This is a genomic window from Ensifer sp. ENS02, from assembly GCF_014851885.1.
GTDB lineage: Bacteria > Pseudomonadota > Alphaproteobacteria > Rhizobiales > Rhizobiaceae > Ensifer > Ensifer adhaerens.
Window position 1 is genome coordinate 399,074 of sequence record NZ_JACVAO010000004.1, and the last position, 57,671, is coordinate 456,744.

Annotated in this window: 47 protein-coding genes and 1 riboswitch (1 of these 48 cut by a window edge); of the genes, 21 read left to right on the forward strand and 26 right to left on the reverse strand. The window is 63.9% G+C overall.

Annotation, left to right across the window (positions count from 1 at the left end; all coding sequences use genetic code 11):
* From IB262_RS11480 to IB262_RS11525, 10 genes are all read right to left on the reverse strand, one after another.
* On the reverse strand, positions 1-931 hold the 5' portion of the coding sequence (locus IB262_RS11480) for a YeaH/YhbH family protein (protein ID WP_060584813.1). 392 nt of this gene lie to the left of the window's left edge; 931 of the gene's 1,323 nt are visible here — the first part of the coding sequence; the start codon lies at positions 929-931; the stop codon falls past the left edge of the window.
* 25 nt (positions 932-956) lie between these two features.
* Positions 957-2,906, reverse strand: a complete 1,950-nt coding sequence (locus IB262_RS11485) for a PrkA family serine protein kinase (RefSeq protein WP_034798403.1) — start codon at positions 2,904-2,906, stop codon at positions 957-959.
* A 558-nt stretch (positions 2,907-3,464) separates the two neighbouring features.
* Complete coding sequence (locus IB262_RS11490) at positions 3,465-5,156, reverse strand: aconitase X (protein ID WP_060529346.1); 1,692 nt, start codon at positions 5,154-5,156, stop codon at positions 3,465-3,467.
* Positions 5,153-6,154: a 4-hydroxyproline epimerase gene (locus tag IB262_RS11495; protein ID WP_060521880.1), complete on the reverse strand. Its 1,002-nt coding sequence runs from the start codon at positions 6,152-6,154 to the stop codon at positions 5,153-5,155. Before IB262_RS11495 ends, IB262_RS11490 begins: the two co-directional genes overlap by 4 nt.
* A 13-nt stretch (positions 6,155-6,167) precedes the next feature.
* A complete protein-coding gene (locus IB262_RS11500; RefSeq protein ID WP_192357008.1) occupies positions 6,168-7,415 on the reverse strand; it encodes an FAD-binding oxidoreductase in 1,248 nt (415 codons plus the stop codon).
* A gap of 7 nt (positions 7,416-7,422) precedes the next feature.
* Positions 7,423-8,145, reverse strand: a complete 723-nt coding sequence (locus IB262_RS11505) for an amino acid ABC transporter ATP-binding protein (RefSeq protein ID WP_192357010.1) — start codon at positions 8,143-8,145, stop codon at positions 7,423-7,425.
* Positions 8,138-8,788, reverse strand: coding sequence for an amino acid ABC transporter permease (locus tag IB262_RS11510; protein ID WP_034798414.1), 651 nt, complete (start codon positions 8,786-8,788; stop codon positions 8,138-8,140). Before IB262_RS11510 ends, IB262_RS11505 begins: the two co-directional genes overlap by 8 nt.
* 13 nt (positions 8,789-8,801) lie before the next feature.
* Entirely contained in the window at positions 8,802-9,467 is a 666-nt protein-coding gene (locus tag IB262_RS11515; RefSeq protein ID WP_060529349.1) for an amino acid ABC transporter permease, read from the reverse strand.
* A gap of 71 nt (positions 9,468-9,538) precedes the next feature.
* Positions 9,539-10,345, reverse strand: a complete 807-nt coding sequence (locus IB262_RS11520) for a transporter substrate-binding domain-containing protein (RefSeq protein ID WP_034798420.1) — start codon at positions 10,343-10,345, stop codon at positions 9,539-9,541.
* Positions 10,346-10,568: 223 nt separating this feature from the next.
* Positions 10,569-12,086 carry an aldehyde dehydrogenase (NADP(+)) gene (locus IB262_RS11525; protein WP_192493566.1) on the reverse strand — a complete coding sequence of 506 codons (1,518 nt, stop codon included), beginning with the start codon at positions 12,084-12,086 and terminating at the stop codon, positions 10,569-10,571.
* A 156-nt stretch (positions 12,087-12,242) separates the two neighbouring features.
* Between IB262_RS11525 and IB262_RS11530 the strand changes: the two genes are divergently transcribed.
* A complete protein-coding gene (locus IB262_RS11530; RefSeq protein ID WP_060584817.1) occupies positions 12,243-13,280 on the forward strand; it encodes an Ldh family oxidoreductase in 1,038 nt (345 codons plus the stop codon).
* Positions 13,281-13,382: 102 nt separating this feature from the next.
* Here the strand turns inward: IB262_RS11530 and IB262_RS11535 are convergent, their stop codons facing one another.
* Both IB262_RS11535 and IB262_RS11540 read right to left on the reverse strand, forming a co-directional pair.
* The gene (locus IB262_RS11535; RefSeq protein WP_034798428.1) at positions 13,383-14,345 is read right to left on the reverse strand and encodes a dihydrodipicolinate synthase family protein; all 963 of its coding nucleotides are present in this window, start codon (positions 14,343-14,345) and stop codon (positions 13,383-13,385) included.
* 113 nt (positions 14,346-14,458) lie between these two features.
* Positions 14,459-15,169: a GntR family transcriptional regulator gene (locus IB262_RS11540; protein WP_034798498.1), complete on the reverse strand. Its 711-nt coding sequence runs from the start codon at positions 15,167-15,169 to the stop codon at positions 14,459-14,461.
* A gap of 260 nt (positions 15,170-15,429) precedes the next feature.
* Here IB262_RS11540 and IB262_RS11545 point away from each other — a divergent pair, with 260 nt between their 5' ends.
* The 3 genes from IB262_RS11545 (at position 15,430) to IB262_RS11555 (ending at position 17,108) form a co-directional block, all read left to right on the forward strand.
* The gene (locus IB262_RS11545) at positions 15,430-15,576 is read left to right on the forward strand and encodes a DUF1127 domain-containing protein (protein WP_064817045.1); all 147 of its coding nucleotides are present in this window, start codon (positions 15,430-15,432) and stop codon (positions 15,574-15,576) included.
* Between the two features lie 188 nt (positions 15,577-15,764).
* Positions 15,765-16,484 (forward strand): GNAT family N-acetyltransferase, encoded by a 720-nt coding sequence (locus IB262_RS11550; protein WP_192493567.1) that lies wholly within the window; start codon positions 15,765-15,767, stop codon positions 16,482-16,484.
* A gap of 126 nt (positions 16,485-16,610) precedes the next feature.
* Complete coding sequence (locus IB262_RS11555; protein ID WP_159415747.1) at positions 16,611-17,108, forward strand: EVE domain-containing protein; 498 nt, start codon at positions 16,611-16,613, stop codon at positions 17,106-17,108.
* Between the two features lie 12 nt (positions 17,109-17,120).
* Here the strand turns inward: IB262_RS11555 and IB262_RS11560 are convergent, their stop codons facing one another.
* Positions 17,121-18,062 (reverse strand): AraC family transcriptional regulator, encoded by a 942-nt coding sequence (locus IB262_RS11560; RefSeq protein WP_192493568.1) that lies wholly within the window; start codon positions 18,060-18,062, stop codon positions 17,121-17,123.
* A 188-nt stretch (positions 18,063-18,250) separates the two neighbouring features.
* Here IB262_RS11560 and IB262_RS11565 point away from each other — a divergent pair, with 188 nt between their 5' ends.
* The 6 genes from IB262_RS11565 (at position 18,251) to IB262_RS11590 (ending at position 27,196) form a co-directional block, all read left to right on the forward strand.
* Entirely contained in the window at positions 18,251-19,714 is a 1,464-nt protein-coding gene (locus IB262_RS11565; RefSeq protein ID WP_113293134.1) for an alpha-glucosidase/alpha-galactosidase, read from the forward strand.
* Positions 19,715-19,824: 110 nt separating this feature from the next.
* On the forward strand, positions 19,825-21,909 hold the full coding sequence (locus tag IB262_RS11570) for an ABC transporter substrate-binding protein (RefSeq protein WP_060521887.1): 2,085 nt from the start codon (positions 19,825-19,827) through the stop codon (positions 21,907-21,909).
* A gap of 69 nt (positions 21,910-21,978) precedes the next feature.
* The gene (locus IB262_RS11575) at positions 21,979-22,989 is read left to right on the forward strand and encodes an ABC transporter permease (RefSeq protein WP_060521888.1); all 1,011 of its coding nucleotides are present in this window, start codon (positions 21,979-21,981) and stop codon (positions 22,987-22,989) included.
* Complete coding sequence (locus IB262_RS11580) at positions 22,986-24,113, forward strand: ABC transporter permease (protein ID WP_060521889.1); 1,128 nt, start codon at positions 22,986-22,988, stop codon at positions 24,111-24,113. The genes IB262_RS11575 and IB262_RS11580 overlap by 4 nt, the downstream gene beginning before the upstream one ends.
* Positions 24,114-24,125: 12 nt before the next feature.
* Entirely contained in the window at positions 24,126-25,799 is a 1,674-nt protein-coding gene (locus tag IB262_RS11585) for an ABC transporter ATP-binding protein (protein WP_060521890.1), read from the forward strand.
* 23 nt (positions 25,800-25,822) lie between these two features.
* Positions 25,823-27,196, forward strand: a complete 1,374-nt coding sequence (locus IB262_RS11590) for an alpha-glucosidase/alpha-galactosidase (RefSeq protein WP_192493569.1) — start codon at positions 25,823-25,825, stop codon at positions 27,194-27,196.
* Between the two features lie 113 nt (positions 27,197-27,309).
* Here IB262_RS11590 and IB262_RS11595 read toward each other — a convergent pair whose 3' ends face one another.
* Positions 27,310-28,680, reverse strand: coding sequence for a HAMP domain-containing sensor histidine kinase (locus IB262_RS11595; RefSeq protein ID WP_060583953.1), 1,371 nt, complete (start codon positions 28,678-28,680; stop codon positions 27,310-27,312).
* Positions 28,677-29,351, reverse strand: a complete 675-nt coding sequence (locus IB262_RS11600) for a response regulator transcription factor (protein ID WP_060583952.1) — start codon at positions 29,349-29,351, stop codon at positions 28,677-28,679. Before IB262_RS11600 ends, IB262_RS11595 begins: the two co-directional genes overlap by 4 nt.
* Positions 29,352-29,576: 225 nt before the next feature.
* Here IB262_RS11600 and IB262_RS11605 point away from each other — a divergent pair, with 225 nt between their 5' ends.
* Positions 29,577-31,055 carry a patatin-like phospholipase family protein gene (locus IB262_RS11605; RefSeq protein ID WP_192357014.1) on the forward strand — a complete coding sequence of 493 codons (1,479 nt, stop codon included), beginning with the start codon at positions 29,577-29,579 and terminating at the stop codon, positions 31,053-31,055.
* Positions 31,056-31,098: 43 nt separating this feature from the next.
* Here the strand turns inward: IB262_RS11605 and IB262_RS11610 are convergent, their stop codons facing one another.
* The 3 genes from IB262_RS11610 to IB262_RS11620 all read right to left on the reverse strand — a co-directional run bounded on the left by IB262_RS11610 (position 31,099) and on the right by IB262_RS11620 (position 38,001).
* Entirely contained in the window at positions 31,099-32,160 is a 1,062-nt protein-coding gene (locus IB262_RS11610; protein ID WP_192372169.1) for a GH25 family lysozyme, read from the reverse strand.
* A gap of 169 nt (positions 32,161-32,329) precedes the next feature.
* A complete protein-coding gene (locus tag IB262_RS11615) occupies positions 32,330-33,889 on the reverse strand; it encodes a radical SAM protein (protein ID WP_090296481.1) in 1,560 nt (519 codons plus the stop codon).
* Positions 33,886-38,001 carry an adenylate/guanylate cyclase domain-containing protein gene (locus IB262_RS11620; protein WP_192357018.1) on the reverse strand — a complete coding sequence of 1,372 codons (4,116 nt, stop codon included), beginning with the start codon at positions 37,999-38,001 and terminating at the stop codon, positions 33,886-33,888. Before IB262_RS11620 ends, IB262_RS11615 begins: the two co-directional genes overlap by 4 nt.
* 171 nt (positions 38,002-38,172) lie before the next feature.
* Here IB262_RS11620 and IB262_RS11625 point away from each other — a divergent pair, with 171 nt between their 5' ends.
* A complete protein-coding gene (locus tag IB262_RS11625) occupies positions 38,173-39,858 on the forward strand; it encodes an amidohydrolase family protein (protein WP_192357020.1) in 1,686 nt (561 codons plus the stop codon).
* A 34-nt stretch (positions 39,859-39,892) separates the two neighbouring features.
* Here IB262_RS11625 and IB262_RS11630 read toward each other — a convergent pair whose 3' ends face one another.
* From IB262_RS11630 to thiO, 4 genes are read right to left on the reverse strand one after another with little or no spacing between them, the layout of a single operon-like run.
* Positions 39,893-40,498 carry a thiamine phosphate synthase gene (locus tag IB262_RS11630; protein WP_060529364.1) on the reverse strand — a complete coding sequence of 202 codons (606 nt, stop codon included), beginning with the start codon at positions 40,496-40,498 and terminating at the stop codon, positions 39,893-39,895.
* On the reverse strand, positions 40,495-41,268 hold the full coding sequence (locus IB262_RS11635; protein ID WP_060644564.1) for a thiazole synthase: 774 nt from the start codon (positions 41,266-41,268) through the stop codon (positions 40,495-40,497). The genes IB262_RS11630 and IB262_RS11635 overlap by 4 nt, the downstream gene beginning before the upstream one ends.
* 3 nt (positions 41,269-41,271) lie before the next feature.
* Positions 41,272-41,469, reverse strand: a complete 198-nt coding sequence (thiS, locus tag IB262_RS11640) for a sulfur carrier protein ThiS (protein ID WP_060583946.1) — start codon at positions 41,467-41,469, stop codon at positions 41,272-41,274.
* Complete coding sequence (thiO, locus tag IB262_RS11645) at positions 41,466-42,437, reverse strand: glycine oxidase ThiO (protein ID WP_192493570.1); 972 nt, start codon at positions 42,435-42,437, stop codon at positions 41,466-41,468. The genes thiS and thiO overlap by 4 nt, the downstream gene beginning before the upstream one ends.
* Positions 42,438-42,598: 161 nt before the next feature.
* Positions 42,599-42,719, reverse strand: a riboswitch (TPP riboswitch).
* A 424-nt stretch (positions 42,720-43,143) separates the two neighbouring features.
* On the opposite strand from thiO, the gene bioB reads away from it, so the two are divergent.
* From bioB to IB262_RS11670, 5 genes are read left to right on the forward strand one after another with little or no spacing between them, the layout of a single operon-like run.
* The gene (bioB, locus tag IB262_RS11650) at positions 43,144-44,160 is read left to right on the forward strand and encodes a biotin synthase BioB (RefSeq protein WP_060601812.1); all 1,017 of its coding nucleotides are present in this window, start codon (positions 43,144-43,146) and stop codon (positions 44,158-44,160) included.
* Positions 44,157-45,302 (forward strand): 8-amino-7-oxononanoate synthase, encoded by a 1,146-nt coding sequence (locus IB262_RS11655; protein WP_192357024.1) that lies wholly within the window; start codon positions 44,157-44,159, stop codon positions 45,300-45,302. Before bioB ends, IB262_RS11655 begins: the two co-directional genes overlap by 4 nt.
* On the forward strand, positions 45,299-45,937 hold the full coding sequence (gene bioD / locus IB262_RS11660; RefSeq protein ID WP_110818830.1) for a dethiobiotin synthase: 639 nt from the start codon (positions 45,299-45,301) through the stop codon (positions 45,935-45,937). Before IB262_RS11655 ends, bioD begins: the two co-directional genes overlap by 4 nt.
* Positions 45,934-47,202, forward strand: coding sequence for an adenosylmethionine--8-amino-7-oxononanoate transaminase (locus IB262_RS11665; RefSeq protein WP_192493571.1), 1,269 nt, complete (start codon positions 45,934-45,936; stop codon positions 47,200-47,202). The genes bioD and IB262_RS11665 overlap by 4 nt, the downstream gene beginning before the upstream one ends.
* Complete coding sequence (locus IB262_RS11670) at positions 47,199-48,188, forward strand: beta-ketoacyl-ACP synthase III (protein WP_110818829.1); 990 nt, start codon at positions 47,199-47,201, stop codon at positions 48,186-48,188. The genes IB262_RS11665 and IB262_RS11670 overlap by 4 nt, the downstream gene beginning before the upstream one ends.
* A 51-nt stretch (positions 48,189-48,239) precedes the next feature.
* Here the strand turns inward: IB262_RS11670 and IB262_RS11675 are convergent, their stop codons facing one another.
* The gene (locus IB262_RS11675; RefSeq protein ID WP_060521906.1) at positions 48,240-49,241 is read right to left on the reverse strand and encodes a LacI family DNA-binding transcriptional regulator; all 1,002 of its coding nucleotides are present in this window, start codon (positions 49,239-49,241) and stop codon (positions 48,240-48,242) included.
* Positions 49,242-49,538: 297 nt separating this feature from the next.
* Here IB262_RS11675 and IB262_RS11680 point away from each other — a divergent pair, with 297 nt between their 5' ends.
* The 4 genes from IB262_RS11680 to IB262_RS11695 all read left to right on the forward strand — a co-directional run bounded on the left by IB262_RS11680 (position 49,539) and on the right by IB262_RS11695 (position 53,787).
* A complete protein-coding gene (locus IB262_RS11680; protein WP_034798471.1) occupies positions 49,539-50,471 on the forward strand; it encodes a sugar ABC transporter substrate-binding protein in 933 nt (310 codons plus the stop codon).
* Positions 50,472-50,588: 117 nt separating this feature from the next.
* Positions 50,589-52,151, forward strand: a complete 1,563-nt coding sequence (locus tag IB262_RS11685; protein ID WP_192493580.1) for a sugar ABC transporter ATP-binding protein — start codon at positions 50,589-50,591, stop codon at positions 52,149-52,151.
* A 1-nt stretch (position 52,152) separates the two neighbouring features.
* Positions 52,153-53,166 carry an ABC transporter permease gene (locus IB262_RS11690; protein WP_192493572.1) on the forward strand — a complete coding sequence of 338 codons (1,014 nt, stop codon included), beginning with the start codon at positions 52,153-52,155 and terminating at the stop codon, positions 53,164-53,166.
* Between the two features lie 144 nt (positions 53,167-53,310).
* Positions 53,311-53,787: an RbsD/FucU domain-containing protein gene (locus IB262_RS11695; protein WP_060529374.1), complete on the forward strand. Its 477-nt coding sequence runs from the start codon at positions 53,311-53,313 to the stop codon at positions 53,785-53,787.
* 18 nt (positions 53,788-53,805) lie between these two features.
* Here the strand turns inward: IB262_RS11695 and IB262_RS11700 are convergent, their stop codons facing one another.
* From IB262_RS11700 to IB262_RS11710, 3 genes are read right to left on the reverse strand one after another with little or no spacing between them, the layout of a single operon-like run.
* A complete protein-coding gene (locus IB262_RS11700) occupies positions 53,806-54,852 on the reverse strand; it encodes a glutathione synthetase (protein WP_110818827.1) in 1,047 nt (348 codons plus the stop codon).
* Between the two features lie 8 nt (positions 54,853-54,860).
* Entirely contained in the window at positions 54,861-56,744 is a 1,884-nt protein-coding gene (locus tag IB262_RS11705) for a flavohemoglobin expression-modulating QEGLA motif protein (protein WP_060583925.1), read from the reverse strand.
* A complete protein-coding gene (locus IB262_RS11710) occupies positions 56,741-57,565 on the reverse strand; it encodes an N-formylglutamate amidohydrolase (RefSeq protein WP_060583920.1) in 825 nt (274 codons plus the stop codon). Before IB262_RS11710 ends, IB262_RS11705 begins: the two co-directional genes overlap by 4 nt.
* Between the last annotated feature and the right edge of the window lie 106 nt (positions 57,566-57,671).

Consider the following 57,671-nt stretch of genomic DNA (forward strand, 5'->3'; position numbering starts at 1 on the left):
TGTAGAAGAAGGTCTCCTCGTCGACTTCGCGCGCCTCGTCCGTATGGCGGATGAAGACGATGTCGATGCGTTCGTAGCGCCGTTTCAAAAACAGGTGCAGAAGCACGAAGAAGCGTTTGGCGAGGTCCTTCTCGCGCTCGCCCATCGAGGCCGAGACGTCCATCAGGCAGAACATCACGGCGTTGGCGTTCGGCAGCGGCTGCTGCTCAAAGCGGTTGAAGCGGATGTCGACCGGATCGACGTAAGGGATGCGCCGCCGCTTCTTCTCGATCCTTTCCAGCTCGACCCGCAGTTCCTTGAGCCTCTGTCGGCTCTTCGCCGTCGGCTCCGGTTCCACTTCCAGTTGCGCGATCTCGTCGGTAACCGCGGTCAGTTCCTTCTCCTTCGGCCGGTGCAGCGCCAGGCGCCGGCCAAAACTGTTGCGCATCGTGCGCCCGACATTGATGTTCGTCGGCGTTCCCGCCGTGGCGAAGCCGGCGCGGCGGGGCTTGAAGGTGACCGTTTCCTTGAGGCTGAGCTTGACCATGTCGGGGAGCTCCAGATCCTCGAAAAAGAGGTCCAGTACTTCCTCGCGCGACAGGATGAACTGGAAATCATCGTCGCTTTCGCCGGTTCCGGGCTTGCCCTTGCCGCCGCCGCCACCGCCGCCCGCTTCCGGTTTCGGCAGGCGGTCGCCTGCCGAAAACTCCTTGTTGCCGGGCAGCACGTAGTTGCGTTCGCCGGAGCCGCGGGACGGCTGGAACGTGGGCTCGCTGGCGCCATCAGTCGGCATCGGCACGCCATGCGCGGCGTCGACGTCGATGATCCTGTCCGACTTGACCTGATCCTTGATGACCCGCTTGAGCTCTTCGCGGGCCCGCTTCAGAAAGCGTTGTCGATTGCCGAGGCTCTTATCCTTCGGATTGAGCCGCCGGTCGATGAAATTCGGCATATACCAATCCCCTGCTTCGGCATCGTCAGCCCGCCTTGTTGACCCGCATATACCAATCGACCAGCCGCCGGACCTGACGCTCCGTATAGCCGCGTTCCGTCATGCGTTGGACGAACTCGGCGTGTTGCTTCTCGGATGCGCTGTCCTTCTTCGAGCCGAAGCTGATGACCGGAAGCAGGTCTTCGACCTGGCCGAACATGCGCTTCTCGATCACGTCGCGAAGCTTTTCGTAGCTCGTCCAGGAGGGGTTGCGCCCATGGTTCTTGGCGCGGGCGCGCAGGGTGAACTTGACGACCTCGTTGCGGAAGTCCTTGGGATTGGCGATGCCGGCCGGCTTTTCGATCTGCGACAGTTCGCTGTCGAGGATCTCCCGGTTGAGGATTTGTCCGGTATCCGGGTCCTTGAAGTCCTGATCTTCGAGCCAGGCGTCGGCATAGGCGATGTAACGGTCGAACAGGTTCTGGCCGTATTCGCTGTAGGATTCGAGATAGGCCTTCTGGATTTCGTGGCCGATGAATTCGGCATAGCGCGATGCCAGCTCGGACTTGATGAAGTCGAGGTAGCTCGCTTCCGTCTCCTTCGGGAACTGTTCGCGGCGGATCGCCTGTTCCAGAATGTACATGAGGTGCACGGGATCGGCCGCGACCTCCTTGGTGTCGTAGTTGAAGGTTTCCGACAGAACCTTGAAGGCAAAGCGGGTGCTGATGCCAGTCATACCCTCGTCGACGCCGGCCGCGTCGCGATATTCCTGAACGGACTTCGCCTTGGGATCGGTGTCCTTCAGGTTTTCGCCGTCATAGACCCGCATCTTGGTGTAGAGCGGCGAGTTCTCGTGACGGGCAAGGCGGGTGGAGACGGTGAAGCGGCTGAGGCTTTCCAGCACTTCCGGCGCGCAGGGGCTCTTGGTCAGTTCGCTTTCGCGCAGCAGCTTCTCGTAGATCTGCCGCTCTTCGGTGACGCGCAGGCAGTAAGGCACCTTCACCACGAGGATGCGGTCGAGGAAGGCCTCGTTGTTCTTGTTGTTCTTGAACTGCAGCCATTCGGACTCGTTCGAGTGCGCAACAACGATGCCCTGATAGGGGAAGCCCCCGAAGCTTTCGGTGCCGTTGTAGTTGCCTTCCTGGGTTGCGGTCAAAAGCGGATGCAGCACCTTGATCGGCGCCTTGAACATCTCGACGAATTCGAGCAAGCCTTGCGTCGTGCGGTTGAGGCCGCCGCTATAGGAATAGGCATCGGGATCGGCCTGGCTGTAGTTTTCGAGCTGGCGGATGTCGACCTTGCCGACCAGCGAGGAAACGTCCTGATTGTTCTCGTCTCCGGGCTCGGTCTTGGCGATAGCCACCTGGCGCAGGCGCGACGGCATCAGCTTGACGACGCTGAATTTGGAGATGTCACCATCGACTTCGTCGAGGCGCTTCGTCGCCCAGGGTGAGATCAAGCCGGTCAGCCGGCGTCGGCCGATGCCGTATTTGTCTTCGAGCAGGTCGGCCATGCGGTCGGGATGGAAGAGGCCAAGCGGTGATTCAAAGACGGGACTGACCTTGCCGCCGACCGCCAGCGTGTAGATCGGCTGAAGTTCCATCAATTTTTTCAGCCGCTCGGCGAGCGACGACTTGCCGCCGCCGACCGGGCCGAGCAGGTAGAGGATCTGCTTGCGCTCCTCCAGCCCCTGCGCGGCATAGCGGAAGTAGCCGACGATGCGCTCGATCGTATCTTCCATGCCGTAGAAGTCGGCGAAGGATGGATAGATCTTGACGGTCCGGTTTGAGAAGATGCGGCCGAGACGTTCGTCCGCGCTGGTATCGATGAGGGTTGGATTACCTATGGCTGTAACCATCCGCTCCTGTGCGGTGGCATACATGCTTTTGTCGTCGCGACATGCCAGAAGGTATTCCTGAAGACTGATTTCTTCTTGCGCTGCACTTGTATAGATCTCCGAGAAGAGATCAAAGACGTCGCATTCGCTCTTTTGCATCATGCTCTCCCGCGGCCGCTGGCTGAGACGGGGATCGCTGCTTATCGGCTCGCTCATTCGAATAAACGGCGTCCCATGCGCAATGTTCCTTCAGAGTACTCGCTTTCTCGTGATTCTCGAAGGGGTTGTTTCAATGAATGAAAAATCGTGACTGTGGCATCACGAAAACCTGATCGAAGCGGTGGTTATAAGGCGTTGAACGCAGGGCGTGCGCGATTGGCGCCGCATGCGCCCAGGCGTTTTCTGTGCGAGCGCCATGTTCGGTTGCGTCAGCCGCCGCCGGGTCCGCCGAGGTGGTGGAAAAGAAGGGCCAGAACCGCGTCTCGCATGGTCGCTGTCTCGACATGGCCGATGCCCGGCGCTGCAACCAAAGATAAGTCGTCTTCGACGGCGGCCGCCCGATAGGCAGCCTGCGTCTCGTCACAGGTGCGCTCCACCGCTTGAGGCGGCGTCAGGGAATCATCGAGCCCCACGCAGATCAGTTGGGGTCGGGAGGCGACGAGCTCGGCGCCTCGACAGCGCCGCCACGCGGCGACGCCGGAGAGAAGGAACGAGCCTTTAGGCGAGCCAGGCTGGCAGGCGCACCGAAACGCGGCCGGTGAGCGCCGCCTCGACGCAGTCGGCGAGGTTGCTGAAGCGCACGGCGCGGCCGGAAAGACCGGGACCGTAATGGGCGTATTTACCGGAATTGGTCATCAGCGCCCGGGTCTTGGTCGGAAAGACCGGTTCGGAGATCGAGCACCAGCAAATATCCGGCAGGACCTGGATGCCGCTCTCTTCAAGGCGGGCAAGCAGACCTTCGTCCCGTGCTGCGGCTATCGCGTCTCGCCCGGCGGTGACGATCACGGCGACGTTGCTATCGCGCTTGCGGCCGTCGAAGGCTGTGGCCAGCGCGCGGCACTCCTCGAGCGACGCATGCGGGCTGCCGATGGCGACAAGCTCGACCTCCGCCGGACCGTCGTTCAGGAGCGACCAGGCCGCGGCCATGTCGGCGCGCGTGATCGTCGTGTGGTCGGCATCCTTGGCGGCGGCACCTTCCGCTTCCGGGGTCACGCCCTCCACATGCAGCATCGGGGATGCGGACGTGGTGCCGAAGGCGGCGCAAAGCGCCTTGAGGTCGTCGCGCGAGGGCTTTGCCGATGCAAGACCACGCAAAAGCGGGATGCGGTCGGGTGCTGCCTTGCCGGCGAGATAACCGATCAGCGGCCAGAAGGCATCGTCGATATTCTCAGGCAGTTCCACGTCGATGACGCGCGTCGCCTTGCGCGGCGCGTCGAGATAGACGCCCGAGAGCGGTGCACGACCGGTGAGCGCAATGCAGAGATCGAGAAAGTCGGGGTGTTTGGCCGTGCGCGCGCCGAGCACCGTGTTGGCGAATATGACGGCGTTCGATTCCGCCCAGGCGATGGCTTCGCCGGATTTCGGCGCGCTGTCGAGCAGATAGGGCGAGCAGGTGAAGGTCGGGCGGCAGCCCATGCGCACATAGGCGTCGGCAAGCCTTGCTGCCGGATCGCCGAAGCTCTCCGGCACGCCCTGCGCCTGCCAGTTGGCACGGTCGACCGAGATCGCGTTCATGGTCGTCGGTACGCGAACCTTGGCCCCCATGTCCGCCATCTTCTCGGCGAAGGTGAGGTTTGCCGGGCTCGCATAGATGCAGCCGTCGATATGGCCCTGGACCACGTCGATGAGCTTTTCCGCACCCTGCTGCGCCGCCATCGCCGCGATGATGCGCATCGCCTGTTGCACGGCGATGCCGTCACGACCGTCGAGCATGGCGCGATCGTCGTCGGTGAGATCAAGCGCCGTCATTGCCGGCGGAGCGACCGGAATTGTCAGGCCATCGGCTTCGATTGCCGTATCGCTGATGCGCGCGGTCTTTGCTTGCGCCAGCGCCTTGAAGGCGTCGCGCGAAAGCCGAAGCACCGGCAGGGATTTTCCGAACATTTCGGCCGCGATCAGCGCGCCGAGCGTCAGCACGTCTTCCGCTTCCGAGAAGACCAGGGCCGCCGGCGCACGGCCGGTCAGCGCCATGTCGAGCAGCACGCCCGAACCGGTGCAGGAGCCGCGGCTCGACGGCATCATCAGGATGCCGTCGGTCAGACAGAGGCCGTGCAGCGGATGGTGCACGTCGATCACCCGACCCGTTGCCGGATCGACCCCGCCCCAGAAGCTCAGCGCCTCCTCCGTGGCGATGATGGGGCCATCGGCGGAGCCGGAAAGAATGCTGCGGGCGGAGATCGATTGGGTCATTTTACGACAAATCCATGAGCAAAGGGGTCGCGGTCATCGATGAAGATAGTGTTGATGCCGGTCATGCGGGCCCAGCCGGCAATCGACGGGATGATGGCGTCGCGGTCGGCGACCTTGGTCGCCGCCTCGACACGGCCCTTGAACAGCGAACCGATGATCGATTCATGCACGAACTCGTCACCGACCTTGAGCTTGCCCTTGGCGGCAAGCTGGGCCATGCGCGCCGACGTGCCGGTGCCGCAGGGCGAGCGGTCGATCGCCTTTTCGCCGTAAAAGACGGCGTTGCGCGCATGCGCTTCTGCCTGTGTTGGCTTGCCGGTCCACTGGATGTGGCTGAGGCCCTTGATTTCCGGGTGCTCCGGATGCACGAACTCGTATTTGGCGTTGAGCGCCGCGCGGAGCTTCGGGCTCCAGCCGACAAGTTCTCCGGCCGTATGGTCGGCCATGTCGCGAAAATTCTTCTGCGGTTCGACGATGGCGTAGAAGTTGCCGCCATAGGCGACGTCGACGACGATCTCGCCAAGACCCTCGACTTCAGCCGTCAGCCCCTCGGCGTAGAGGAAGCCCGGAACGTTGGTGAGGCGCACTTCCTCGACGAAGCGGCCTTCCTGGCGATAGGTGATGTCGACCTTGCCGGCCGGCGCGTCGATTGAAAGCTTGCCCGGTTCGCGCGGCGTGATCAGGCCGTTTTCGATCGCCATGGTGATGGTGCCGATCGTGCCGTGGCCGCACATTGGCAGGCAGCCCGACGTTTCGATGAAGAGCACGGCGACATCGCAGTCGGCCCGGGTCGGCGGATAGAGGATAGAGCCCGACATCATGTCGTGGCCGCGCGGCTCGAACATCAGGCCAGTGCGGATCCAGTCGAACTCGCGCAGGAAATGGGCCCGCTTCTCCAGCATGTTGGCGCCTTCGAGTCGTGGCCCGCCGCCGGAAACGAGGCGGACCGGATTGCCGCAGGTGTGGCCGTCGATGCAGGAGAAGGTGTGGTTGGCCATGGTCTAAACTCTGTCAGAAACGTTGGGGCGAGAAGCAACTGATATCGATCGCCGGCCGCCGGCCGGTGAGCAGGTCGGCAACGAGCCGTGCGGTGCCGGCCGATTGCGTGAGACCGAGATGGCCGTGGCCGAAGGCGTAGACGACGCGGCCGGTGGCGCGGGCGCGGCCGATCGCCGGAAGGCTGTCGGGCAGCGACGGGCGGAAGCCCATCCATTGCACGCCGCCCTCGCTCTTGAAGCCCGGCAGGAAGGCTTGCGCCTTCTTCAGCATGGCTTCCGAGCGGCGGAAGTTCGGCGGCAGCTTCAGCCCGCCGAGTTCGACGGCGCCGCCGACGCGGATACCGGTCGAAAGCCTGGTGACGACGAAGCCGTGTCCGCCGAAGGTGATCTGGGTGCGCAGATCGAAGGCATCCTGCGGCAGCGTGGTGTTGTAGCCGCGCTCGGTTTCGAGCGGGATACGCTCGCCGAGCGTACGGGCGACCTGGTGCGAGAACGCGCCGGCTGAAAGCACGACCTGTTCTGCCCGCCGCGTCTTGCCGTCGGCCGTCAGTTCGACGCCACCTTCGATCGGCTTCAGTGCCGTAACTTCGGCACGCTCGATCACACCTCCCTTGGCGCGGAAATGGTCTGCCAGCGCCAGCGTGTAGAGCTTGGGATCGGCGATGGAATACCAGCCGGGGGTAAAGGTGCCATGGGTGAAGCGCGATGCGAGACCAGGCTGGATCTCGGCCATCTCGGCCGCGCCCATGTGCCGGAACTCGATGCCGTGTTCGGCTCGCGCGGTCCAGCCGGGAAGAGAGGCCTTCAGCTCGGCTTCGCTTTCATAGACCTGCAGATTGCCTTCCTTGCGCAGCATCGGCAGGGTGCCGGTCTCGGCGAGGAAAGGTTCGAGCTCGGCCTTGGAGAGGTCCATCATCGCCGTCTGGGCGGTCGTCGAATGGGCCACGCGGCTTGCCGAGCAGGCGCGCCAGAAGCGGAACATCCACGGCGCGATCTGTGCCGCATAGGCCGGTGGCACGCTCAAGGGCCCAAGCGGGTCGAGCAGCCACTTCGGCGCCTTCTTCAGGACGCCGGGTGACGCGAGCGGCAGGATGTCGGTGAAGGCGAAGGCCCCGGCGTTGCCCGCCGAGGCACCTGCTGCCGGGCCTTCCCGGTCGAGCACGGTGACGGAAAGTCCCCGTGCCTGGGCGGCGATCGCCGCAGAAAGGCCGACAACGCCGGCGCCGATGACGATGACGTCAGGCTGAACTGCATCCTTCATGATCGGCTCAGTGCGTCGCTGCGAGGAACTTTTGGAGTTCCGGATCCTTCGGCGCGCCGAAGAGCGCTTCCGGTGCGGCGATTTCCGCCATCACGCCCTTGTGGAAGAAGGCGACGCGGTCGGAAACTTCGCGGGCAAACTTCATTTCATGGGTGACGCAGATCATCGTCATGCCCTCGGAGGCCAGCATGCGCAGCGTGTCGAGCACTTCGCCGACGAGCTGCGGATCGAGCGCCGAGGTCACTTCGTCAAACAGCATGTATTCCGGCGACATTGCGAGTGCGCGGGCGATCGCCATGCGCTGCTGCTGGCCCCCCGACATGCGGGTTGGATAGACGCCGAGCTTCTCGCCGAGGCCGACGTGCGTGAGCTGCTTGACGGCGTTCTCCTCGGCCATTTCCTTGGAGAGGCCGAGCACCTTGCGCGGCGCCAGCATGACGTTTTCAAGCACGGTCAGGTGCGGGAAAGCATTGAACTGCTGGAAGACGATGCCGAGCTTGCTGCGCAGCTTGTTGAGGTTTGTTGATTTCGCGTGGACCTCGGTGCCGTCGACGAGGATGCGGCCGGCATCGATCGGCTCGAGACCGTTGATGCAGGTCAGCAGCGTCGACTTGCCGGAACCGGAGCCGCCAATGATGGTCAGCACCTCGCCCTTGTTGACGGTGAGGTCGATGCCTTTGAGAACCTCCAGCGAGCCGAAGGATTTGCGAACGTTCTGGATCTCAATCATTGGACCACCGTTTTTCAAGGTAACCGCCGAGCCGGGCGATCGGGAAGCTGATAAGGAAGTAGATGGCGCCGCAGATCAGAAGGATCAGCAGCGGTTCCTGCAGGCGGGTGACGAGCACCTGCGAGGCGCGCAAGAGTTCGATCAGGCCGAGCCAGAGGACGAGTGCGGAGTCCTTCATGACGCCGAGCGTCAGGCCGATCCAGGACGGCAGCGAAACGCGGGTCGCAAGCGGCGCCACGATGTAGCGCATGTCCTGCCACCAGGTCATGCCGAGCGAGCGGGCGGCGCGGCGCGTCGTCGGTGGCACGGAAGAGATGCCGCCACGAACGATCTCGGTGCAATAGGCGGCGGTATAGAGCGACAGCACCACGCAGGAGGTCGTGAACGGTGCCCAGCCGAGCTTGGCGATCGCCTGGAAGGCATTGGCAAGAACCAGCTGGATCAGCAGCGGCACCGAACGGAAGATGTCGAGCACGAAGGTGAGCGGGGCGGCCCAATAGGGGCCGACCTGGTTGCGCACGACGCCGAAGATGATGCCGAGCACGGTGCCGGCGGTAACCGAGACGGCGGTGACCGCGAGCGTCATCAAGGCGCCCTGCAGCAGGAAGCCGAGATCAGCGAGGGTGAGGGCGGTATTGAACATCTCTCACCTCTCCTTAGTAGCGGAACATGCGCGCGGCGAGCAGGCGCGCGCCCAGCGTCACGGCCTTGGCGATCAGGTAGTAGATGACCGCCGCGATCGCGAAGAATTCGAAGGTGCGGAACGAACGGGCGTTCAGTTCCTGGGTGATGCCGGCAAGGTCGGTGTTCATGCCGACGGTAACGCCAAGCGAGGTCATCAGGATCGCCCAGACCATCTGGTTGGTGACGGGCAGGAAGGCGATGCGCAGCATCTGCGGCAGCACGATGTAGCGGAAGGCCTGCACCGGGGTCATGCCGAGCGAGCGGCCGGCCCGCGCCTGGGTATCGGGAATGGCCTTGAGGGCGCCGCGGAAGTTTTCCGCGAGATAACCGGCATTGTTGAAGGCGATCCCCGCGAGCAGCGCCGTATAGGGGCTCAGGTGGATACCGAAATTGCCGAGGCCGAAATGGGCCATGTAGATCTGGAACAGCGCCGGCGTGTTGCGGGCGATCTCGACCCAGGCGGTTGCAAAACCACCGAGGATGCGATTGCCCGACAGGCGGCAAGCCGTCAGCGCGAGCGCCAGTGCCAGGCCGATGACCATCGAGAGCAGAGCCACCTGCAGGGTGACCAGCGCTCCGTCGAGCATCTGTGGCAGGGCTTTCAGCGCCTGGTTCCAATGAAAGGTATAGCTGAACATGTTTCGTCTCACCTCTTCGGAAACGAATAGCGGCGCGAAGCTAAACTTCGCGCCGCCAGATAAACGGCATATTAGCGGTAAACGCCCTTAGCCGTAAGGTCCGGAAGTTCGCCGCCGACCCACTTTTCGTAAAGTTCAGCGTAGCGGCCGGTGCGGACCTGCTGGTTGATGAAGAGGTTGAGGAAGTTGATGAAGCCGTATTCTTCGCGGTTGGTGAAGAGCGCGACGTAGTCGGTGTCGAACGGAGCCTTGCCGACGACGGAGATGCCGGCGAACTTGCCGCCCTTCACGTTGGCCTGGGCGACGGTCGAGGTCGAAACCGTAGCGTCGATCTGGCCCTGGCTGAGCGCGAGGAAGACGTCTGCCTGGGTCTGGTACGGACGGAACTCACCGGCGCCCCATTCCTTGACCTGCTTTTCGAGAGCGATCGCTTCGAACGTGCCGGCGGTAGCGCCGACAACCTTGCCCTTCATGTCTTCGAAGGACTTGACGCCCGACTTCTCGTTGGCAGTGACAGCCATTTCGAAGGCGAAGTAGGGGATCGTCATGCCGACGGTCTTGGCGCGCTCAAGCGTGTCCGAGGTCGAGGCAACGCCGACGTCGACGCGGCCCGACATCAGAGCGGGAATGCGCTCCGGGAACGGGGTCTCGACGATTTCGGCGGTGACGCCGAGTGCCTTGGCAAGGTCGTTGCAGTAGTCGACGTCGAAACCGATCGGGTTGTTGTTCTCGTCGCGAGAACCCATCGGCGGGAAGTCGAGCACGACTGCGCAACGCAGCGTACCCGAGCCGATGACGTCATCCAGCTTGTCGGCATGGGCCTGGCTGGTCAGAGCAGCGGCCGCAACGAGGCCGAGCGCGAGCACCGAAGTCTTCATTTTCTCTCTCCCTGAAATGAGTGCCGTTTGACGGCTGAGGCACTATTCCGTTTTAGACAGCACAAATCAATAGAAAAATACAATTAGTATACAAAAAGTATAAGTTCGTAACGCAGAACGCGCGCAGGCATCCCATTTGTTTCGTCAAATGGGATGCCTGCGCAGCGATCTGTCGTGTCTTGCAGCTGCGGGCGGCAGGCGCCCGCAGCTGTCGGCGAGTGCCTTAGCCCTGGAAGTCCTCGGGCAGCAGGCCTTCCGGCATGTTCTGGTAGGCGACCGGGCGCAGGAAACGGCGGATCGACAGGGTACCGACGCTGGTTGCGCCGAAGTTGGTCGAGGCCGGATAGGGTCCGCCATGCACCATCGAATCCACCACCTCGACGCCGGTCGGGAAGCCGTTGACGAGCACCCGGCCTGCCTTGCGCTCAAGGATCGGGCGCAGACGACGGGCGGTCTCGAGATCGGTCGCATCCATGTGGATGGTGGCGGTCAGCTGTCCCTCGAAGCCGCGGGCAAGCTGTTCCATTTCAGAGGTCGAACCGACGCGAACGACGAGGCCGAGCGGACCGAACACCTCTTCGCCGAGCGCATGGTCGGCCAGGAACTGGTCGCCGGTCGTTTCGAACAGGTTCGGCGAGACCGAGCGGCCGGACGATTCGGTCGTCAGCAGCGGCTTCACCGTGTTGCGGCTTTCAAAGCGCGCCTGGCCGTCGTGATAGGCCTTGGCAATGCCGTCCGTCAGCATCGTCTGCGGCGCGACCTTGCCGAGCGCTTCGACGGCGGCCGTGGTGAAGCGATCAGCGTCAGCACCTTCGACAACAACGGCGATGCCGGGGTTGGTGCAGAACTGGCCGGCACCCATGGTCAGCGAACCGGCCCAGCCCTGGCCGAGTGTCTCGGCGCGTGCCTTCAGTGCTTCCGGCAGCAGGAACATCGGGTTGACCGAGCCGAGCTCGCCGAAGAACGGGATCGGCTCCGGACGTGCGGCGCAGAGATTGAAGAGCGCGCGGCCACCGGCGAGCGAACCGGTGAAGCCGACGGCCTTGATCAGCGGATGCTGGACAAGCGCTTCGCCGACCTGGCGGTTGCCGCCCTGGATCAGCGAGAAGACGCCCGGGTGAACGCCGGTCTTGCGGATCGCGGCCTCGACGGCCTGCGCAACGATCTCACCGGTGCCCGGATGGGCCGAGTGGCCCTTGACGACCACGGGGCAGCCGGCAGCAAGGGCGGCAGCCGTGTCGCCGCCGGCGGTCGAGAAGGCCAGCGGGAAGTTCGAGGCGCCGAAGACGGCGACCGGGCCGATCGGGCGCTGGATAAGGCGGATTTCCGGGCGCGGCGCCGGCTGACGCTCGGGCAGGGCCGCATCGAAACGGCGGTCGAGATATTCACCCTTTTCGATGTGGTCGGCAAAGAGACGGAGCTGGCCGGTGGTGCGGCCGCGTTCGCCCTGCAGGCGCGCTTCCGGCAGGCCGGTTTCCTGGGTGCCAATTTCGGTGATCGCTTCGGCGCGTGCCTCGATCTCGTCGGCGATGGCGCGCAGGAAGGCGGCGCGCTCGGTCCGGGTCGAATAGCCATAGCTCAGGAAGGCTTCTTCGGCGGCGTCAGCCGCGCGGTTGACCAGTTCCACGGTGCCTGTGGCGAACTGATGGACCGGACCGTGGGCGGGTGCCGATGCGAAGGTGCCCGCGCCGTCGAGCCATTCGCCGGCGACAAGGTGTTTTCCTTTGGGGGTGAAGGCCATCTGCCGATCCTTTCGTTCGATCCCGGATTGCCTTTTCTGGCAGAGGGGATCATGGCTGAATTGCACTTGTCGGATCTTTGTATACTATATGTATGCAGAACATCAATCGCCTGACTGGCCCTTCCGGATCAGGCGCAGCATTTGAGAGGGAGAGAGATGAGCGAAACCAACACCCTGACGATCGCAGCACTTTTCGAGCGCGTCGAGGCGATCTTCCTGAAGGCGGGGCTCAACGCCATTCAGGCCGGTGCACTGGCCCGCGTGATCGTCGCCGGCGAGCGGGATGCCTGCAAGTCGCATGGCATCTACCGCATCGAAGGAGCGCTTCGCACCGTCAAGGCGGGCAAGGTGAAGCCGGATGCAACACCGGAGCTCGAAGCGGGCGAAGGTTCCGCTATCGTCAAGGTCAACGCCAAGGGCGGTTTTGCCAATCCCGCCTTCGAGCTCGGCCTGCCGCTTCTCGCCGAACGCGCTCGCTCGCTGGGCATCGCCGCGCTCGTCATCAATGATTGCACCCATTTTTCGGCGCTCTGGCCTGAGGTCGAAGGCCTGACCGGCGAGGGACTTGCCGGCCTCGTGATGTGCCCGAGCTATGCGACCGTTGCGCCGACCGGCGGCAACAAACCGCTGCTCGGCACCAACCCCTTCGCCTTCGGCTGGCCGCGCGAAAACAAGCCGCCTTACGTCTTCGACTTCGCCACCTCGGTTGCCGCCCGCGGTGAGATCGAACTGCACCGCCGTGCCGGCAAGCCCTTGCCGGAGGGCTGGGCGATCGATGCCGAAGGCAATCCGACGACCGATCCGGAAGCAGCGCTTGCCGGCGCCATGCTGCCCTTCGGCGGCCACAAGGGTTCGGCGATCGGCACCATGGTCGAGCTTCTTGCCGGCATCATGATCGGCGACCTGACGAGCCCGGAAGTGCTCGACTATCTCGGCACCACGACGCTTGCACCGTTCCACGGCGAACTGATCGTCGCCTTCTCGCCGGAGAAATTTGCAGCCGGACGCCCGGGCAATCCCTTCGCCCGTGCGGAAGTGCTGTTCGAGGCGATCGTCGGCCAGGGCGCCCGCCTGCCGTCGCAGCGTCGCTTCGTGGCGCGCGCCAAGTCGGAAGCCGAAGGTGTCGTTCTCAACACGGCTGAAATCGAGCAGCTCGAGCGGCTGCTTGCTCTTGGACTGGACGCCGTCGCGTAAGCGACGGCTAACCTTTTCGTCGGTCATCGACCCGTCGAGACTGCCAAACGAAAAAGGCCCTCCAACCGGAGGGCCTTTTCTATTTGAGTGCCGATCGAGCGATCAGGCCTTGTACTTCTGCACCGCGCCCGGGAGCTTGCTCCACTCGGCGTACCAGCTGTTGAACAGCTTGAACTGGGCTTCGACATAGCCGCGCTGGCTGTCGGAGAGAACGTCGCTCTCGTTGAAGTGCAGCGTGTATTCCTTGTCGCCCTTCAGCACCATCATATGCTTGAAGTAGAGAACGAGGTCCGGACCTTCGTCGAAGGACGAGAGAACGGCGAGCGCCTGTTCCAGTTCCAGTGCGCGCAGACGTGCGTCGACGTCGCCTTCGGCGGCGGCACGCGACAGGTTGCACATGTGGATGACTTCCTTCGGCAGAACGCAGCCGATGCCGGTGATCGCGCCGGTTGCGCCGCAGTTGACGAAGCCGTGGAAAACGGCCGTGTCGACACCGATCATCAGCGAGACGCCATCGTCACGGCTGGTGATGTTCTCGGCCGCATAGCGCATGTCGGCAGCGCCGCCGAATTCCTTGAAGCCGACGAGGTTCGGATGTTCGGCGCGCAGCGCGAAGAACAGGTCGGCGCGGGTGGCGAAGCCGTAGTACGGGCTGTTGTAGATGACAGCCGGCAGGCTCGGGGCGGCCGAGAGAATGGCCTTGAAGTGGTTCTTCTGGGCAGCGACAACCGAGCCGCGCGAAAGCACGCGCGGGATGACCATCAGGCCCTGGGCGCCGACCTTCTCGGCATGTGCCGCGTGAGCGACGGCCGAAGCAGTGTTGACGGCGCCGGTGCCGACGATAACCGGAATGCCGGCCTTGACGAGGCGCTCGACGCCTTCCATGCGCTGTTCGTCGGTCAGGAGCGGCCAGTCACCCATCGAGCCGCAGTAGACGACGGCGGACATGCCTTGAGCGATCAGCTCCTTGCCCTTGCGCACCAGCGCGTCGAAATCGGGGGTGCGGTCTTCCTTGCAGGGGGTCATCAGCGCCGGGATGACGCCGGTGAAAATCTGAGCCTTCATCTGAAACTCCTCTCGGCTTTGTCTTCAGGGCAGCGGCGCACCTGCGCCCTTGCCTTTGATCCAGACAATAGCTGTTTGTATTTTATTTGTCGACAAGAAAAATACAAAGGTCGCTACAAAGCGATATCGAGCTTGTTGTTGCGGGCAAAAAGCTTCTGCACCTGCTCGACGATCTGCTCAGCATGCGCCTTGCCCAGCCGATCCGCAGCCTCGACGTCGCGCGCGGCGATCGCGGCGATCATGGCCGCATGCTCGTCGACGAAGCGCTGGGGGAACTGCTCGTCATAGGACTGATAATAGAGACGGAGAATGCGCCGCCCTTCGTCCAGCAGCCGGCGGAACAGGCTGGTGAAATAGGGGTTGCGTCCGCTTTCCGCGATTGCCGCATGGAAGGCGGCGTTGGTGGCGATCATCGTGAGCGGGTCGCGCGTCTGCACGGCTGCCGCATAGTCTTCGTGGAAGCCGCGAATGATCGCCAGGTCTTCTGGGCGGTGGTTCTGCGCCGCAAGCCGCGTGGTGACGCGGTACATCAGCACCAGAGCGTCGAAGAACGGATTGAGATTGAGGAAGTCGATGTTCGCGACCATCGTCGAGCGGTTCGGCAGCGTGTCGATCAGCCCTTCGCCGGCAAGACGCACCAGCGCCTCGCGGATCGGCGTGCGCGACATCTTCAGCCGCTCGGCAAGCTGCACTTCGTCGATCGGGCTGCCCGGCGGCAGCACCAGGTCGAGGATCTCGTCGCGCAAGAGGTCATAGACCATCTTTACGCCGGAGCCGCGCTTGCGCTCGGGGATGGGGCTGTTGTCGGTGTCGATATCGGTCATGTCAGATTCCTTTGTCGACAAAAGAAATACTTGTCTCTGTCGCCGGGATCAACAGTTTCCGCTGCCGTCATTGCGCGAAGCTGTTATCCGCACCTGCGTGCACAGGTTGTTGTGGCGACCCATGCGTTTCCCACATGGGAGCGCTGAGTTTTGAGCGCTGCAACTCACGGAAAGCCTGAGCTATAAGGTGTTCATCGAAGCGAAACGAGGCGCCACGGACTGGCAGCCAGGCTTCGAAAGCCCATTGAAAGGGGGATCAAATGAACATCGCACGCTCCATCAACAACTGGCGCAAGTACCGTCAGACGGTCACCGAACTGGGCCGCATGTCGAACCGCGAACTTCGCGACCTCGGCATCGAACGCGCCGACATCGACCGCGTCGCACGTACGGCCTTCGCCCGCTAAGGCGATCTTAAAGACTGAATAATTGCCAAGCGCCTGCATCTCCTGCGGGCGCTTTTGCTTTTTGGCGCCTTCATTGCGCCATTGTCGTCCCACACATCGCTGGCACTGCGATTTGATTAATCGACTACTCCATTAATCGCGCCGCTTGCCGCCGACAGGCGCGGTGTTCGTTCAAGAGACTGAGTGCCATGCCGCCGTTTTCCTCTGAGATTACCGATTTCTGGAACGCGTCCTTTGCGGGCGATGTTCGCGCAAGCGCGGATCGGTTTACCGTCGTGGTCAATCCCGACCTCGACGAGGACAGCCCGGCCATGGTGCTGCACACTGCTGAAAACGGCGTGATCGTGGCCCTGTCCCCGGCGCTCGGCGCCGCGCTGTCGTCAGCGGCGGGTCAGGTGCTCACCGAAGCGACCCTTCGCCAAGGGCTGCGCGATGCCGGCATCGTCCTGAACGGTGCTGACAACCTCTTCTACTTCACCGAAGCGGATAAGGCTGTGCTGTTGCGGGAGAATTCAGGCGCCCATGTGCGCGCGCTCACGGCGAAGGATGCGGCCGCGTTCGCCCTGTTCCAGGGCTCCGCCTCGGAAGAGGATCTCGATGCAGCCTATGTCGAACTGGATCACTGGTTGGTCTACGGAGCCTTCGATGGTGACAGGCTGGTCTGTGCCGCGAGCATGTATCCCTGGCAGGAGCGGCAGATCGCCGATCTCGGTGTGCTGACGCTTGTGTCCGATAGGGGTAAGGGCCACGCCCGCAAGGTCGTGCGCGCAATCAGCAGGGCCGCCCTCGAAAAGGGCTACCAACCGCAATATCGCTGCCAACTCGACAACCACGCGTCGGTGGCGCTTGCGGGAGCCGTAGGCGTGACGCTTTTCGGCCAATGGGAAGCGCCCTCCGAAGACGGCTGAGACGCGGCTCGACGGTATGCCGGGCCGTCAAAACGATGCTGACAGAATCTGGCAGGGGTCGCGCGTAAAGTGGTCCCAGGATAAGAGATCGAGGGATTGCAGATGTCGGCGCAGGATATGTTTCAGATGGGTGCAGCAAACAGGTCAGGCGAGCGCAATTTCTGGATCGGCGCTGTTTCCGGCGATGACCTGCAGCATGCCGCCGAAGACGGCTTCTCTCGCTTTGGCTACGGCTACGGCAATGTCCAGGCGATGACGCGCATGAAGGCGGGTGATGGCTTCATCGGTTATGCGCCCAACGCCGCCTTTAACGGCAGGGCGGGGCTTGCATGTTTTGCCGCCATCGGTGTCGTCAAGGAGCGCCCGCCCTACTTCTTTGCCATGGGCGGTGTCGCCCCGCATCGCGGCGACATCGACTGGGCCGACAGCATGGAGGCGCCGGTTCGGCCGTGGCTCGACAGCCTTGAATTTGCCGAAGGCAACCGTAACTGGGACCAGAAGCTTCGTCTTGGTCATCTTGCCATCAGCGAGCGTGACTTCCGTGTGATCGCGCGGGCCATGCATGCAGACCTCGGCATGGTTTTCCCGAGGGTGCCGGCCTTTCGGCAGCAACTCGCCGGCTGATCGTTCGCGTCTTCAACCCCGCAGCAGCACCGTTGCGTCCTCCGCCGTGTCGACCGCTTGCTCCACCGAGCCGGCGGCGATGCTGGCATACATGCCGGTGGTTCTGAATTCCGTCGGGCTCAGACCGAAGGAGCGGCGGAACACCTTGGCGAAATAGTTGGGGTCTTCGAAGCCCGAGAGAATGGCCACTTCCTTGACCGGAAGGCTTGCGGTTTTCGTCAGCAGTTTTACCGCACGCTGCAAGCGCTTCTGCAGCACATATTCGGCCGGCGCCATGCCTTCGCTGGCGGCGAAGACGCGCGAGAAATGCGCCCGGCTCAAGCCCGACACGCGTGCCAGTTCCTCCACTGGAAGCGGGTTCTGCAAGTTGTTCATGATGTGGTCGACGACGCGGTGCATCGTCCTGTGTTCATGGCTGAACACCGGGTGCGAGCCGAAGACGTCGTCGTAGAGCGCCATCGCCGCCTCGTAGGCAATCGCCGAGGCTCTGCCTGGCGTCTCGCCGCCGCGGATCAGCCGCAGGCTGCAGTCGGCCAGATGCTCGATCGTTTCCGGTTGCAGCTTCAATACGGGACCGGTGACAGCGAGCAGGGCGCGGTGGATGCGCAGCGCCTCGTCGCCGTTCATCGAGATCCAGAAGAACTCCCAGCGCCCGCCGTCTTCCAGCCAGTAGCGATGATTGTGCGGCACGAGCAGGAGCAGCGTCTCGCCCTCGCGCACCCGATAGCTGCGGTTTTCGTATCGCAGGTTTCCGGCACCCGCGATCGTATGCTGGAGCACGGTAAAGGGCGTGTTTCCGCGCTTTCTGCCGTCCCAGTCATAGGTCGCATTGTTGCGGATTTCATAGCCGGTGCTGGTCGGCATCGCGTGCAGGCTCTGGCGTCCCCGCGGCAGTGAAACGGTTCGCATAACCGGGCCGTTGTCGATCAATTCTTGCAGCATAAAAATACCCATGAAAGCACAATACCGCTCTGGCGGGGTCGGCGATTATACACATAATGACCACCAACAGCGCAACAGGCGGTGCTTTTGGCCCGTAAGAAATGAGGGGATGCATCGAAGTTGCGCGCAGAGACGGTGAAAAACCGTGAATTGATTTTACCCTTTGTCAGAGATGCATGCAGTTCATGAGGAGTGAGGGCATGGCAACATTCAAGATCGCCATCATCGGCGCCGGCAGCATAGGCTTCACCAAGAAGCTCTTCACCGACATTCTCGCCGTGCCGGAATTGCGCGACATCGAGGTTGCGCTGACAGATCTCAGCGCCCGCAATCTGGAGATGATCAAGGCGATCCTCGACCGGATTGTCGAAGTCAACCGCCTGCCGACGAAGGTGACGGCAACCACCGATCGGCTGAAAGCGCTCGAAGGCGCCCGCTACATCATCAGCTGCGTCCGTGTCGGTGGACTCGAAGCCTATGCCGACGACATCCGCATCCCCCTTAAATATGGCGTCGACCAATGCGTCGGCGATACGATATGCGCCGGCGGCATCCTCTACGGCCAGCGCAACATCCCCGTCATCCTCGACTTCTGCCGGGATATCCGCGCGGTCGCCGAACCGGGTGCCAAGTTCCTGAACTATGCCAACCCGATGGCGATGAACACCTGGGCAGCGATCGAATACGGCAAGGTCGATACGGTCGGGCTCTGCCACGGTGTTCAGCACGGCGGCGAGCAGATCGCCGAAATCTTGGGAGCCGGCGAGGGCGAACTCGACTACATCTGCTCGGGTATCAACCATCAGACCTGGTTCGTCGACGTGAGGCTGAAGGGCCGCAGGATCGGCAAGGACGAGTTGGTTGCGGCCTTCGAGGCGCACCCGGTGTTCTCCAAGCAGGAGAAGCTCCGCATCGACGTGCTGAAGCGGTTCGGCGTCTATTCGACCGAGAGCAACGGCCATCTCTCCGAATATCTTCCCTGGTATCGCAAGCGCCCGGAGGAAATTACCCGCTGGATCGATATGTCCGACTGGATCCACGGCGAGACCGGCGGCTATCTCAGGCATTCGACCGAGACGCGCAACTGGTTCGAAACCGAGTTTCCGCAGTTCCTCGAAGCAGCCGGCCGGCCGCTCGACCATCAGAAGCGCTCGAACGAACATGCGAGCCATATTCTCGAGGCCCTGGAAACGGGCCGGGTCTATCGCGGCCATTTCAATGTCAAGAACAATGGCGTGATCACCAACCTGCCTGCCGACGCCATCATCGAATCCCCCGGCTTCGTCGATCGCTTCGGCATCAACATGGTCTCGGGCATCACCCTTCCCGAGGCCTGTGCCGCCACCTGCCTTTCCTCGATCAACGTCCAGCGCATGTCGGTCCATGCGGCCGTGACCGGCGATCTCGATCTTCTAAAGCTGGCGATGCTGCATGATCCGCTGGTCGGCGCCATCTGCACACCGGAGGAGGTTTGGCAGATGGTCGACGAGATGGTGGTCGCTCAAAGCCAGTGGCTGCCGCAATACGCCCATGCCATCGACGGCGCCAAGGAGCGACTTGGCCGCGCAACCGTCAAGACGCGCGAATGGAATGGCGCTGCGCGGCGTGAGGTGCGTTCGCTCGACGAGTTGCGCGCCGAGCGTCAGGTCCGCGCCGCCGGCTGATCGATTGCAGCGCTGCTTCCGTGAGGAGACGTGGGCAGCTCTGCCTGAAGTGCAGACTTTTCAAGGAGGAGGCCGCGTCCCGGCGCGGCAAAGAGGGAGAATCTAAGCCAATGACCAGCCACAGACTGATGAAAATGGCGAGCCTGCTGCTTGTCGGCATCTCGACCCTTGCCTTGGAGGCGACCGCTTCCGAGCCGACCGTCGTGCCCCAGCAGCCGGCCTTTCCGGCCGAGGGCAAGATCACCTATGTGCCGCGCGACTCGATCGCCGAGTTCAAGGCGCTGCCGGAATACAAGGAACCGGCCTGGGTTACCGAGAAATACGTCAAGACCGGCAAGCTGCCGCCGGTCGCCGAACGGCTGCCGAAGGAGCCGATGGTCTTCAAGACCGGCAACATGCCTGATGGCGTCGGTGTCTATGGCGACACGCTGCGCCACGTCATCGGCGGTCGTCCCGAGGGCTGGAACTACTCAGCCGGCCAGAGCCAGGGTTGGGGGGGCATCGATATCGGCATGTCCGAATGCCTGACGCGTACGGCGCCGCTCTTCCAGGTGGAAGCGAAGGACGTCGAGCCTCTGCCGAACCTTGCCAAGAGCTGGGACTGGTCTTCTGACGGCCACAAGCTGACGATGCATCTGGTCGAGGGCGCCAAGTGGTCGGATGGCGACCTCTTCGATGCCGACGACGTAATGTTCTACTGGGAAGACAACGTGCTCGACCCGAGCGTGACGCCGCTGAACGGCGCGACGCCGGAGACCTTCGGCGCCGGCACGACGCTGAAGAAGATCGACCAGTATACGGTCGAGTGGACCTTCAAGGAGGCTTTCCCGCGCCAGCATCTCTATGCCATGGCCTATGGCACCTTCTGCCCCGGCCCGTCGCATATTCTCAAGGCCAAGCATCCGAAATACGCCGGTACCACCTACGACCAGTACAAGAATGCCTTCCCGCCCGAGTACATGAACATCCCGGTCATGGGTGCCTGGGTCCCTGTCGCCTATCGCCCCGACGATATCATCGTGCTGCGCCGGAACCCGTACTATTGGAAGGTCGATGAGGCCGGCAACCAGCTGCCCTACATCAACGAGTTGCACTACAAGCTCTCGACCTGGGCCGACCGCGACGTACAGGCGATTGCAGGTTCCGCCGATCTCTCGAACCTCGAGCAGCCGGAAAACTTCGTGGAGTCGCTGAAGCGCGCCGCCCAGGATACGGCCCCCGCCCGGCTTGCCTTCGGCCCGCGCCTCATCGGCTACAATCTGCACATGAACTTCTCGGCCAATGGCTGGGGGGAGCCGGACGAACGCGCCCAGGCGGTGCGTGAACTCAACCGCAACGAGGATTTCCGCAAGGCGGTGACCATGGCGGTCGACCGCAAGAAGCTCGGCGAGGCGCTCGTAAAGGGCCCCTTTACCGCGATCTATCCCGGCGGGCTTTCCTCCGGCACCAGCTTCTACGACCGGCAATCGACCGTCTACTATCCCTTCGACATCGATGGCGCGAAGGCGCTGCTTGAGAAGGCGGGGCTGAAGGACACCGACGGCAACGGCTTCGTCAACTTCGCGGACGGCAAGGCCGGCGGCAAGGACGTGGAGATCGTGCTTCTGATCGACAACAGCTATGCGACCGACCGCAACCTGGCCGAGGGCCTTATCGGCCAGATGGAAAAGCTCGGCCTCCGGGTGGTTCTGAACTCGCTGGACGGCAAGCAGCGGGACGCGACCAATTACGCCGGCAAGTTCGACTGGATGGTTCACCGCAACGCCGCCGAATATGCCTCCGTCGTGCAGAACACGCCGCAGCTGGCGGCCGCCGGTCCGCGCACCAGCTGGCACCACCGTGCACCGGAAGGCGGTCAGCTTGACCTGATGCCCTTCGAACAGGAACTCGTCGACATCATCAACAAGTTCATTGCCACCAACGACAATGCCGAGCGCGCGAACTTGATGAAGCAGTACCAGAAGGTCGCGACGACGAACCTCGATACAGTCGGCCTTACCGAATATCCGGGCGCGCTGATCATCAACAAGCGCTTCGCCAACGTGCCGACGGGAGCGCCGATCTTCATGTTCAACTGGGCCGAGGACACGATCATGCGCGAGCGTCTCTTTGTCCCCGCCGACAAGCAGGGTGACTTCGAGCTCTTCGCCGAGCAGCTCCCGGGCAAGCCCGGCGAGAAGAGCCTGAGCAACTGATCGAAGGCCGCCCCTCCGGCCTCAAGCCGGAGGGGCGGCGCCTCATCTTAACCGACAGAAGGAAACGGCATGTTCAGGTTTCTGCTTGTCCGCATCGCCTCTGCCATTCCGGTGCTGCTTGTCTTGAGCGTGGCGACCTTCGCCATCATCCAGGCGCCGCCCGGAGACTACAGCGATTACATCCGCTCGCAGCTGATCAACCAGGGTGGCGCATCCTATGAGGAAGCCGAAGCCCAGGCGCAGGCCTATCGCAAGGAGCATGGCCTCGATAAGCCGCTGCCGGTTCAATACGTCAACTGGATGACCGGCATCCTGACGCGCGGCGATTTCGGCCACAGCCTCTACTACAACAAGCCTGTTGCCGATGTCGTCGGCGAACGCCTGCCGCGCACGCTGGCATTGGCGCTCGTCTGCCACATCCTGGCGTCCATCATCGGCATATCCTTCGGTATCATCGCCGCGACACGGCAGTATTCGTGGATCGACAGCCTGCTTTCGACGGTGGCCTTCCTCGGCATGACGGTGCCGCGCTTCCTGATGGCGCTGATCATCGTCTACATCCTCGTCTTCCATTTCAATGTGAGCGAAATCAACAGCTTCCACTCGGCCCGTTATGGCGGTGCGCCCTGGTCCTGGGACAAATTCGTCGACCTCGTCAAACATGTCTGGCCGGTCGTGGCGATCGCCACTTTCGGCGGCCTCGCCTACAATATGCGGGTGATGCGCGGCAATCTGCTCGACACGCTGAACGCGCAATATGTCGAAACCGCCCGGGCGAAGGGCCTGAGCGAAGGCGCGGTGGTCATGCGCCATGCGGTGCCGAATGCCCTGCATCCGCTGATCATGTACCAGGGCGTTGTGCTGCCCTACATGCTGACCGGCGAGATCGAGACGGCGATCATCTTCGCGCTGCCGACCGTCGGACCGGCCATCGTCGGCTCCATGTGGGTGGGCGACGTCTATGTCACCGCCACCTTCATGCTGGTTCTGTCGGCGACCCTTATCCTCGGCAACATCATCGCCGACATGCTGTTGGCCGCACTCGATCCGCGCGTGCGTCTCGGAGGAGCCCCAGCATGACCGTCGAGATGCAAACAACCCTTCCGCTCGTCGTCGAACCCAAGAACGAGCAGCACAACGAAAGCTATCCTGCGCTCGTCTGGCGCCGGCTGAAGCGCTCCTGGACCGGCATGCTCGGCCTCGTGCTCGTTGGCCTGTTGCTCTTCATGGCTATTTTTGCGGACTTCCTGTCGCCGGTCGATCCGAAGGCCACGGGCGTCGCCTTTGCGCCGCCGCAGGCGATCAGCTTCACCGACAAGGACGGCAACCTCGTTTTCTCGCCGCGCAGCTATCCGCTCAGCGAAGGTACGGAACTCGACCCGATCACCTTTCAGCCGATCATCGGCCCCGACTACGACAATCCGCAGATCCTTGGCTTCTTCGTCAAGGGCGCGCCCTACAGTCTCTTCGGCCTGATCCCGGCCGAGCGCCATTTCTTTGGCGCGGTCGATGGCTCGCCGGTGCATCTGCTCGGTACCGACAAGTTTGGCCGCGACGTGCTGTCACGCATTCTCGTCGGCTCGCGCATCTCGTTGATGATCGCCCTCATCGTCGTCTCGATCGTCACCATCGTCGGCACGACCGTCGGCATGGCGTCGGGCTATTTCGGCGGCCGCTTCGACGTCTGGACTCAGCGCTTCGTCGAACTGGTGCTCGCCTTCCCACAATTGCCGCTCTACCTGGCGCTGACGTCGCTGATCCCGGTGACGGCGCCGACCAATGTCTTCCTCGCCTTCGTCATCATCGTCATGTCGGCGCTCGGCTGGGCGCAGATGTCGCGCGAGGTGCGCGGCAAGACGCTGGCGCTTGCCCGCATCGACTATGTGCGGGCGGCGATCGCCGTCGGCGCCAGCGACCGGCGCATCATCTTCCAGCACATCCTGCCGAACGTGATGAGCCATGTGATCGTCGCCGTCACGCTGTCGATCCCGCAGGTGGTGCTGCTTGAATCCTTCCTCGGGTTCCTCGGCTTTGCGGTCAAGCCGCCGCTCATTTCCTGGGGGCTGATGCTGCAGGATACCTCCACCTATTCCGTCATCGGGTCCTATCCCTGGATCCTGTCGCCCGTGGCCTTCGTGCTTGTCACAGTCTTCGCCTTCAATGCGCTTGGCGACGGCCTGCGCGACGCCATCGATCCCTATTGAGGAGGACGCATCATGACAGAGACAATCGACGTCCTCACTGCCGCGCCCTTTGAGCGCAGGGACCTTGCCGAACGCGATGGCCGGCCGGTCATCGACGCCCGCAATGTCGCGGTTCGATTCAAGGTCGAACATGGCACGGTGGAGGCGGTGAAGGATGTTTCCTTCCAGCTCTACCGCGGCGAGACCATCGCCATCGTCGGCGAGTCCGGCTCGGGCAAATCGGTTACCGCGCGCTGCGTCATGGGGCTGCTCTCCAAGCGTGCCACGATCGCCCCGCAATCGCGCATCGACTATGACGGCAAGGACGTGCTGAAATTCTCGCCGCGTGAGCGGCGCGGTTTGCGTGGCAATCGCCTTGCGATGATCTTCCAGGAGCCGATGAGTTCGCTCAATCCGGTCTACACGGTCGGCACGCAGATCATCGAGGCGATCCGGGCGCATCGCAGGATGAGCCGACGCGCCGCGACCGAGCGGGCGCTGGAGCTCCTGCGCCACGTACGGATCCCGGACCCGGAGCTCCGGATCAATCAGTATCCACACCAGCTCTCCGGCGGCCAGCGCCAGCGGGTGATGATCGCGATGGCACTCGCCAACGATCCGGATGTGCTGATCGCCGACGAGCCGACGACGGCGCTCGACGTCACCGTCCAGGCGCAGATCCTCAACCTCATCCGAGACCTGCAGCGCGAGCTCGGCATGGCGGTGATCCTGATCACCCACGACCTGACGGTGGTTCGGCAGTTCTCGGACTACGTCTACGTCATGCAGTACGGCGAGGTGAAGGAGCACAACACCACGGCCGCGCTCTTCGCCAACCCGTTGCATGCCTATACCAAACGGCTGCTCTCGTCGGAGCCGTCGGGTGCGGCTAAACCGCTACCGGACAACGCCCCGATCATGCTCGACGGGCGGGACGTGAAGGTCTCCTTCATGCTGAAGAAGGGCGGTCTTTTCCGCTCGCAGTTTTCTGAGTTGGTCGCGGTCGACAAGCTCAGCCTTAATCTGCGCAAGCACGAAACGCTGGGGCTGGTCGGCGAATCCGGATCGGGCAAGACGACCTTCGGCCAGGCGCTGATCCGCCTGCTCAACCCCGATGGCGGCGAGATCTACTTCGACGGCATCCCGATCCACGACAAGGACCGGACCCAGATGCGGCCTCTGCGCTCGCGCATCCAGATCGTCTTTCAGGACCCCTTCGCCTCGCTCAACCCGCGCATGTCGATCGGCCAGATCATCGAGGAGGGGCTGGTCGTCAACGGCATCGGTGCGAACCGCAAGGACCGGCTCGACCGGGTGGTGGATGCGCTTAACGCCGCGGGCATGCCGGGCAACATCCTGTCGCGCTTTCCGCATGAGTTCTCCGGCGGCCAGCGCCAGCGCATTGCGATCGCCCGGGCCATCGCGCTTGAGCCTGAATTCATCCTGCTCGACGAGCCGACTTCGGCGCTCGATCTCTCGGTCCAGGCCCAGATCATCGAGCTGCTGCGCAAGCTGCAGGACGAGCGGGGCTTAAGCTACCTCTTCATCTCCCATGACCTCAAGGTCGTGCGCGCGCTCTGCCATCGGGTGGTGGTGATGCAGCATGGCAGAATCGTCGAGGAGGGGCCGGTGAGCGAAATTCTGTCCAATCCCAAGACCGCCTACACCGAAAGGCTCGTGAGAGCCGCCTTCGATGTGGCAGCATGACCGCTAGAATTGAGAGGCAATCCATGACCAGACAACCCAAGATCACCTTCATCGGCGCCGGCTCCACCGTCTTCATGAAGAACATCATCGGCGACGTGCTGCAGCGTCCGGCGCTGTCGGCCGCGACGATCGCGCTGATGGACGTGAACCCCGAGCGCCTCGGCGAAAGCGAGATCGTCGCCAGCAAGCTGGTGCGCACGCTCGGGGTCAAGGCTGATATCGAGACTCATTCCAACCAGAAAAAGGCGCTGGAAGGTGCGGACTTCGTCGTCGTCGCCTTCCAGATCGGCGGCTTTGAGCCCTGCACGGTCACGGATTTCGAGGTGCCGAAGAAGTACGGCCTGCGCCAGACCATTGCCGATACGCTCGGCGTCGGCGGCATCATGCGCGGCCTTCGCACCGTGCCGCATCTCTGGAAGATCTGCGAGGACATGCTGCAGGTCTGCCCGAACGCGATCCTGCTGCAATACGTCAACCCGATGGCGATCAACACCTGGGCGATCTCCGAGAAGTATCCGACGATCCGTCAGGTCGGCCTTTGCCATTCTGTCCAGGGCACGGCCTACGAGCTTTCACGCGATCTCGACATCCCGGTTTCGGAGATCCGCTACCGCGCCGCCGGCATCAACCACATGGCCTTCTTCCTCAAGTTCGAACACAAACAGGCCGACGGCAGCTTCCGCGATCTCTATCCGGATCTGGTGCGCGGCTACCGCGAAGGCCGCTTCCCCAAGCCCAGCCACTGGAACCCGCGCTGCCCCAACAAGGTGCGCTACGAGATGCTGACGCGGCTCGGCTATTTCGTCACCGAAAGCTCCGAGCATTTCGCCGAGTACACGCCCTATTTCATCAAGGACGGCCGTCCCGACCTGATCGAGAAGTTCGGCATCCCGCTCGACGAGTACCCGAAGCGCTGCGTCGAGCAGATCGAGCGCTGGAAGGGGCAGGCGGCTGCCTTCAAGGAAGCCGAGACGATCGAAGTGGCCGAGAGCCACGAATACGCGTCTTCGATCATGAACTCGGTCTGGACCGGCGAACCCTCCGTCATCTACGGCAACCTCAGGAACAACGGCTGCATCACCTCGCTGCCGGAAAATTGCGCCGCTGAAGTTCCCTGCCTGGTCGATGCCTCCGGTATCCAGCCGACCTTCATCGGCGATCTGCCGCCGCAGCTGACGGCGCTGATCCGCACCAACATCAACGTGCAGGAGCTGACGGTTCAGGCGCTCATGACCGAGAACCGCGAGCATCTCTACCACGCCGCAATGATGGATCCGCACACGGCGGCCGAACTCGATCTCGACCAGATCTGGTCGCTCGTCGACGACCTGCTCGTCGCGCATCGCGACTGGATCCCGGAATGGGCGCGCGTTTCGAAAAAGGTCCAGGCAGCCTGACTTTTTCTCCCGGTCAGGCCGCGTCGAGCCCCGGAACCGCATGTCGTCTTCCCCCATGTCCTAGCCGATTTACGGGGCAAGACCGACAGCGCCGGTTCCGGGGCTTGTTCTTCTCAAGCTGTTACGGCTGCCGCCAGCGGCAACACGATCCGCATGCAGGCGCCGCCGGACGCCGAGCGGGAGACGTCGACGTAGCCGCCATGCAGGTGCACGATCTTCTGCACGAGGTTGAGGCCGAGGCCCGCGCCCTTGCCGTCCTTGCGAAGCCGCTGAAACGGCTCGAAGATCCGGTCGGTTTCGCTGCGCGGAATGCCGTCGCCGTCGTCGCAGACAACGATCACGCCCTGAGGATCGACCTTGACCGTGATTGTGCCGCGCCTTCCGCCGTGGTCGATGGCGTTCTGCACGAGATTGGTGAGCGCTCGCTCCAGCGACGCCTCGTCTCCCGCCACCATGACAGGGTGTTGATCGGCCTCGAATGTCATCTCGTAACCTGCCCCGAAGCCAAGTGGCGCGAGCGCGACGATCACCCGCTCGGCAAGCGCTGCGAGATCGATGGGCCTGAAATCATCCCTCTGGGCGTCGAGACGTTCGAGATCGAGAAGCTGGCCCGCCAGAATGGAAAGGCGCGTCACGTCCTCGTTGAGGCGGGTCTTGTCCGGTCCCGGCGGCAGCGAGGCGATGCGAGCGCCGAGAATGGCGACCGGCGTGCGCAACTCATGCGCCGCCTGGGCCAGGAAGCGCTTGTGTCTCGTATAGCCGTCATCGAGCCTTGTCAGCGCATCGTTGACGGCCGTCACCAGCGGCAGAAACTCATTGGGAACACCCGTCACCGGCATCTGGATGCCTCGCTGGTCATATTCGATGTGGGCGGCATGCGAGGCCGCGTGCGACAGGCCCGAGAGCATCCTTCGAACGACGATCGGGGTGACGACCACGGTCGCAAAGGCGAGCAGTAGCAGCATCGGCACGAAGATGCTGAGGAAGGCGCCGGTGGTGCTGAGCAGCAGGCGGCCGAGCGTCAATTGTCCCTCCGTGCCGCTGAAGATCTGGACCATGCCTGCCGGCGACTCGAGCCATTTGACGACCGCTTCCGGACGGGCATTCTTGTCGGGCGAAAGCCGGAAGCGGGCGTCGTTCATGCGCTCGAGCCCGGCGACCGCAAAGGCGAATTCTTCCGGCACCGTGCCGTCCGAGAGGCTGTGCCCTTGTCTGTCGCGAACGATGAACCAGATCTTTCCCGCCTGTTGGCGCAGCCGCTGCAGCTCCGGCGTTTCCTGAAGTTCGAGCCCGCCATCGGCTTTGCGGGTGATCGCGTCCTTCAAGACGTCAACATTGCCGTTCTCGTAGCCGTCGATGAGATAGCCGGTCACCCAGAGCAGGCCGACCGCAATGGCGATGACGACAAGGGTCGCTACCGTTTCGAACAGCACGAGCCAGCCGACGAGCCGCCATTTGAAGGAATGGGAAGCGCGGCCGCTCATTGGTCTTCTCTGAGAAGATAGCCGACGCCGCGGATGCCGTTGATGGTCACGCCCGCGTCTGCGTCCGTCAGCTTGCGGCGCACGCGCGAGATATGGGTGTCGAGCGCATTGGACTGGATCTCGTCGTCGAGCCCGAACACGGCCTCCATCAGGGCGGCACGCAGCACCATGCGTCCCATGCGACGGGTCAGCGTTTCAAGCACCAGAAGCTCGCGCCGCGGCATCTTCAGCGGCGTGCCGGCCACGCTCGCCTCGCAATGGGCGAGATCGAAGGAGAGCCGACCGACGGTGACGACATCGGATTGCACCGGAACCGGGCGACGGGCAAGCGCGCGCAGCCGCGCCAGCAGTTCCTCGAAGGCGAAGGGCTTGCCAATATAGTCGTCGGCGCCGCCATCGAGCCCCGCCACCCGGTCGGCGAGGTCGTCGAGCGCCGTCAGCATCAACACCGGCACGGTGTTGCCGCGCGCCCGTATCACTGGGATGAGCGAGAGCCCGTCGCCATCGGGCAGCTTGCGATCGAGCACGACCACGTCATAGACGGCGTCGTTGAGGATCAGCGCGGCCTCAGCGAGATCGCGCGCATGATCGGCGATCATCCGGTGATGGCTCAACGCGGCCTTCAGCGCCCCCGCGAGCTCCTTCTCATCTTCGACCAGCAAGACCCGCATGAATGCGCTTTACCCCGTGCAACTTGCCTACGCGCGCGATCCTAGTGCCGCTTCATTGAGGGAACCTGTCATCCCGCCGCAAGGTAATCCCGATCTTTGTCGCCGCACAATCATTCGTTGCGGGCGCCCTGCATGACATGCTGTCTCAATCTTGATCCTTAGGCTGTGCAGCAGTGAAACCTCAAGAACGGGGTTCGCGGGCAAAGCCAACCCGGATCACGGCGCATGACATTCAGCAAACGGACGTCGCCTACACTCAGACAACGCAGGGAAAGGCCGGCTGGCTGGCGTGCAGCGCATCCGGTTGCACTTGCGCGCGCAGGTCGTTTCCTGCGTCACGGTACCTTGGCGCTCGCTTTTGCCACCGCCGGCTGCGCCGGCCCGGACGTGATGCCCACCAACAGACGACTTGAACTGACGACGGGTGCCGTGCCGCTTGCGCAGTCGACGTTTGATGTGAGCGACACCGGCATCATCCTTGCCTTTTCCGGTGGCGGCGCCCGCTCTGCTGCCTTCGGCTACGGCGTCCTGTCGGCGTTGGCCGAGGCGCCGTCCCCGGGCGGGCGAGGGCGCCGGCTTGCCGACGATGTCGGGGTTGTTGCCGGCGTCTCCGGAGGTGCTGTGCTCGCCTCCTATTTTGCCTTGAACGGCCGCGCGGGCCTTGAGGATTTCCGCAAGCGGTTTCTCGGACGCGATGTCGAGGCCTCGCTCAGGACGTCGTTTTCACCACCCAATATCCTGCGCGGCTATCGCGGCGGGGTGAACGATCTCTCCGGTTTTCCGGCCTGGCTCGACGCCAACCTGTTTAACGGCGCAACGCTCGGCAACATCTCGCGCTCCGGCCATCCGCGCCTGGTGATCCACGCGACCGATCTCTATAACCGCTCACCGTTCATCTTCGACCGTGCCTCGTTCACCGCCATCTGCAGCAGCTACGACGACTATCCGCTCGCCTATGCGGTTGCGGCCTCGGCCGCCGTCCCGGTCGTTTTCGCGCCGCTGACCTTGCAGAACTTCCGAAGCGGTTGCGAGGCGTTGCCGGAAGCGAAAACACAGAAGACAGGGGTTCGCGCGCCGGGCTCGCTCGTTGCGCGCGAATACGCTGGCTCCCTCAGGCGCTATGAAACGGCAAGGGATCTCAACTATCTGAAACTCTACGATGGCGGCCTGGTCGATGGCATCGGAACGCAAAGCCTGCTGCACCTGATGGGCCGGGGTGCTCCGGAACCCATCCCAGCGGAGCGCGCCTTCCGTCTCAGGCATTTGGTTGTCATCGTCGTCGATGCCTCCACGCGGATCGGCGGGGACATCTCGAAGACAGTCGACAACCCCAAGGCTCCCGATGCGATCGTCGCCGCCATCGACGCGATGATCAATATTCCCAATCTTCAGAGCTTCGATGCGCTGCGCGATCATCTGCCGGCCTGGCGGGAAAGCTTCGTGACTTGGCGGTGCGGCAGCAGCGGCGCCAAGCGGGGCTGCGGCGATCTCGATGTCGATATCATCCGGCTGGCGCTGTCGGATGTATCCGACCCGGTGCTGGCGCGGCGGATCCTCGGGCTGCACAATCGGCTGAGCCTCAACGAAAAGGACGTCGATTTTCTTGCGGATCTCGGCCGGCGCCTGTTGCGCGACAATGCCGGCTATCGGCGGTTCCTCGACCGCGTCAACCATGGCGGGCCGAAGCTGGCCCGCGCGGATTGAGAGGTTGCAGACTGAGAAGGCAGGTTAGCGAGAGCCTGCCGGCTCAGTTCGCCCGTGTCTCCAGCCAGTCGTGCCACTGGTCCTCGCTGCCGTGGAAGACGTTGAGGTCGATCTTGCCATCGACGCCTTGAGAAAGGCCAGAACCGGAATACTGCCAGAACAGCCACTTGCGGTTCGGGTAGACGATCGACGGGTGCTGGGCGACGGCACGCAGCCAGAACGGATAGTTCTTGAAAGCGCCCTGCAGGTTGTCGGCGTAGAAGTCCGGCGCCGTGTAGATGATAGGACGCTGGCCGTAATGGGCCTCGAGCTTGTCCATGAACACCTGCATCTTTTCGCGCACGCGCTCGGGCGACAGGCGACGCTTGCAGCTCGATTCGCCGTTATATTCGACGTCGATGACAGGCGGCAGCGCGCCCGGTTCACGCGGAACGTTGCGGATGAACCAGTCGGCCTGTTCGCCGGCCGTGCGGCACCAGTAGAAGAAGTGATAGGCGCCGCGGCGGATGCCGGCCGCCTTGGCAGCGCGCCAGTTCTTCTTGAACATCGGGTCGAGGTGGTCGCCGCCATCGGTCGCCTTGATGAAGGCGAAGTTCGCCCCTTGTGTACGCAGCCGAGCCCAGTCGATGTCAGCCTGCCAGCGCGAGACGTCGACGCCATGCACGGCCATCTTGCGCGGATTTTTGGCGCGGCCGAAGTTGATCGGCTTGGCGTCACGGAAACGATGACCGTAGATCCGCGAGCGGCCCTGTGGCATCGCCTGGGTCACCGGATTTTCCGGCGCGACGAAAGCGACCGGCCGCGCGTCCGGAACAGGCGCGGCGAGCGTCGTCGTGGTGTTTGCCGCGGGTGCAAAGGCTTCCGGCTCCGGGACCGGTCCGGCCCAGGCGAGCATTTCTTGGGGCGGTGCCGATTGAACGTTCTGCGGCGGCGTCATCTGCGCGACCCGCGCGCCGACATTGGCGGCGGGCACCGGTGCGGCCGACATCGCGACCGAACTCGTCGTTTCGCGCGAGGGCGGCGCGATGGTGTCCAGGCTCGAACTGGAGGAGCAGCCCGAAATGAGGCCGGCAAAAAGGATTGCGGTCGCAGCTGAAAGACGCATGGGCACCCGTACGCAAAACAAGGTCGACGGCGATCGCCGGCCGACAGGTGTGAAATGGCTAACGGAAGCTTACCCAAAAAGTTTGAATCCAATCTTACCAAGCGAACCCAATTTCACGCACTGGAGGTTGCATCAGGCCGGGCACTTTGACGCAGGCGTGGTGGCGCTGTCAGCTGGACGAATGTTCGATGCCGGTGCCTGTCCGTTGCCGGCGGCTGGTGCGGAATTCGAGGTTGCGGGCGATGGTGTCGTCGAGCGCGCCGGACGCGTCGGTGATCATCGTCGGCGCAAAATGCGAACGGAAACCCTCGCCGACCCGGAAGGCTGGTGTGTAGAGCGGGCCGAGCGGCTGTGTCGTCGTCACATAGGTGAGATTTTCGTCGCTTCCCGAGCGCGTCGGCAGGCCGTGGCGATGCAGGACCGAAGGAAGCGCGAGGCGCAGGCTGTTGGCCAGCAGGTGGATCATCTGCCGCCCGGAAAGCGAGTGGCGGTAGTTGCGGTAGAACCCCAGGCAATGGCGCAGGATACGGGCGCGGTTGCCGTCGAGGCGCGACAACTTGCGGGCAAAGAGGGCCACGTCCTCAAGACCATCGAGCGGACGGGTCATCAGGGTGAAGCCATCCATGTCGCGCAGCTTGGCCGAGGGCAGGAAGCGTTCGTCGGCGACGCACTCGTCGAAGAGTGGCGTGCCGAGCAGCGGGATCGTCAGGCTTAGGAACGCCGGCAGAGGCATCGTGGTTTCGCCGGTGATGAAGGCGAGCTCCTCCTGCATAGCCTCGATCGTCTGCGACGACGGATCGAACATCAAGCCATACTGGAAGGCGACGCCGGCGTTGAGGCAGGTCTGGATCGCCTCCAGTTGCGGCACCACCAGGTTCTGCTTTTTCTGGTAGCGTTTCAGTTGCGCTTCGTTCAGCGTTTCGACGCCGCTGAAAAGGCCGAGACAGCCGGCCGCCCGCACGGCTTCCAGATTGGCGGGATCGCGGAAGAAGTCGCCGGTGACGAGCGCAATCCAGCCCTGAAACAGCCCCTCCCGCCACAGCGATCGGATCACTTCGAGCTTGTCATAGAAGACGTCCTTGCTGTTGCCGTAGAAGTTGTTGTCGATGAACAGCACGTATTTCTTCGGCGGGGCGTTGCGCAGCTGCGCCTCGATATAGGCGGGGTCGTAGCTGTGATAGCGTCTGCCTTCGGCGGTTAGCGCACAGAAGCTGCACTTGAAATTGCAGTAGCGGCTCGTCTCGATGTAGCTGACCGGACCGCGCCAATTGGCAAGGTCGAAGCGCGGCAGGATCGTCTCGGAGACGGCCCATTCGCCAAACACCTCCCTGATGACCGCCTGCATCTCCTCGACGTCACCGTCGCAGGCGTAGTCGAAGGTTTCGGCGCTCGAAACCGGTAGATTGCGCACGACCGGCCCGCCCGCGACGACGACGCAACCGGGTGACTTGGTGCGGGCATAGGCCGTCAGGTGCTGCATCCGGTCGAAGGCTGCGGTCACGCCCGTCAACACCAGCATGTCGAGGTCGGCAAAGGCTGCCTCGTCGACGAGCGGTCCGTCATGGAATTCGCTGTAGGCGCGAAGGTCCACGCGGTCGCGGGCAAAGGCGCCCGCCAGGAACAGGTGGCCGGTTCCCTGGGGGATGAAGTCGGGGCGGCCCCTGGGGTTCCGGGTTTCGTCGAAATGGGCTAGCACGATCAGGATGCGGGGAGGACTGGGACGGTTCATGCGCGGCTCCCCTGAGATCTGGCAAACTGGACATGCGGCGTCTGGTCGGTTTGGCCAAGCGGAAGAACCTCGCACCACGTGGCCCGGCGCAGCGAAAACATCGTCTCGAACGCCTGGCGCGCTTCGGCGTCTCTCGGTCCGGCGGCATGCTGCAGGGCGGCAAGCGCGACGGCCGGCATCTCCAGCCGGATCGCCTCCGCGAGGGCATACTGGGTGACGCGCTCGGCGCGGCGTTGTTGGCCGCGGCGCAGATGCAGGGTCGCTTCGCCGAGCGCTGCCACCGGTCGGCCGATCGGGTAAACCCGCGCAAAGCGCTCGAGTTTTCTAAGGACGAGCTGTGCGGCCAGCAGGTCGCCTCCGTCAGGGTCGCTGGCGACATCGAAGAGACGGGCGAGCGCCGGTAGCGTTCGCGTCTTCATCGCCGGGTTGAGCGTCTCGCACCAGGAAAGCGCGCGCTCGAGCCAGCTTGCGGCCTCCGTGCTGTTGCCCCGGCGCCGGGCGGCCTCGCTCAGAAGCGATGCGCCTTCGATTGAATGGACGAGTTCCAGCCCGTCACCCTTTTCGCGAAGGATCTGTTCGAGTTCGTCGAGGTCGGTGTCGATCGCGTTCCAGCGGCCAAGTGCTGCGTGGCCCCTGAGACGGCCGAGCAGGCCGCAGCCGAGCACCTGCATGTCCCCGCGCCGGCGCCCTTCCTCGCAGATCCGCTGCACGAGGATCTCCCAGGGCGCGATGCCCTCGAAGGCGGAGGTCAAAAGCCAAGGGCCGGAAATCGTCTCCAGCCCGACCGCCACTTCGCACCAGCGCCTCAGGTCGCCGACCGTCGCCGCATTGTTCAGGCCGGCCTCGAACGCCCGCTTGCCCGCGTGCCAATGACCGATGCCGATCTGGTACATGCCCGACAGTAAGTCGACCCGCACGCGCGTTCCCAACTGGTCGACGCGTTCGGAAAGTGCTGCCGCCAGCCGACTGTAGTGTTCGGCCTGGCTGTGCAGCGGGATCACGCCGCATATGGCGCCGAGGCTGGCATAATTGGCGGCGGTCGTCGGGGAGACGTATTTGTTTCTTTCGGCAAGGTTCGTCGCCCTCAGCGTCGCATGGATCAGCCGCAGCTTCTCGCTGGTGAAGTAATAGATCCGCGTCAGGTCCTCATGCGCCTTCGCCGCAAGCAGGAAGGGATCGGACGGCGATCGCGAGATTTCGCGCTTCAGGATCCAGTCCGCGTCGCGGTGGATGGTGCGCCGCCACACCTGTTCGGCGAGATCGAGTACGAGATGCAGCGCGAGGCCGGCAGAGGTGCGCGGCAGCGGTAGGCCGGAAAGCCGCAGTCCTTCCTCATAGGCATGGCGGGCCGCTTCGGCGCGGCCAAGATTGAGGCTGGCTTCGCCGAGCAGGAAGCAGGCGGCCGCCCGTCTTGCCGGTAGAATGGTGATCGAAAGGTCGCGCGCTGTCTTGAAGAAGCGCTCGATCAGATCGACGACGGCGGCGTTGTCGAACTGGCGCAGCCGCAGTTCGGCAACGCGGTCCAGATAGTTGAAGGCCTGCGCGGCGTCGCCTGCGCGCTCCCAGTGGCTGAGTACGCGCGGCAGGTTTTCCGCATTGTCCGGCTGCCCGCCTTCCTCCATCGCCTTGGCGATCGCGCGATGCGCTTCATGGCGCTGTTCCGACAGCAGGCTTTCGTAGATCGCCTGGCGGATGACGGCATGGCTGAACATGAACCGGCCCGGGCGGTCGTCGGCGGGCTTGATCAGATGCGCCGCCTGCAGCCGCTCGATGCTCGCCTCGATGTCCAGTGACGTCTTCCTGATCGGCGGCAGCGCGCCAAGCTCGGCAAGCGAGAAGGTCGCGCCCATGGCGCTTGCGATCTTCAGGAGAACCTGCAGCTCTGCCGGAAGCTGGTCGGTCCGGGCAATCACGGTAACCTTGGCGGTGTTGAGCAGGGTCGCATCGTTCGAGCGGGGCTCGGAGAGCAGCGAGACGGCTGCGGCAGGCTCGGCCGCCTTGGGCAGCCGGCGCTCGCCGATCATCCGGCAGATTTCGCAAATCAGCAGCGGGTTTCCGGCCGACTGCGCATAGACCGCCTCGCCGAAGCCGTCGGCGGGCGAGTTGCTGCCGATTGATGCGCGAACGAGCGCGATCGTACCCTCGAAGTCGAGCGGCAAAAGATCGAGCGTCTGGGCGCCGTTGTGGTGCAGGCCGGTCCACCGGGTCAGGTCTTCCTGTGTGCGGGTCGTCCGGGTCGATACGACCACCGGCACGGGTGCCGCCCCTGAAACCAGCCGCCCGAGCAGCTGGCCGGACGCCTCGTCGAGCCAGTGCACATCTTCGAGCACGACGAAGCCCTGTCCCCCGGCGAGACTGTCGGCCATGAGCTCGCTCAGCAGCTCGCGCAGCCGATGGGAGCGCCCGTCGCCGGACATGGCCCGGGTCTCCGGCGTATCCGGCAAAGTGAGGTTGATGGCATCGTTGAGCAGCGGCGCGAGGGAAGCAAGCTCCGGTCTTTCCGCAAAGAAGAGCGCCACCTGGTCCGTGGCCTCGGCGCCGCGCAGATCGCCGATACCGAGCAGGTCGCGGATAACCCCGCGCCAGGCGAAATAGGGGACGTCGCTTTCGATGTCGTCGGCATTGCCGACGAGCACGCGGTTGCCGCGGTCGCGACAGCGCTCGACGAAGGCGCGCAGAAGGGCCGACTTCCCGACGCCGGAATCGCCCTTGACGATCATGATGCCGGACTGCCCCCTGCGCGCGCTTTCGAGATAGGCGGAAAGGGCCGTCATTTCGGCCGCACGGTTGAGGAGTGCCGGTGACTTGGTGTCGATCGTTGCGACCGTCTCGGCAATCGGCGCGAAGGCAGACACGCCGCCGCGCACGCCCGGTATGGCCAGCGACCACGGTCCGGAGAAGGCGATCTGGCTGGCCGTCTCCTTTGCCGTCGCCTGGTCGACAAGGATGCGCCCGGCGGCAACGCTTGCCAGGCGCGCGGCCATGTTCACGGCGGCGCCGACCACCGTGTAGTCCGCGCGGTGGCTGGCGCCGAGCGCGCCGCAGAAGCTTTCGCCGGTGGAGATGCCGGCCGAAAGGCCGACATCGGGATCGTCGAGCTCGCCTGAAAGACGCAACGCCGCAACGATCGCGCGGCGCGCATTGTCGGCATGTTTGGGGCCGGGCAGACCGAAGACCGCGAAGATCTCGAGACTGTTTGCGTGAAGGGCTGTGTGGAGGATTTCCCCGCCGGTGCGGCCGACAACGGCGATCGACCGTGCAACGAGCTGGTTCAGCCGATCGAGATCTTTCTCGAGGTCCGGGCCAACGATATGCACGAACAGGGCCGTAATGGTTCTCAGGTCCGCCAGCCACTCCGAAAGCGGCGAGAGAAGCCGACCGCGCAGCGAAAGCGGCAGGTAGGCTTCAAGCCGCTTGCTGGCGAAGCCCGAAAGGGGGTGGGGCTGCCCGGTTGCGGTCGAATAGGGATCGATGCGTTCGAGGCGGGCGGTGCCCTCCCGGCCGGGCCGGCCGGTTGCCCGCTTGCCGATCAGCTGCCACACGGTGTCGGAGACGAGAATTTCGCCGGCATCGCTCAAAAGGCCGCAATGGTCCGCCTGCGCTAGGCAGTCGCCGCCGACGATCAGCCAGCGCTGGTCGATGCGGGGAACGAGGTGCAGCAGGGTGATGGTGCCGACGCCGACGGCGATGCGCAGCTGCAGCGCGTCCTCCGGCCCGCCCGGGCCGCCGATCTCTTCACGGATGCGGCCGGCACAATAGCAGCTGCGCCAGGCGGCCTGCTCCAGCTCGCTGTCGGAGGCAGCCTGCCAGCCGGCAAGCAGGCTGTCCCCGGCAAAGCTCAACACGGTGCCACCATGTTCCTCGATATGCCGGACGAGCGGCCCCATGTAGCCGTTGAGCAGCCGGCTCACCCGTTCGGCGCCGGCGGCGCGGTCGCTTTCGGACCATTTGGCGGTCAGGCGGGTAAAACCGGAGATGTCGGCGAACAGCAAGGCGCCGGGAAAGTCCTCGCGCGTCGGGCCAGCCGAATCCGTCGCCGCCGGGGCAGACCATCGAACCAGGGCTCCCGACAGGTAACGTTGGAATTCATTCTTGCCGGCGCCACCTACCACGCAAAATTCTCCCCAAGATTTTAGAGTAACATGCCTCCTTTCGCACTTAAAGGCCGCCCGTGTTGACCTATGGGTTTCCAGTAACGGCAAGTAAATATCTGTTCCACGCCGCTTGCGAACGGAGTAATGTTTGCCCGATTGTTCGAGGGGGTCTCGCAACAGGAGGGGATGATGGGGGTCGACTGGGCTGGTCCGGTCGCCGCCGTGACACGCCGCAATGTCTTGCGGCTGTTCTCGGCAGGCGTGATGGCGAATGTGCTTTCCGGGTGTCGACACGACTGGCCACCGGCCGCGGCCTGCGAGCTTCCCTACCCGATCGTCGACGTTCACTGCCATTTCTTCAACGCGGCCGATGTGCCCGTGGAAGGGCTGGTGCGCTATGTGGCGCTGCGGGAGAAACTGCCGGAAGCAAAGCTCTCCGCCGATCCGCTGCAGTCGAAGCGCCTGGAAAATGCCCTGGTGGTCTTCCTCGTGACGGCCCTTGGCGACGTCGCGCCCAAGGCTAAGGCCGAGGACGCTATTCTCAAGAAGCGGGTGCCGCGCCCCTCCGACGCCGAGTTCGAGCGGCGGAAGGACGAGCAGTTGCGCATCGCCGTCAAGCAACTGGTCGCGCTAGCCGGCGAGCAGCGCGCATCGTTGACCGCACGAAGCGGCGCCGAAACGCCGGATTATCAAGGCCTGCTGGAACAGATCGGCGGCACCCCCGGCCTGCCCCAGGGCTTGCAGCGGCGCTCCGGCAGCGTGGAGGAGACGGATGTCGATGCCCTGGCGTCGGCCGCCAAGGCCCACGACCAGATCGGCAACTACCTTTCCTTCGTGCGCCTCATGCAGGACTACCGAGAAAACCTGGCGGAAACCTATGCCCGGATCTTCGCGTCGAAATGCCGGTTTTCCATGATCACGCCGAGCATCCTCGATTTCGAGAAGTCGATCGGCGGCAGGGCATCGCCGCAGCACGACCAGATCGACGTGATGGACGAGATCCAGCAGCTGGTGATCAAGCGGCACGGCATCCATATGCACAGCTTCGTCGGCTTCGATCCGCACCGGGAGGCGCAGAAGCGTGGCTCGTCGCTGGAAAACGTCCGCTACGCGATCATGGAAAAGGGCTTCATCGGCGTGAAGATCTACCCGCCGATGGGCTTCAAGGCATGGGGCAATGCGGATCCGGCGATCGATGCGGCGCTGAAGCGGCTCTACGACTGGTGCCGCGACAACAGCGTGCCGATCATGGCGCATGCGGAAAACAGCATCGGCGCCGGCTGCGGCTATGGCAATATGGCGAGCCCCGTCTACTGGAAGAAGCTGCTCGACACCAACCGTTACAATGACTTGCGGATCAATCTGGCGCATTTCGGCGCTTTCGATGAAGTCATTCGCCCGGGCGCGCCGACGGGGGTCATGGTGTCCTGCGCCCAGGACAAATTCTCCGGTCCGCCGACCTGGGAGGACATCATCGGCAAGACGATCGACCACGGGCGCCGACCGAACCTGTTTGCCGACCTGAGCTATCTGAGCGAGCTCGTCACCGACAACACGCCCGGGCTGCACGAAAAAATCCGCGCGCTGCTCGACAAATGGCTGCGGGACTACGATCCCGATGCGCGCCATCTGATGTTCGGCACCGACTGGTCGATGATGGCGCTGGAGAAGGACTACAACGCCTACGTCCCGCGGATCGCCCAGCAACTGAAGGAGGCCAATGTCAGCGAGGAGGACCAGCAGAACATCTTCTGGAAGAACGCCTCCCGTTACCTCGGCCTCGACCGGCCGGGGCCGACCCGCCAGCGGCTCGCCACCTATTGTCGCAAGCGTGGCCTGGACGCCTCCTGGCTCTCGCAGCTGGAGATCGCCTGACCGCGGAGACTGCTACCCGCGGTCCGGCACGTGCCTATCGCCACGGTGCGGTTCTGGCGATCCATTCGCGCGTCCGGCCTTCCGGGTCGGCGTTGCGGGTGATGTCGGTAACGACGGCGGCGATGTCGGCGCCGTGCTCGAAGACGCCGGCGATCCGCTCGACGTTGAGGCCGCCGATGGCGACCAGCGGCAGCAACCCGACACGGTTCCGCCAGGCGGCAAGGCGCGGCAGTCCCTGCGGCGCCCACTTCATAGCCTTGAGAATGGTCGGGTAAACCGGTCCGAGCGCGACATAGTCGGGCTTGGCAGCAAGTGCTGTCTCCAGTTCCGTCTCGTCATGGGTGCTGAGTCCGAGCTTCAGGCCGGCGGCGCGGATTGCAGTAAGGTCGGCCTCCGCCAGGTCCTCCTGGCCGAGATGGACGAAGTCGCAGCCTTCCGCGATCGCCAGTTGCCAGTAGTCGTTGACGATGAGCTGGCAGCCCTGCTCGTCGCAAACGGCCTTGGCCGCGCGGATCTCGCGGCGGATCTCCGCTTCCGTACGATCCTTGACGCGTAGCTGCACCAGCTTGACGCCGAGCGGCACCAGCCGCTCGATCCAATCCGCGCTGTCGACGATGAGATAGAAGGGGTCAAGTTTCACGCAAACACCGCCTTTCCGATGACGGGGGTGGAAGGGACGGCAAAATCGCGCGGTTCGAGCATGCCCGCCTCGAAGGCCTGCCGGCCGGCATCGATCGCGCCCGCGAACGCAGCGGCCATCAGCGCGGGCTTGGCGGCGCCGGCTACAGCGGTGTTGAGCAGGACGGCATCGAAGCCGAACTCCATCACCGTCGTTGCGTGCGAGGGCCGGCCGATGCCGGCATCGACGATCAGCGGCACATCGGGAAAGTTGGCCCGCATTGCCCTGAGCGCCTGGATGTTCTGCGGCCCCATGGCGCTGCCGATCGGCGCGCACCAGGGCATCAGCACCTTGCAGCCGGCTTCCACGAGCCGTTCGGCAACCACGAGATCATCCGTGGTGTAGGGAAAGACTTCGAACCCTTCGGCCGAGAGGATGCGCGCCGCCTCGACCAGCCCGAAGACATCGGGCTGCAGCGTATCGTGGTGGCCGATCACTTCGAGTTTCAGCCAGTTGGTGCCGAAGACCTCGCGCGCCATCTTGGCCGTCAGCACCGCCTCTGACACCGAGTGGCAGCCGGCGGTGTTCGGCAGCACGTGCACGCCGAGCGCCCGGATCAGTTCGAAGAAGGCGCCGCCCTGGCGGCCTCCGGCGGTTTCGCGCCGGAGCGAGACCGTGACGATCTCAGTGCCTGACGATCGCACCGCATCTTCCAGAACGGCGGGGGAGGGGTAGCGGGCGGTGCCGAGCAGCAACCGTGAGCGCAGGTCCTGTCCATAAAGCGTCAGCATGTCTCAGCCTCCTTTCATCGGCGAGAGAATTTCGATCCGGTCCCTGTCGCTGAGCGCATGACCCGAACGGTCGGCCCGGTGCACCAGTTCGCCGTTGACGGCGGTGGCGAGCCAGTCGCCTTCGAAATCAAGGGCGGCCAGAAGCTCGGCGAGGGTGGTGACGGCGAGGTCGTGATCCTCGCCATTGACGGTCAGTCTCATGCGGCATCTCCCTTCAGGTCCTGCGCAAGCGCGAGGTCGGCTGCTTCCGCCGCCAGGGCCGGCGAAAGCAGGAAGCCATGGCGGTAAAGCCCGTTGATCGTGATGGTCTGCCCGGTGCGCAGGGCGCGCGGCAGGTTGTTGGCGAAGGCGGGGCGGACGCCGGCGCCGGTTTCGACGAGGCGCGCTTCGCCGAAGGCCGGATGCAGCGCATAGGCGGCGTTCAGCAGTTCCATGAGGGAGCGGGCGGTGATCGGTCCGCCGTCATCCGTCTCGATCATCGTCGCCCCGCACATGAAGAGGCCGCCGCCGCGCGGCACGATGTAGAGCGGGATGCGGGGATGAATGAGCCTGACCGGCCGCGACAGCTCCACGTCGCTTGTCTGCAGGTAGAGCATTTCACCGCGCACGCCCCGCAGGCCCGGCGTTTCGCCGATGCGTGCCGCGCCGGCGCAGTCGGCGACGAGATCGTGGTGGCCATCGTCGCTCGTCTCATCGAGGAAGGTGACGCCGTGATCGACAAGCTTCTGCCGCAACCGGCTCAGCGCCCGGCGCGGGTCGAGATGCGCCTCACCGGGAAAAAACAGCGCCTCGCGGAAACGTCCGGCAAGCGCCGGTTCCAGCCGTTCGATCGCGGCGGCGTCGAGCCATTCGAAGCCGGAGGTGCGTGAGGCAAAGCGCTTGAGTTCGCCCGCATCCCGTGGCGGGGCGACGACAAGCGTGCCGTTTCGGGAAACCTCGCCTGGCAGGGCGTCGTCCCACCAGTCAATGGCGCTGATGCCCTTCGTCAGCACCACCTCTTCGGCGCTTTCGCGTTCGCACCAGGGTGCCAGCATGCCGCCGGCAAACCAGGAGGCCGCGCCGGCAAAGCCTGGTTTTTGCTCGACAACCGTCACCGCGACACCGCGGGCGCTAAGTTCATGCGCCAGACAGAGCCCTGCGACGCCGGCACCTTTGACGAGGATCCGCATGGCTCAGTGTTCCCGCGAGGCGTGGGCGGGCCGTCGTGAGGGAAGCGGGATGGTGTTGGCGGTGTGCATGCCGAGGCTCCGATTGTGGAGACCCAGTTCACGAGCGAAGGAAGGGCAAGGACGCCTTGCCGTTGAATGGTCGCGTGAAGGCGACGTTTGCGGCAGCGATGTCTGCACCGTCCCTACGCCAGTATGAACTGGATCAGGTTCAACGGGTCACTGCGCCGCGCAAATCGCATAGCAGAATCTCAGCCCCTTAGCGGGACACCCCTGGTGAATGCTCCAAGCTGACCGTTCGGGGCGGTTTTTGTCAAGAGCCAGCATTCGTGTGCGATGTGATCTCATCTGCCGAAAAAAGTATCTATAATTTTTCGACGAGAAAGCGGAAGCGTTGGCGGCGTGCTGAAGGGAGGAGTGTCAGGCGGGCAGAGCGGGTCGAAAAATACCGGAGAAGCCCGGGCTCGTCCTCGTTTCTCGGGTGCGTTACGCCCGATTTCGGAAATGGGAGATGCGACCGATTGATTGGTGATTGTTGCCCCGTCTCGGCGGTTTCCAGATTCACTCACGGTCAAAATACAACCAGAAGGGTATTTGCTAACACAAACTCTCCACCTGGGTGCTTGCGAACTTTGCTCGTCGACAAAATTATAGATAATATCAGATTCTATCTATTTCGCGTTTGCGATGACCTGGAGGACGAGCCGAAATGCTGGACGGAACCCTATCAACTGGCGCTAATTTTACCCCGGGCGACGCGGGCGAATCCCGCTGGACCCAAGCGGAAGCTGAAAAAATCTATAATTTGCCGTTCAACGATTTGCTCTACCGCGCACACACGGTCCATCGTGCGCAGTTCGATCCCAACACCATCCAGATGAGCAGGCTGCTCTCGATCAAGACCGGAGGCTGCGCCGAGGATTGCGGCTATTGCAGCCAGTCCGCCCACTATCCGACCGGGCTCAAGGCATCGAAGCTGATGGAGGTCGAGCGTGTGCTTGCCGAGGCGCGACAGGCGCGCGACGGCGGTGCGACGCGCTATTGCATGGGGGCCGCCTGGCGCAGCCCGAAGGGCCGCGACATGGACGCGATCGTCGCCATGATCGGCGGTGTGCGGGCGCTTGGCATGGAAACCTGCATGACGCTCGGGATGCTGACGCCGGACCAGTCCGCACGGCTCGCCGAGGCCGGGCTCGACTACTACAACCACAATGTCGATACCTCCGAACGCTTCTACGGCGAGATCATCACCACCCGCAGCTTTGCCGACCGGCTGGAGACGCTCGCGAATGTCCGCGACGCCGGCATCAAGGTCTGCGCCGGTGGCATTCTCGGCATGGGCGAAACCGCCGACGACCGGATCTCCATGCTGGTGACGCTCGCCAATCTGCCGGTGCCGCCCGAAAGCGTGCCGATCAACATGCTGATCCCGATCCCGGGCTCGAAGCTGGCCGATGCAGCGCCCGTCGATCCGATCGATTTCGTCCGCACCATCGCGCTTGCCCGCATCCTGATGCCGCTATCGCATGTCCGGCTTTCAGCCGGCCGGACCGACATGAGCGACGAGACGCAGGCGCTCTGTTTCTTCGCCGGCGCCAATTCGATCTTTGTCGGCGAAACCCTGCTGACCGCCGACAATCCCGGCGAGGACCATGATGCGGCGCTCTTCCGACGCCTGGGGTTGAAGCCGATGGCTCCGGCGGCAAGGCAGGATGCGGCCGAATGACCCTGGGTCTGTTTGCGCGCTATGAGAAGACGCTGGAGGGCCTTGATCGCAAGGGCCGCCGGCGCGCACTTGCCCCCGCTGGCGGCCTGGATTTTACCTCGAACGACTACCTGGCGCTCGCCGCTTCGACGCGGCTGAAGGCGGCGATAACGGGTGCCATCGCGCGCGGCGTGCCGGTCGGCTCCGGCGGCTCACGGCTGTTGCGCGGCAATCACGAAGAACACGAGGCACTTGAGGCGGAAGCGGCCACCTTCTTCGGCGCGGAACGAATGCTCTTCTTCGGCAGCGGCTACGCCGCCAATGCTGCCCTGTTTTCGACGCTGCCGCAGCGCGACGACCTCATCGTCCACGATGCCCTGATCCATGCGAGCGCCCATGAAGGCATCGCTGCGAGCAAGGCCGATGCGGTTGCGGCAGCGCACAACGATATCGACGCCTTTGCCGATGCCATCGGCCAATGGCGCCGCGCCGGCGGCACAGGGCGCCCGTGGATTGCCGTCGAAAGCCTCTATTCGATGGATGGCGATCGGGCGCCGCTCGCCGACCTCTTAGCGCTTGCCGCGCAGCATGACGGCTTTCTCGTCATCGACGAGGCGCACGCGACCGGCGTCTTCGGGCCGGAAGGTCGCGGTCTCGCCGCTGAGCTGGAGGACCGGGAGAACGTCGTCATGCTGCATACTTGCGGCAAGGCGCTCGGTGTTTCCGGCGCACTGGTCGGAGCAAGCGCCGTGCTTTGCGATTATCTCGTCAACCGCGCCCGCAATTTCATCTATTCGACCGCGCCCTCGCCACTCATCGCGGCCGCGGTGCGTGAAGCGCTCGCCGCCCTCGTCGACGAGCCGGAACGCCGCGCCGCATTCGACGGCCTCAGGTCCTTCGCCAACCGGGCGCTCGCCGAGGTGCTCGGCATCGAAGGCAGCGGCTCGCAGATCCTGCCCATCCCGATCGGTGATAACGGCCGAGCGGTCCGCATCGCCGCCCGTATGCGCGCCGAGGGTTACGATGTCAGGGCAATTCGCCCGCCGACGGTGCCGGAAGGCACCGCGCGTCTTCGGATCGACATCACCCTCAACGTCGACCGGGCCGCAATCGTGCAGATGCTGCAGCAGTTGAAGATCGCGATCGCGAAGGAGCGGCCATGAAAACCCGTATCGTGGTCACCGGTACCGATACCGGCATCGGCAAGACCATCTTTTCCGCAGCCCTTACCGATGCGCTCGACGGTTGCTACTGGAAGCCTGTGCAGTCAGGGCTCGACGAAGAAACCGACAGCGAGACCGTCGCCCGGCTCGGCCGGTTGTCGTGTGACCGCGTCCTGCCCGAAGCCTACAGGCTCGCAATACCGGCATCGCCGCACCTGTCAGCACGGATCGACGGCGTCACCATCGACCCGGAGCATCTTTCCCCGCAAGCGGTGGAACGACCGCTGGTGATCGAAGGCGCAGGCGGGCTTCTGGTGCCGCTGACGGAGCACACGGTCTTTGCCGATGTCTTCGCGCGCTGGCAGATCCCGGTGGTTGTCTGCGCTCGCACCGGGCTCGGCACGATCAACCACACCCTCTTGTCGCTCGAAGCGTTGCGCCGCCGCGCCATTCCCGTTCTCGGCGTCGCCTTCATCGGCGACGCGCAGGAGGATAGCGAAGCGATCATCGCGCGCCTTGGCGGGGTGCGCCGGCTCGGGCGGCTGCCGCGGCTCGACCCGCTGACGCCCGACAGCCTGCGCCACGCCTTCGCCGAGAATTTCAACATCGCCGATTTTCGAGGGATGCCGGCATGAAAAGCTCCACCGTCTGGTATCCCTTCACCCAGCATGCCCTCGAACCGGCGATGCGCCGCATCGTCGGCACCGAGGGTGCCTATCTCGTCGACGAAGATGGCACGTCGATCCTCGATGCGATTTCGTCCTGGTGGGTTATCACCCACGGCCACCGTCACCCCACGATCATGGAGGCGATCCGCAGGGCTACGGAGACCTACGACCAGATCATCTTCGCCGAATATACTCACGCACCGGCGGAAGACCTGGCGCGCGGGCTGATCGAGATCGCACCGCCCGGGCTCGCCCATGTGTTTTATTCCGATAGCGGTTCGACTGCGGTCGAGGTCGCGCTGAAGATGGCGCTCGGCTTCTTCCACAACAGCGGCCAGCCGCGGAGCCGGATCTGTGTGCTGGAGCATGGCTATCACGGCGACACGATCGGCACGATGTCGGCCGGCGAAAGAGGCGTCTTCAATGCCGCTTACGCGCCGCTGCTCTTCGCCGTCGATCGCCTGCCCTTTCCGGAGCCGGCCCGGGAGCAGGCAACGCTCGACGCCTTCGAACAGGCTTGCGCTTCCGGCGAGGTTGCCGCCCTGTTGATCGAGCCCCTGCTGCTTGGCGCCGGTGGCATGAAGACCTATCCGGCTTCCGTGCTGTCCGAGCTGAAACGCATTGCCGAACGGCATGGCAGCCTGCTGATCGCCGACGAGGTGATGACCGGTTGGGGGCGGACGGGCTGCCTGTTTGCCTGCGAGCAGGCCGGGATCGCGCCCGATATTCTCTGCACCTCGAAGGGGCTGACTGGAGGCGCGCTTCCTCTGGCCGCGACGCTTTGCACCTCGGAGATCTTCGAGGCGCATCTTTCGGTCGACCGACGCAAGACCTTCTTCCATTCGAGTTCCTACACGGCCAACCCGATCGCCTGTGCCGCGGCACTTGCCAATCTCGCCGTCTGGAGACAGGAGCCGGTGGGCGCGCGTATCGAAACCTTGGTCGCGCGCCAGCGTCGACATCTGGCGCGCTTCGCCGATGATCCTCGCTTCGTCGACGTTCGCCAAATCGGCACCATTACAGCCCTCGACCTCACGGTGCCGTCCGGCGGCTATCTCGCCGAGGTCGGCCCGCAGCTCAGGGCGTTTTTCCGCAAGCGTGGTTTGCTGATCCGTCCGCTCGGCAACGTCATCTACCTGATGCCGCCCTATTGCGTCACCGATGCCGATCTCGGGCGGGCCTATGACGCGATCGACGAGGCGGCGTCGCTCTTCGGGACAGGGCAGCTATGAGGCTCGTTCGCTCATCCCGGATCGTCGGTTTCGGTCATGCGGTGCCGGAGCGGCGTGTCGCCAACGGCGAAATCGAGACGACGCTCGGGCTTGAGCCCGGCTGGATCGAGCGCCGCACCGGCATTCGCGAGCGGCGCTGGGCCGCGCCTGAAGACACGCTGTCGGGGCTTGCGGCAAAGGCGGGCGCAATGGCGCTCGAAGATGCCCGCACCCCGCCCGGCAATATCGCGCTGGTCCTGCTTGCGACCTCGACGCCCGATCACCTGCTGCCGCCTTCAGCACCCCTGCTCGCTCATCGTCTCGGCCTTTCCAACGCTGGTGCGATCGACCTTGCCGGCGCCTGCTCGGGCTTCCTCTACGCCCTGACGCTTGCCGACGGTTTCGCGCGGGCTCAGGGAAAGCCGGTGCTGGTGGTGGCGGCCAACATCTTGAGCCGCAGGATCAATCCGGCCGAGCGGGCGAGCGCCGTGCTCTTTGCCGATGCGGCCGGCGCCGTCGTCGTCGCGCCGTCCGATGACCCGCAAACCGGCCTCGTCGGCACCGACCTCGCCGCCGACGGCAGTCGCTACGATCTGATCTCGATTGCCGCCGGCGGCAGCAACAGGCCGTTTTCTCCCGATACCAGGTCCGAGGACCTGTTGATGACAATGCGCGACGGGCGCGAGATGTTCGCGCAGGCGGTGGAGTTGATGACGGCCTGTGCCGTGAACGCCATGGACGCCGCCGGCTGCGTGGCCCCGGACATCAGCCGCTTCGTGCCGCATCAGGCCAATGCCCGCATTTTCGACGCCGTCTGCGATCGTCTCGGCATCGCGCCGTCGAAAACGGTGCGCACGATCTCGGACTACGGCAATTCGTCGGCCGCGACCATCCCGCTGTCGCTATCGCTGGCGCACCGAGAAGAGCCCTTTATCTCCGGCGAAAAGCTGTTGCTGACGGCGGCCGGCGCGGGGCTTGCGGGAGGGGCGGCAGTGCTCGCGATCTGATGACGCGTCGACGGCAGCCACGCCGCGTAACCTGGCGCGCGCGCCGTGATGTCAGGGTGTTGAGGGCGCGGCGCAAGAGCCGCGTTTCATCAGCATTGGCTGCAGCTTGTATTCCTCCTGCAGCGCATGGCTGCCGAGCACGCCTTCGAGTGCCAGCCGGGCGATCTCGTCGATCGGCTGGCGAATGGTGGTGAGCCGCGGCAGCACCAGCGAAGCCAGAGGAATGTCGTCGAAGCCGACGATCGAAAGGTCGTTCGGGACCCGAAGCCCCATGTCGTCGGCGGCGCGCAGCAAGCCGATTGCCTGCTGGTCGCTGGCGGTGGCGATCGCCGTCGGGCGACTTGCTACGGGTTGCGTCAGCAGCTGCTTACCAAGTTCTTCACCTGAGCGGTAGTCGAAGTGCCCCTCGACGATCTGCGGCGGAACGTAGTCGCCTGGGTGGCTTTTTCGGAATTCCTCGAGCCGTTGAACGAAACCGCCGCGGCGCTCGCCGGAGACTTCGGTCGTGCCCGGACCGCTGATATAGCCAAGCCGACGATGGCCGAGCGAAAGCAGGTGGTCCGCGGCGAGATAACCGCCCTGACGGTTGTCGACGGAGACGAGCGCATGGCCGCTCAAGGGCCGGTCGACGGTCACCGTGCGCGTGCGCGACGCCAATCCATCGGCGAGGCTGTTGCTGACGGGAACGAGGATCAGCCCGGCCGGCAACCGTCCGAGCAGGGTTTCAATCTGCTGCTTCTCGGCGTCCGGGTCGTCATGGGTGTTGGCAAGCAGCACCGAGTAGCCCTCGGCGGAAGCCAACATCTCCACCTGTTTGGCAAGCTCGGCAAAGAAGGGGTTGGTGATGTCAGGCACGACGAGGCCGATAATGTCGGTCTTGGCGAGCCGGAGGCTGCGACCGAGAATGTTCGGTCGGTAGCCGATCGCGTCGATCGTTGCTTCGACCTTCGCCCTGATGTCCTCGCTCACCGTCTTGTTCTTGGCAAGCACACGCGAAACCGTGCCGACGGACACCCCGGCGCGCTGGGCAACATCCTTGATCGTCGGGTTCAAACGGTCGGCTCCCTATCACGTTCGCTGCATCGATCAGGAGGGAAAAATCATGCAACGGATCAAAGTCTTACGCCAGCGACCGCGGATCCGCCCGACGGCAGCTGGCCTTCCTCTTAGATCAGAGAATGCCGCGAACCGGTAGCGGCTTCCAGCACAAATTTCTCAGCGATGAAACGTTTCATATTGACAGCGATACCGCCTTTCTGTCTTCTAAAGGTCGAAGCGGGCCACGCATGTTCATGTGATGAAACGTTTCATTGATGGTTGGAGGACCATCTTTTCACCGGAGGAGAACCCATGAAATTTTCCCTGTATGCGTCTATCGTCGCACTTACCGTTGCCACCGCATTGCCGACACTTGCCATGGCTGCCGATAAACCCGTCGTCGGCCTCGTCATGAAGTCGCTTGCAAACGACTTCTTCAAGAACATGCTGGAAGGCGCCGAAGCACATGCGCAGAAGCGTGGCGACTACGAGCTTAAAGCCATCGGCATGCAGAACGAGACGGACTTCGAGAGCCAGCTGAATGGCGTCGAGAACTTCATTACCCAGGGCGTCGATGCGATCGTGATTGCGCCGGCCGACTCCCGCGCCATGGTCGCGCCGCTGAAGAAGGCGATGGATGCGGGTATTGTCGTCATCAATTTCGACGTTTCGCTCGACGAGCAGGCAAAGAAGGATGCCGGCGTCGATCTGGCCTTCGTCGGCCCTGACAATCGAGGCGGCGCCAAGATGGTCGGTGATGCGCTCGCCAAGGATCTCGGCGCCGGCGGTAAGGTCGTGATCCTCGAGGGCAATCCGGGCGCCGACAATGCAGCGCAGCGCAAGCTCGGCTTCGAGGATGCGATCGCGGCAGGCAAGCTCGATCTTCTCGATTCTCGGACGGCGCATTGGGAAACGGAAGAGGCCAATTCCGTCTTCTCGACCATGCTGACGGCGCATCCCGATATCCAGGGTGTGCTCGCCGCCAACGATTCCATGGCGATCGGTGTCGTCAAGGCGCTCGACGCGGCTGGCCGAAACGACATCAAGGTCGTCGGCTTCGACAATGTGCCGGCGGTAGCCCCCATGCTGAAGGACGGCAAGCTTTTGGCGACAGTCGACCAGTTCGGTTCGCAGATGGCGGCGAACGCAATCGACAAGGCGCTCGAAGTCGTGGCCGGCGGGCCCAAACTCGAAGGTTGGGTGAAGACCGACATCGAGCTCGTGACCAAGGACAACGTGAAATAGCTCTGAGACCGCGCGTGCGCACCGGGCGCTGCCCGGTGCGCGTCGGCAAGGACAGCATCCGCCGCAGGCCAATGGTTTGCTTGCGCAATTGCTGCGTTTCAAAAGGGCTAGGTCATGATGAACACGCAAACCGTGCAGGCGGAAGCGGCTGGCGTCTCGATGCCGCCGGTTCTGGAACTGCACGATGTTAAGAAGGCCTTCGGGGGTACCAAGGCACTGAACGGCGTCAGCCTCTCCATTCAGCCGGGCGAAGTGCACGGCCTCATCGGCGAGAACGGGGCCGGCAAATCGACTTTGATCAAGGTTCTCTGCGGTATCGTCCGTCCGGACGAGGGCGCAATCAATCTTGCAGGCCGGGCCTATGCGCCGGCCACGCCCCGCGAGGCCAAGGCCAATGGTCTCCAGGTGGTGCACCAGGAATTCAACCTTCTGCCCCATCTGTCGGTGGCGGAGAACATCTTCATCGAGCATCTGCCGCGCAATGCGTTCGGCGTCGTCAGACGGCAGGAGATGCATGCCGGCGCACGGGCCGCACTCGACGCCATCGGCCTCAGCGACATCGACGTGCGCTGGCCGGTCGCGCGCCTCGGCATCGCCCACCGACAGTTGGTCGAGGTGGCGCGCGCGCTGATGACGGAAAGCCGTATTCTCATCCTCGACGAGCCGACGGCGACGCTGACGTCGCGCGAAACCGAGCGGCTGTTCAAGATCGTCAGCGACCTTCGCCGTCGCGGCGTCTCGATCGTTTTCGTGTCGCATCATCTCGACGAGGTCTTCCGCATCTGCGATCGGGTGACGGTGCTGCGCAACGGCGAGACGGTGTTCTCGCGGCCGATCGTCGAGACCAATCAGGACGAACTTGTGCGCGCCATGGTGGGCCGCAAGCTGCAGCAGCAGATGGCGAGCGAAGTGGTCTCGTTTGCTCGGCCGGCACAGGCGTTGTCGCTTGCCCGGTTTCGCCCACCGCAATCGCCGCATGCCGAGGGCATTTCACTGCACCTGCACAAGGGCGAAATCCTGGGGATCGCCGGGCTTGTCGGCTCCGGCCGCACCGAGCTTCTGCGGGCGATCGCGGCCGCTCAACGGCCGCTCTCCGGTGAGCTCTTCCTTGAGGGGAAGCGCGCCTCCTTCCGCTCGCCGCGCGAGGCGATCAATGCCGGTATCGGCTTCGTGACCGAGGACCGGAAGGAGGAAGGCCTGATCCTCAACATGCCGATTTCGGCCAATGTCACGCTCGCGTCCCTCTCGGATGTCTCGCGTGCCGGCATCCTTGACAGGAAGGCGGAAATCGAAGTGACGGAACGGCTCAGCGCCGAGCTCAAGCTGAAATATGGCGGACCCGGCAAGAATGCCGCGACGCTCTCGGGCGGCAACCAGCAGAAGGTGGTGCTCGCCAAATGGCTGGCGCGCAATCCGAAGGTACTGCTGCTCGACGAGCCGACACGCGGCGTCGACGTCGGCGCCAAGGCCGAGATTTATGCCCTGATCCGCCAGTTCGCTGAACGTGGCTTAGCGCTATTGATCGTCTCGTCGGAGCTGCCGGAACTGATGACCCTGTCGGACCGCATCCTCGTGATGTCGCAGCACCGTGTCGTCGGCGAGCTGTCGCGGCCGGAATTCTCCGAAGAACGTATTCTGCAATTTGCCTACCAGGGCGAGCAGCAACAGGCGAGGCAGTAAGATGCAAGCACTCGAAAAGACACAAACCGGCGAAACCGTCCATGCTCGCCAGCTGCCGGGCTGGTCGCCAAAGGTGCTCCTGCGCGACGCCGGCATCGGCCTGGCGCTCCTGCTTTTGATCCTCTTCTTCTCGGTCTCGACCGAGCACTTCCTGACGGCCAACAACATCTCCAACATCCTGACGCAGATCACCATCAACCTGATCCTCGCCGTCGGCATGACCTTCGTCATCCTGATCGGCGGCATTGATCTTTCCGTCGGCTCGATGCTGGCCTTCTGCGCCGTCGTCGGCGGCACGGTGCTGACGATTCCCGATCTCTCGGTGTTCCAGGCCGTGGCGCTGGCAACGCTCGCCGCTGTCGGCACCGGCGTCGTCTGTGGCTTCCTGAATGGCTGGATCAGCGCCTTCTGGGGGCTGCCCTCCTTCATCGTCACGCTTGGCATGCTGAACATCGCCCGCGGTGCCGCGCTGCAGGTGACGGACGCACGCACGATCTATTCGTTTCCGCCGAGCTTCAACGCCTTCGGCTCGCAGATGATCTTCGGCATCCCCGTCGTCTTCCTGATCGCGCTGCTGCTTGTAGCGATCGCCTGGTTCGTACTGTCAAAGACGGTGTTCGGCCGGCTGCTCTATGGCATCGGCAACAACGAGGAGGCCGTGCGTCTCGCCGGCCATTCGCTGATGTTCTACAAAGTGGCGGCCTTCACGATTGCCGGTGCGCTCGTCGGCATCGCCGCCATGGTCTACATGGCCCGCCTTAACATCGCGAGCCCGATCATCGGCATCGGCTTCGAGCTGAACGCGATCGCCGCCGTCATCATCGGTGGCACCAGCCTCAACGGCGGCCGCGGCACGGTGATCGGCACCCTGCTCGGTGCCTGCATCACCGGGGTGCTTGCCAACGGCCTCATCCTGTTCGGACTCAGCGATTTCCTGCGGCAGATGATCACCGGTGTCGTCATCATCCTCGCGGTGATCATCGACAAGTATCGCGAGCGGCTGACCGGCATCTAAGACCGGGAGCCACGTGCGGACGGATCGCCGCCCGCCGCAATCGACGAAACGTGGTGAAGGACAAGGTGGTCGGGTCGATAGACCCGCCCGCGGGGATCTCTGCGGCCTGGTTTTCACGCAGAAGCAATGGGGAAGGTTAGGCTGATGCTCAAGAACATCGATCCGGCGCTAAACGCCGACGTGCTGCATGCACTACGCTCAATGGGACATGGAGACCGGATCGCGATCGTTGACGCGAATTTTCCCGCCGACACGATCGCCCGCCACACCCGGCTCGGCCTACCGCTGCACATTGCGAATGTCTCGGCCGCGCGTGCGGTGCGCGCCATTCTTTCCGTCATGCCGCTCGACACGCCGCTGCAGCCCTCGGCGGCGCGGCTGACGCCGGACGGGGAGGCGGGCGAACTGCCGGAGGTCCAGCGCGAGGTGCAGGCCGAGCTCGTGCGTGCGGATGGTATTCTTTCGAAGATGTATGCGATCGAGCGTTTCGCCTTCCATGAGGAAGCGAAGCGCGCCTATTGTATCATCGTGACGGGCGAGGCGCGCCGCTTCGGCAGCTTCCTCTTCACCAAGGGCGTGGTGCCGCCGGCCAGCCACTGGCACGAGGCCGTCGCCGGGTGAGAGCCACCTTGGCCGCCATCAAAGGGTCGCAAGCTCCCGATTGGAAAGCACGCCATCATTGGCCCGCCTTATCTCGACCTTCCGTTCGAGCTCGGCGACGATGTCTTCGCTGAAATCGATCGAGGTCAGCTCGGCGATCTCGGGCAGGGCGCCGGGCGTGAAGACATTGACCTCCACCAGCTTGTCGCCGACGACGTCGAGGCCGACCAGGAACATGCCGTCGCGCACCAGTTTGGGGCGCATCTCTTCGGCGACGGCAAGCATCGCCGGGGTGACGACGGCCGCGGCGGGCCGGCCGTTGACATGCATGTTGGAGCGCAACTCGCCTTCCGCCGGAACGCGCCGCACGGCGGCATAGGTGTCGCCACGCTTGAGCGGCCGGCCGTTCATCAGGAACAGGCGGACATCGCCCTCCGTCGCCGCCGGCAGGTACTCCTGCGCGATCACATAGCCCATCTCGCTGACGGCCTCGAAGATCTGGTTGAGGTTCGTCTCATGGCTGGAGCCGACCTTGAAGACGTTCTTGCCGCCGGAGCCCTGCAGGGGCTTCAGGATGACGCCTTCGGGATGGGCGTCGAGGAAGGACCGGACCTCCTCCATGTGTTTCGTAATCAGCGTGGTTGGACGGACGACCTCGGGAAAACCCTGCAGATAGAGCTTGTTCTGTGCTGCCGCCAATCCGTCCGGGTCGTTGACGACGATCGCACCGCGCTCGGCGGCGAGCCGTCCGAAGATGATGCCGGCCTGGGTCGCCCAGGGACGCGTTGCGGCATCCTCCGAGGGGTCGTTGCGCAGAAAGAGGATCTGTATATCCGTAATGTCCAGGACCTTGCGCCGCGTCGCATCACCCCGCAGTGCCGCAATGAAGGTTTCAGCCTTGCGCGGCTTTGCGGTTCCGAGAGAAAGCGCATGGACGATCAGGCGGCCGTCGGGTGTCAGAACGAAATCGCCTGGCGTGAGGTAGACGATCTCATGGCCGCGGGCGAGGGCTGCGAGTGCCAGCGACGTCGTCGCATAGAACGTCTCTTCGCCCTCGATGGAGTTGACGAGAAAGGCAATGCGCATTCGGTTTCCTACTCTGAGATCAAGTCGAGCGGGGACAGTCCCCTTTGGGCTCGCTGAAGTCGGTCGCGCGCTTTGACCTCATCGAGAAAGATAGGGCGGAGCGCCGCGGTACCAAGGAGGCCGCGCAGGCTGAGTTCCTGGATCGCGCCGAAATGCGAGGCGGCGATCTTGCCCATCCAGAACGGTTCGAGAGTGCCGCCGCCGGCGAGGTGATCGAGAAGCTGCAAGAGGCCGCGCAGGTAGATCGCGTCCTTGACCAGCCCGCCGCCGCGATAGATGCGCAGCGTGATGTTGAAGGCCTCGGTGGCCGCAAAGCCGTGACCGTCGACGAGCAGCCGGTAGGTCTGCGGAAAGGGTGCGCCGTCGAGCATGGCGGCGCAGCCGACGACCCGTGCCGCCAGCACGCGCAGCCGGTCTATCGTCATGCCGGCGCTCAGATATTCGGCAAAGACCGCGAGCCCCTCCTGCATGCCTTCGTAACCGGCCAGTCCGGAGCGAAGGATACGCAGCCCCTGGGCCGAACCGTTGAAATAGGTCAGCAGATGCACGCCAATCTCGTGGTTGAGCAGCGCCTCGACGCGATCGGCGTCGAGCGCGGAACTCCTGGCGATCAAAAGCTGGCCGCGCGAAACGAGCAAGCCAGCCGGCAGGTCGTCGCGAATGTCGACGGAGGCGGAAAAATCGGCCGACTGGCGCCGATAGGCCGATATCATCGCCTGGGCGCGCTCCCTTATGTACTCGCAATCGCGCCTGTCTGCGGCCGAAGACCGTGCATCGCGGTCGGGTGCAGTGCGCGCCAGGATTTCGGAGGCGGCGTCATGAAGCGTGGCTTCCACCGGGCCATAGAGGGCGCGACCGAACTCGACGAAGGTGCGCGTCTCCCGCGCCGAGATCATCGACAGCTGTAGATCGACCTCCTGCTGCTTTTCCCGGTAGAGGGCGTAGAGCAGCGGATCTTCGAGATGTTCGAAGTTGAGGGAAAAGAGCTTCCGCTTGGCCGTCTCGATCTGCAGCGTCAGCGGCCGGTAGTAGAGGCGCGGACTCTTGGAGAAGCCGCCCGAAGCGAACTCCGTCCAAGCGGCTTCGGCGTTGATTGGCGTCACCGCCAGAAGGAAGTCGAAGCTGGAGGCAATCTCGTCGATGCCGCGGTCGGCGCGCACGACGGCATCGACGAAGGCTTTTCGGCCGAAGGCGCGGTGCGTCGGCAGCCGAAAACTGTCCGATTTTGCGCGGGCGAAAGCAGCAACGGCTCTTAGCCCCGCGTCGAAGATGCTCGCGACCAGCCGCTCGCGCAGTTGCGGATAGATGCGGCGCGTTCCCGGCTCGCAGTAGATCGGCGCGAAGCGCACCGTCAGGTGCGGGTAGTCGAGCGCAAGCGCCTTTCGGCCTGTCGCTGTCGCCGCTGGGCGCTCGACGAGCGTCACATGCGGCGTGCGGAATTTTCCTTCGATCGTTGCCGCCGTCTCGATCAAGGCCTTGGCGGCGACCTGCTCGGCGGCACGCGCGCCGGCGACCACCTCGATCAAGAAGGGCGGCAGGAAGGGCGCGTCCTTGGCCGGCGGTTCATCGCTTTCGAGCTCGCCGAATTCGAGCACGATGAAAAGGCCGAGTCGCTGTTCGATTACGCGCCCGACACGTTCGATGATTGCGGCGGCGGTATCGATGTCGGGCGCCAGTAGATAGGCGGCGTTCGCCTGGGCGATGTCGCGCGCCACCGGCTGTTGGTGCTCGGCGGCGATGTGCACACAGAGGAAGGGAACGAGGCGGTCGATGTGCAGCCGTCCGCCCTCGCCGAAATCGCGCCGCACGGCGCGGCCATCCGTCAGCCGGCCGATCGCTTCGTCGAGCCAGGCCGGGGCCAGACTTACGGGCGTCGCTTTCTCCTCCGTCATCGCTGCCTCACCAACGTTTCGGTCAGGATCGGGACGAGGGAAGAGACCAGTGCCCGCAGAGAACGAAGCGCCCGGATATCCGGCTTGCCGGTCCATTCGTCCATGAAGGTCTTCTTGAACTCGATCGCGATCGCGCAGCCGGTCTCGGGAAAATGCTCGTGGATGAAGCGCGTCTGCTCTCCGCGTCCTTGGAAGGCGACGTTCTCGCGTACATCCACCGGCCGGCCGTCGATAGAGGCGGTGCCGAGCGCCGACATCAGCGTATCGATGACGCCGGCCCATCTGGGCCGATCCATCGAGGAGGTCCCGATGTTGATCTCCGGCGCTTCGTCGGGAGCCGCAGGCGCGGCGTCCGGTCCCTGTCGCCGGTGGTTGTAGCTGTGCATGTCGAGCACGATGAAGCGACCGTGGCGGCGCTCGATCGCCGTCAGCATCGAATGCAGCATGGCATAATACTCGTCATGGACGGCGAGGGACGCCTCGATCATCTCGACGGGCGGATGTTCCCGCCAGACGGAAAGGCCCCAGGCTTGAGCCGGCTGAAGATAGACCGCGCCCGTGCGGGCACGGTTGAGGTCGACCTCGAAGCGGGACCTGTGGACGACGATGCGGTTGGCAAGATCGCGGATGACGAACTCGGTAAACGGATCCTCCTCGCGCAGCCGTTCCTCGTCCGTCAGGGCGGTGAGCGCGCGGGCGTCGCTGCGCATCGCGTGCCCGTTGTGGATCGCCGTGCCGACGATCGGCCCATCGCCGCGGTGTGCGGTCCACCAGGTGGTTTCGCTGGCTGAGCGGAACTGTTCCGTCGGCTCGCTTTGCATCTTCGCTCCCGCACTCCCTCGCTCTGGTCGCTACGGGGGTGCAACTCCCCGGTGGCCCGAAGGGTTCCAGAACGGGAGAAATTTCCGGGGCGGTCGGGACGCAAGG

Coding starts and splice junctions, on each gene's coding strand:
- IB262_RS11580 (WP_060521889.1), top strand. CDS start 22,986: ATGACCGTCGAGATGCAAACAACCCTTCCGCTCGTCGTCGAACCCAAG.
- IB262_RS11610 (WP_192372169.1), bottom strand. CDS start 32,160: ATGCGTCTTTCAGCTGCGACCGCAATCCTTTTTGCCGGCCTCATTTCG.
- IB262_RS11600 (WP_060583952.1), bottom strand. CDS start 29,351: ATGCGGGTCTTGCTGGTCGAAGATGAGAAGGAGCTCGCGGGGGCGCTG.
- IB262_RS11605 (WP_192357014.1), top strand. CDS start 29,577: ATGACATTCAGCAAACGGACGTCGCCTACACTCAGACAACGCAGGGAA.
- thiS (WP_060583946.1), bottom strand. CDS start 41,469: ATGAGACTGACCGTCAATGGCGAGGATCACGACCTCGCCGTCACCACC.
- IB262_RS11670 (WP_110818829.1), top strand. CDS start 47,199: ATGAGGCTCGTTCGCTCATCCCGGATCGTCGGTTTCGGTCATGCGGTG.
- IB262_RS11530 (WP_060584817.1), top strand. CDS start 12,243: ATGAGCGAAACCAACACCCTGACGATCGCAGCACTTTTCGAGCGCGTC.
- IB262_RS11690 (WP_192493572.1), top strand. CDS start 52,153: ATGCAAGCACTCGAAAAGACACAAACCGGCGAAACCGTCCATGCTCGC.
- IB262_RS11545 (WP_064817045.1), top strand. CDS start 15,430: ATGAACATCGCACGCTCCATCAACAACTGGCGCAAGTACCGTCAGACG.
- IB262_RS11625 (WP_192357020.1), top strand. CDS start 38,173: ATGGGGGTCGACTGGGCTGGTCCGGTCGCCGCCGTGACACGCCGCAAT.
- IB262_RS11680 (WP_034798471.1), top strand. CDS start 49,539: ATGAAATTTTCCCTGTATGCGTCTATCGTCGCACTTACCGTTGCCACC.
- bioB (WP_060601812.1), top strand. CDS start 43,144: ATGCTGGACGGAACCCTATCAACTGGCGCTAATTTTACCCCGGGCGAC.
- IB262_RS11520 (WP_034798420.1), bottom strand. CDS start 10,345: ATGAAGACTTCGGTGCTCGCGCTCGGCCTCGTTGCGGCCGCTGCTCTG.
- IB262_RS11515 (WP_060529349.1), bottom strand. CDS start 9,467: ATGTTCAGCTATACCTTTCATTGGAACCAGGCGCTGAAAGCCCTGCCA.
- IB262_RS11505 (WP_192357010.1), bottom strand. CDS start 8,145: ATGATTGAGATCCAGAACGTTCGCAAATCCTTCGGCTCGCTGGAGGTT.
- IB262_RS11695 (WP_060529374.1), top strand. CDS start 53,311: ATGCTCAAGAACATCGATCCGGCGCTAAACGCCGACGTGCTGCATGCA.
- IB262_RS11595 (WP_060583953.1), bottom strand. CDS start 28,680: ATGAGCGGCCGCGCTTCCCATTCCTTCAAATGGCGGCTCGTCGGCTGG.
- IB262_RS11560 (WP_192493568.1), bottom strand. CDS start 18,062: ATGGGTATTTTTATGCTGCAAGAATTGATCGACAACGGCCCGGTTATG.
- IB262_RS11565 (WP_113293134.1), top strand. CDS start 18,251: ATGGCAACATTCAAGATCGCCATCATCGGCGCCGGCAGCATAGGCTTC.
- IB262_RS11615 (WP_090296481.1), bottom strand. CDS start 33,889: ATGAACCGTCCCAGTCCTCCCCGCATCCTGATCGTGCTAGCCCATTTC.
- IB262_RS11685 (WP_192493580.1), top strand. CDS start 50,589: ATGAACACGCAAACCGTGCAGGCGGAAGCGGCTGGCGTCTCGATGCCG.
- IB262_RS11510 (WP_034798414.1), bottom strand. CDS start 8,788: ATGTTCAATACCGCCCTCACCCTCGCTGATCTCGGCTTCCTGCTGCAG.
- IB262_RS11575 (WP_060521888.1), top strand. CDS start 21,979: ATGTTCAGGTTTCTGCTTGTCCGCATCGCCTCTGCCATTCCGGTGCTG.
- IB262_RS11590 (WP_192493569.1), top strand. CDS start 25,823: ATGACCAGACAACCCAAGATCACCTTCATCGGCGCCGGCTCCACCGTC.
- IB262_RS11585 (WP_060521890.1), top strand. CDS start 24,126: ATGACAGAGACAATCGACGTCCTCACTGCCGCGCCCTTTGAGCGCAGG.
- IB262_RS11710 (WP_060583920.1), bottom strand. CDS start 57,565: ATGCAAAGCGAGCCGACGGAACAGTTCCGCTCAGCCAGCGAAACCACC.
- IB262_RS11570 (WP_060521887.1), top strand. CDS start 19,825: ATGACCAGCCACAGACTGATGAAAATGGCGAGCCTGCTGCTTGTCGGC.
- IB262_RS11635 (WP_060644564.1), bottom strand. CDS start 41,268: ATGCTGACGCTTTATGGACAGGACCTGCGCTCACGGTTGCTGCTCGGC.
- IB262_RS11485 (WP_034798403.1), bottom strand. CDS start 2,906: ATGCAAAAGAGCGAATGCGACGTCTTTGATCTCTTCTCGGAGATCTAT.
- bioD (WP_110818830.1), top strand. CDS start 45,299: ATGAAAACCCGTATCGTGGTCACCGGTACCGATACCGGCATCGGCAAG.
- IB262_RS11550 (WP_192493567.1), top strand. CDS start 15,765: ATGCCGCCGTTTTCCTCTGAGATTACCGATTTCTGGAACGCGTCCTTT.
- IB262_RS11495 (WP_060521880.1), bottom strand. CDS start 6,154: ATGGCCAACCACACCTTCTCCTGCATCGACGGCCACACCTGCGGCAAT.
- IB262_RS11490 (WP_060529346.1), bottom strand. CDS start 5,156: ATGACCCAATCGATCTCCGCCCGCAGCATTCTTTCCGGCTCCGCCGAT.
- IB262_RS11655 (WP_192357024.1), top strand. CDS start 44,157: ATGACCCTGGGTCTGTTTGCGCGCTATGAGAAGACGCTGGAGGGCCTT.
- IB262_RS11535 (WP_034798428.1), bottom strand. CDS start 14,345: ATGAAGGCTCAGATTTTCACCGGCGTCATCCCGGCGCTGATGACCCCC.
- thiO (WP_192493570.1), bottom strand. CDS start 42,437: ATGCGGATCCTCGTCAAAGGTGCCGGCGTCGCAGGGCTCTGTCTGGCG.
- IB262_RS11705 (WP_060583925.1), bottom strand. CDS start 56,744: ATGACGGAGGAGAAAGCGACGCCCGTAAGTCTGGCCCCGGCCTGGCTC.
- IB262_RS11700 (WP_110818827.1), bottom strand. CDS start 54,852: ATGCGCATTGCCTTTCTCGTCAACTCCATCGAGGGCGAAGAGACGTTC.
- IB262_RS11665 (WP_192493571.1), top strand. CDS start 45,934: ATGAAAAGCTCCACCGTCTGGTATCCCTTCACCCAGCATGCCCTCGAA.
- IB262_RS11555 (WP_159415747.1), top strand. CDS start 16,611: ATGGGTGCAGCAAACAGGTCAGGCGAGCGCAATTTCTGGATCGGCGCT.
- IB262_RS11540 (WP_034798498.1), bottom strand. CDS start 15,169: ATGACCGATATCGACACCGACAACAGCCCCATCCCCGAGCGCAAGCGC.
- IB262_RS11525 (WP_192493566.1), bottom strand. CDS start 12,086: ATGGCCTTCACCCCCAAAGGAAAACACCTTGTCGCCGGCGAATGGCTC.
- IB262_RS11500 (WP_192357008.1), bottom strand. CDS start 7,415: ATGAAGGATGCAGTTCAGCCTGACGTCATCGTCATCGGCGCCGGCGTT.